At 44.3% G+C, this 57,671-nt stretch carries 32 protein-coding genes; 15 read left to right on the top strand and 17 right to left on the bottom strand.

What is annotated here, in order from left to right; all coding sequences use genetic code 11:
• Positions 1 to 24: 24 nt before the first annotated feature.
• From AC59IL_RS20665 to AC59IL_RS20650, 4 genes are all read right to left on the bottom strand, one after another.
• Positions 25 to 1,542, bottom strand: a complete 1,518-nt coding sequence (locus AC59IL_RS20665) for a phage tail-like protein (RefSeq protein ID WP_496554093.1) — start codon at positions 1,540 to 1,542, stop codon at positions 25 to 27.
• Between the two features lie 450 nt (positions 1,543 to 1,992).
• Positions 1,993 to 3,150 carry a T9SS type A sorting domain-containing protein gene (locus tag AC59IL_RS20660; RefSeq protein WP_496554092.1) on the bottom strand — a complete coding sequence of 386 codons (1,158 nt, stop codon included), beginning with the start codon at positions 3,148 to 3,150 and terminating at the stop codon, positions 1,993 to 1,995.
• Positions 3,151 to 3,170: 20 nt separating this feature from the next.
• Positions 3,171 to 4,559, bottom strand: a complete 1,389-nt coding sequence (locus AC59IL_RS20655; RefSeq protein ID WP_496554091.1) for a phage tail-like protein — start codon at positions 4,557 to 4,559, stop codon at positions 3,171 to 3,173.
• Between the two features lie 51 nt (positions 4,560 to 4,610).
• On the bottom strand, positions 4,611 to 4,892 hold the full coding sequence (locus AC59IL_RS20650) for a T9SS type A sorting domain-containing protein (protein ID WP_496554090.1): 282 nt from the start codon (positions 4,890 to 4,892) through the stop codon (positions 4,611 to 4,613).
• Positions 4,893 to 5,230: 338 nt separating this feature from the next.
• Between AC59IL_RS20650 and AC59IL_RS20645 the strand changes: the two genes are divergently transcribed.
• Positions 5,231 to 5,374 carry a hypothetical protein gene (locus AC59IL_RS20645; RefSeq protein WP_496554089.1) on the top strand — a complete coding sequence of 48 codons (144 nt, stop codon included), beginning with the start codon at positions 5,231 to 5,233 and terminating at the stop codon, positions 5,372 to 5,374.
• An 86-nt stretch (positions 5,375 to 5,460) separates the two neighbouring features.
• Here AC59IL_RS20645 and AC59IL_RS20640 read toward each other — a convergent pair whose 3' ends face one another.
• The 3 genes from AC59IL_RS20640 to cas13b all read right to left on the bottom strand — a co-directional run bounded on the left by AC59IL_RS20640 (position 5,461) and on the right by cas13b (position 13,584).
• Positions 5,461 to 8,427 carry a sensor histidine kinase gene (locus tag AC59IL_RS20640; RefSeq protein WP_496554088.1) on the bottom strand — a complete coding sequence of 989 codons (2,967 nt, stop codon included), beginning with the start codon at positions 8,425 to 8,427 and terminating at the stop codon, positions 5,461 to 5,463.
• Positions 8,428 to 8,473: 46 nt separating this feature from the next.
• Positions 8,474 to 9,244: a LytR/AlgR family response regulator transcription factor gene (locus AC59IL_RS20635; RefSeq protein WP_496554087.1), complete on the bottom strand. Its 771-nt coding sequence runs from the start codon at positions 9,242 to 9,244 to the stop codon at positions 8,474 to 8,476.
• A gap of 635 nt (positions 9,245 to 9,879) precedes the next feature.
• Positions 9,880 to 13,584, bottom strand: coding sequence for a type VI-B CRISPR-associated RNA-guided ribonuclease Cas13b (gene cas13b, locus AC59IL_RS20630; protein ID WP_496554086.1), 3,705 nt, complete (start codon positions 13,582 to 13,584; stop codon positions 9,880 to 9,882).
• A gap of 396 nt (positions 13,585 to 13,980) precedes the next feature.
• Here cas13b and AC59IL_RS20625 point away from each other — a divergent pair, with 396 nt between their 5' ends.
• Positions 13,981 to 14,217 carry a hypothetical protein gene (locus AC59IL_RS20625; protein ID WP_496554085.1) on the top strand — a complete coding sequence of 79 codons (237 nt, stop codon included), beginning with the start codon at positions 13,981 to 13,983 and terminating at the stop codon, positions 14,215 to 14,217.
• A gap of 293 nt (positions 14,218 to 14,510) precedes the next feature.
• Here the strand turns inward: AC59IL_RS20625 and AC59IL_RS20620 are convergent, their stop codons facing one another.
• The 3 genes from AC59IL_RS20620 to AC59IL_RS20610 form a co-directional block, all read right to left on the bottom strand.
• Positions 14,511 to 15,899, bottom strand: a complete 1,389-nt coding sequence (locus AC59IL_RS20620) for a jacalin-like lectin (RefSeq protein WP_496554084.1) — start codon at positions 15,897 to 15,899, stop codon at positions 14,511 to 14,513.
• 292 nt (positions 15,900 to 16,191) lie between these two features.
• On the bottom strand, positions 16,192 to 17,592 hold the full coding sequence (locus AC59IL_RS20615) for an aminopeptidase P family protein (protein WP_496554083.1): 1,401 nt from the start codon (positions 17,590 to 17,592) through the stop codon (positions 16,192 to 16,194).
• Between the two features lie 176 nt (positions 17,593 to 17,768).
• The gene (locus tag AC59IL_RS20610) at positions 17,769 to 19,049 is read right to left on the bottom strand and encodes a T9SS type A sorting domain-containing protein (protein ID WP_496554082.1); all 1,281 of its coding nucleotides are present in this window, start codon (positions 19,047 to 19,049) and stop codon (positions 17,769 to 17,771) included.
• A gap of 843 nt (positions 19,050 to 19,892) precedes the next feature.
• Between AC59IL_RS20610 and AC59IL_RS20605 the strand changes: the two genes are divergently transcribed.
• Positions 19,893 to 23,240, top strand: coding sequence for a polysaccharide lyase family protein (locus tag AC59IL_RS20605; RefSeq protein ID WP_496554081.1), 3,348 nt, complete (start codon positions 19,893 to 19,895; stop codon positions 23,238 to 23,240).
• Between the two features lie 151 nt (positions 23,241 to 23,391).
• On the opposite strand, the gene AC59IL_RS20600 is transcribed toward AC59IL_RS20605, so the two are convergent.
• The 7 genes from AC59IL_RS20600 to AC59IL_RS20570 form a co-directional block, all read right to left on the bottom strand.
• Complete coding sequence (locus tag AC59IL_RS20600; protein WP_496554080.1) at positions 23,392 to 25,539, bottom strand: NHL domain-containing protein; 2,148 nt, start codon at positions 25,537 to 25,539, stop codon at positions 23,392 to 23,394.
• Positions 25,540 to 26,124: 585 nt separating this feature from the next.
• A complete protein-coding gene (locus tag AC59IL_RS20595; protein WP_496554079.1) occupies positions 26,125 to 26,919 on the bottom strand; it encodes an SOS response-associated peptidase in 795 nt (264 codons plus the stop codon).
• 79 nt (positions 26,920 to 26,998) lie between these two features.
• On the bottom strand, positions 26,999 to 27,490 hold the full coding sequence (locus AC59IL_RS20590; protein ID WP_496554078.1) for a hypothetical protein: 492 nt from the start codon (positions 27,488 to 27,490) through the stop codon (positions 26,999 to 27,001).
• Positions 27,491 to 27,633: 143 nt separating this feature from the next.
• On the bottom strand, positions 27,634 to 28,896 hold the full coding sequence (locus AC59IL_RS20585) for a Y-family DNA polymerase (protein WP_496554077.1): 1,263 nt from the start codon (positions 28,894 to 28,896) through the stop codon (positions 27,634 to 27,636).
• Complete coding sequence (locus AC59IL_RS20580; RefSeq protein WP_496554076.1) at positions 28,880 to 29,257, bottom strand: LexA family protein; 378 nt, start codon at positions 29,255 to 29,257, stop codon at positions 28,880 to 28,882. Before AC59IL_RS20580 ends, AC59IL_RS20585 begins: the two co-directional genes overlap by 17 nt.
• A 925-nt stretch (positions 29,258 to 30,182) precedes the next feature.
• Positions 30,183 to 34,328, bottom strand: a complete 4,146-nt coding sequence (locus AC59IL_RS20575) for a hybrid sensor histidine kinase/response regulator (RefSeq protein ID WP_496554075.1) — start codon at positions 34,326 to 34,328, stop codon at positions 30,183 to 30,185.
• A 175-nt stretch (positions 34,329 to 34,503) separates the two neighbouring features.
• On the bottom strand, positions 34,504 to 36,723 hold the full coding sequence (locus AC59IL_RS20570) for a hypothetical protein (protein ID WP_496554074.1): 2,220 nt from the start codon (positions 36,721 to 36,723) through the stop codon (positions 34,504 to 34,506).
• Positions 36,724 to 37,155: 432 nt separating this feature from the next.
• On the opposite strand from AC59IL_RS20570, the gene AC59IL_RS20565 reads away from it, so the two are divergent.
• The 12 genes from AC59IL_RS20565 (at position 37,156) to AC59IL_RS20510 (ending at position 57,424) form a co-directional block, all read left to right on the top strand.
• Positions 37,156 to 40,452: a SusC/RagA family TonB-linked outer membrane protein gene (locus tag AC59IL_RS20565; RefSeq protein WP_496554073.1), complete on the top strand. Its 3,297-nt coding sequence runs from the start codon at positions 37,156 to 37,158 to the stop codon at positions 40,450 to 40,452.
• A gap of 11 nt (positions 40,453 to 40,463) precedes the next feature.
• Positions 40,464 to 42,398, top strand: coding sequence for a RagB/SusD family nutrient uptake outer membrane protein (locus AC59IL_RS20560; RefSeq protein ID WP_496554072.1), 1,935 nt, complete (start codon positions 40,464 to 40,466; stop codon positions 42,396 to 42,398).
• A 28-nt stretch (positions 42,399 to 42,426) separates the two neighbouring features.
• Complete coding sequence (locus AC59IL_RS20555) at positions 42,427 to 43,698, top strand: DUF4959 domain-containing protein (RefSeq protein WP_496554071.1); 1,272 nt, start codon at positions 42,427 to 42,429, stop codon at positions 43,696 to 43,698.
• Between the two features lie 114 nt (positions 43,699 to 43,812).
• Positions 43,813 to 44,511 (top strand): DUF4998 domain-containing protein, encoded by a 699-nt coding sequence (locus tag AC59IL_RS20550; protein ID WP_496554070.1) that lies wholly within the window; start codon positions 43,813 to 43,815, stop codon positions 44,509 to 44,511.
• Positions 44,512 to 44,661: 150 nt separating this feature from the next.
• Positions 44,662 to 46,215 carry a glycoside hydrolase family 28 protein gene (locus AC59IL_RS20545; RefSeq protein WP_496554069.1) on the top strand — a complete coding sequence of 518 codons (1,554 nt, stop codon included), beginning with the start codon at positions 44,662 to 44,664 and terminating at the stop codon, positions 46,213 to 46,215.
• 136 nt (positions 46,216 to 46,351) lie between these two features.
• Positions 46,352 to 49,492 carry a SusC/RagA family TonB-linked outer membrane protein gene (locus AC59IL_RS20540; RefSeq protein WP_496554068.1) on the top strand — a complete coding sequence of 1,047 codons (3,141 nt, stop codon included), beginning with the start codon at positions 46,352 to 46,354 and terminating at the stop codon, positions 49,490 to 49,492.
• 24 nt (positions 49,493 to 49,516) lie between these two features.
• Positions 49,517 to 51,235 (top strand): RagB/SusD family nutrient uptake outer membrane protein, encoded by a 1,719-nt coding sequence (locus AC59IL_RS20535; RefSeq protein ID WP_496554067.1) that lies wholly within the window; start codon positions 49,517 to 49,519, stop codon positions 51,233 to 51,235.
• Positions 51,236 to 51,564: 329 nt separating this feature from the next.
• Entirely contained in the window at positions 51,565 to 53,199 is a 1,635-nt protein-coding gene (locus tag AC59IL_RS20530) for an alpha-L-fucosidase (protein WP_496554066.1), read from the top strand.
• 107 nt (positions 53,200 to 53,306) lie between these two features.
• Positions 53,307 to 53,966: a 3-keto-disaccharide hydrolase gene (locus AC59IL_RS20525; RefSeq protein WP_496554065.1), complete on the top strand. Its 660-nt coding sequence runs from the start codon at positions 53,307 to 53,309 to the stop codon at positions 53,964 to 53,966.
• Between the two features lie 62 nt (positions 53,967 to 54,028).
• Positions 54,029 to 55,165, top strand: coding sequence for a glycoside hydrolase family 88/105 protein (locus AC59IL_RS20520; RefSeq protein WP_496554064.1), 1,137 nt, complete (start codon positions 54,029 to 54,031; stop codon positions 55,163 to 55,165).
• Positions 55,166 to 55,251: 86 nt separating this feature from the next.
• Entirely contained in the window at positions 55,252 to 56,295 is a 1,044-nt protein-coding gene (locus AC59IL_RS20515) for a hypothetical protein (protein WP_496554063.1), read from the top strand.
• 145 nt (positions 56,296 to 56,440) lie between these two features.
• Entirely contained in the window at positions 56,441 to 57,424 is a 984-nt protein-coding gene (locus AC59IL_RS20510) for an alpha-L-fucosidase (RefSeq protein WP_496554062.1), read from the top strand.
• The last annotated feature ends 247 nt before the right edge of the window (positions 57,425 to 57,671 follow it).

Below are 57,671 nucleotides of genomic sequence, written 5' to 3'. Positions count from 1 at the left end.
TTGGTATTAGGGAATTGATAATTTTTATTTGGCATGCAGGAACAACTGCTTTAATGCATCGAGTTGTTGTTGCAGTTTTTCGTTTTGCTCTTTCTGTGAATTGCTTTGCTCTATCAGTTTTTTCCTGAGATCGTTATTTTCTGCCTGTAACTCCTGCACCGCTTTTACCAGCGGCACCACAAACGATTCGTAGCTGAGGCCATAATGTTCCTGGGCTGTTTTGGGTTTGATGATGCCACTGAAGTTGTATCCGCATGCAATGGCTGCTTTTTCAACTTCCTGGGCAATAAAACCGCTGCGGCGCATGTCAATGGCTTCGTTATAAGAGGTCCATTGTAAGTCGTTGTTAACTGAAGTGCCTGCCTGTTGCGCATCGAACCGTTTTACATCGAACTGGTAGGTAACGGGGCGCAGTTGGGTAATGAATTCAAGTCCTTTTACATCTTCCTGTACATTAAACTTAAAACGTCCGTCGGAGGGAGTGGTGAACGGTACCTGTCCTTCAATAACGTTAATAGCGCTGTTGCCTATGCGAACTTTGTTCGAGGCAGTAATTCTGGCTCCATATCCTATAGCGGTGGCATTTACAATGTTTTCTGAATTGGGACCCGCGTTTGCTCCGATTGCAGTATTGAAATGTCCGTACATGTTGTCGCGCAGTGAGTTCGATCCAATAGCCGTATTATAAGTTCCGGAGATGTTAAGATACATTGAAGAATCCCCAAGGGCTGCATTGTAACTTCCGGCAAAGCCTGAGTACATTGACGCATGCCCGATGGCCGTGTTATGGCTGCCCGACTCGCTGTTGGCGGATAATGAAAAACTACCCATTGCCGTATTATACCTTCCTCCTGTATCCCGTGCCAGGCACTCATACCCGCAGGCTGTATTATAATTTCCGTTTATGTGCCATTCCAGCGACTGTGCTCCATTGGCTACGTTACCGCCACCTGTTTCATTATAGCGGAGGGCTTCTTTTCCGGTAGCTGTATTAGCCGATCCGGTTTTATTAAACAACAAGGAATAATACCCGGTAGCCGTATTGCCCCATCCGGTTGTATTGGTCCCAAGGGACCAGGTACCCATGGCGGTATTGTATATGCCGGTTCTAGCTGCTGAATAACCCAATGAAGTAATCGAAGAATCGAGGCCAATGATGCCCGAAAGCACGTTGTTTACTTTTATACTTAATGGCTGCCGGTCGGTAGTGCCAATAAAATTGCTGCTGTTGGTGCTGCTGTTACCGGTAAGTGACCAGGCGCCGGAACCTGCTGTAAGGTTTTGCCAGGCGGTTCCGGTATTAAACCAAAATGAGTTGGTGGTGGTATCGTATACCAGCAAACCTTTTGCAGCAACGATTGATTCCCTTACGGAAGAACCCATGCGCGGAATGAGTATTCCTTTGTTAGCTGATTTAACGTCGAGTATAGCGCTGCTGTCGGGCAATGATCCATCGGTATTGATGGCTACGCTTTGGGCAATAACGGGTGTCATATGCTGTGCCAGCGCCAATGCCAGCAGGCATGCGAAATGTTTTTTCATAAGTAAGAATTCAATTTTTATTGTTTGTGGTTAAAATGATTGAACGTTTCTTATTCGTTTGGAAGTAATACGTTGGGTGCATCGCCTGCAAACCGGTGATCATTCAGTAAACATTTGTGTCAGAACCTGCTTTGGGTATACAGCAATAAACTGCGGTTAAAAGTGTTGCGCAATAGTAGTAAAAAAGCTATACAATTCAGTGCTGTAGGCTGTTTTGGGCAGTTGCGTGTGTTGATGAATGTGCGTTATTGAAGCGCATACTAATTTGCGCCGGTACACAGGCTATAAAGTAAAAAGCAGGTCACATCAGTAAAGCTTAAACTAAATAGTAATCTTTTTATATAGGAAAAACGACCGCTAAATAAATGTTTCAAAACAAAAGGCCCCCGACTGGTCGGGAACCCCTTTTTTCATAGCTACATAAAAATCCGGAGAGTCGTAGGGATATTATTATTGTTTTATGATCTTTACCTTATTCATTTTTACCACATCCGAAACAAGAAAATAAATGCCTGGCGGGTAACTGCTGATGTCCCATGATATGCTATTGCTACCGGCCAGCAGAAACACTTTTTTGCTTTGCAGTAAATGACCCACTTCGTCGTACAAAAAGCAATTACTTTTTATTTTTCGCTCGCTGTATATCGTTAATATGCAATAATTATGAGCAGGAACCGGGAAAACCTGCATTTTGTCTGATGCTTCGCTGTAAGCTTGTATGGGTGATTCCGCTTTTCGGGCCACCGGATTGGTAACCAGTATGGGTTGATCTACTGTAAGGCTGTCGCTTCCGAGGGTGAAGCGGGTCAGTCGGTCGATCCCCGATTTTACTACTACGTTATTTATTGTATCCAAACTGTCGCGGCCGGCCAACAGATACTCACTGGTAAGGTCGGAACCTTTATAAATTGTAAGGTTCTGTTCATTGGCGCTGGCCAGTTCTGCATCAAAATAATGAATGCGGAGCGTAGCATTTAAATCGTAGTTTTTAGTGGCAAGAATACTAAAATTGCGTTGTATGCTTTGCTCTCCGTTCGGCAATGTTAGCCGTTCATGACTTCTTACAACAGTGAGTGTGCCGGGGTTAACAGCAGTAATGATGTCGATACCAATATTACCGGGATTCAATGCTACCGGCGTAAACTTTGATGTTCTCACTGCCTGCACATATCCGCCGTTATTCGAAGTAACATGCGATTGTTCACTTTCGCCGGTTATAAAAGATGACCCGCCCAGGTTCAAACTATATGTATTTAAAAGCAGGTTGCCGCCGCTCATACGAATTGAATTGGTAATAAAAACATTTTGCTGCATTTGCACATTGCCGTATTGCCGGTTAATAACCATGCGGTAAAAAGTCGGGGCATTGCTGCCGCCAATGAACCCGGCATGGGTTATATCGTTTCCTGTTAACCAAACGGTGCTGTTGCCCGCTGTAAATTTTCCGTTATTGGTAATCCCGGCATTGTTTAACACCATGTGTACACTTCCATTCATGACTACACTGGCGCCGGAGGCTGTGTACACGCCCTGCGCCGGCAAACGGGACGGCAGCAGGGCGGTAAATAAGGTTATAAAAATAATTGGTGAGTATATTATTGCATGCATTGATAAATGGTTGAAGTGAACTACTTTTTCGATTGTATTAATTGCTTTAAGGCATCTAACTGGCTTTGCAAATCGGCGAGTTTATTGTTTTGGTCTTCTACCTTTTTATTTAATTCCTGCACTGCTTTTACCAGTGGTACAACAAACGATTCGTAGCTGAGGCCGTAATGTTCCTGGTTTGTTTGGGGTTTACTGATGCCGCTGAAATTGTATCCGCACGCCATGGCGGCTTTTTCAACTTCCTGCGCAATAAAACCGCTGCGGCGCATCATAGTGGCTTCGTCATAGGTAGCCCATTGTACATCCTTGTTTGTTGAAGCATTTGTTTGTTGCGCATCGAACCGTTTAACATCAAACTGGTAGGTAACGGGGCGCAGGCGGTTAATAAAGTCAAGTCCTTTTACATCTTCCTGCACATTGAATTTAAAGCGTCCGTCGGATGGAGTGGTAAAGGGCACCTGTCCTTCAATTACGGTAACGGCGCTGTTGCCAATGCGTACTTTGTTAGATGCATTCGCAATGGCCCCTGCACCTAAAGCAGTAGCGTTGTTAAGAGTATAACCACCTACATCGGCGCCGGCGCCTATTGCGGTATTATTCGAACCTAATCCGTTCGAGTACAATGCGCGATTGCCTACAGCCGTATTATAATACCCATTGCTGTTGATAGCTAAAGAAAAGGAACCTATGGCCGTATTGTAACTTCCTGCCGTATCGCCGTACATAGCCGAAAATCCGATGGCTGTATTATGATTTCCGACGGTACTGTATAATAAAGAAGAGTTCCCATTGGCTGTATTATAACTTCCTGTTGTATTCGTATATAGCGCAGCGCGGCCGGTACCTGTATTGGCGGTACCGGTTGTATTATACAGCATGGCAAAAAAGCCGGTTGCGGTATTGCCTGAGCCTGTAGTATTTTTTACAAGTGAATAGTTACCGATCGTGGTATTGGCCATACCGGTGGTATTGGCATTGCCGGCGAAGTAACCCCAAGATACCAATTGCGAGTCGACAGGAATGTGGCCTGCAACCGTATTGCCCACCTTTACTGTAAATGGCTGGTAATCGGTAGTGCCAATAAAATTGCTGCTGTTGGTGCTACTGTTGCCATTAAGTGACCAGGCGCCTGTACCTGCTGTAAGGTTTTGCCAGGCTGTACCGTTGTAAAACCAGAACGAATTGGTGCTGGTATCGTATACCAATAATCCTTGTGAGGCGGGCATTGCCTGCCGGGTTGCAGAGCTGATGCGTGGAATGAGTATTCCTTTGTTGGCCGATTTAATGTCGAGTATGGCATTGGAATCGGGTAAAGAACCATCGGTGTTGATGGCTACGTTTTGTGCATAGGCGCGCGCAAAGAGCTGTGTTGCTACAAATGCAAGTAGCAACATACGATTTGTTTTCATACGTATTGATCCGTTTTTTACGGGGGTTAAAAAATAATATGTAAAGGGCTGTTATTGTATGTCTATTTCCCGGCGAAGCGTTCCTTTGGCTGTTGAAATATGTAACGTGTAGGAACCTTTTGCCAGGTCGCTGAAAGTAACGCGGCCTTCTTTCAGGTCGCCCTGTTCAATAATGCGACCATTGATATCGGTTAAACGGTAATTTTCACTGGCGCCATGTTGCAGCCATACGGTTACAGTGCCGCTTTCGGTAATATACCAGCTTAACATATTGCTTTGTTTATCGTATACCTTTTCGGAAGAGGCAGTTAATGCCTGAATAAGTTTTTTCATAACAGGTAATCAGATTTTTTTACAAATCATAAATGTTTAATACATGAAGGTCTGATCAATTTCCTGGATGATCTTTTTGCAGGGAGGGTTATTGCTGTTACAAAAAAGCAGAAGAGATGCGCGTTGATCTTTGTAGTTGTAGGTTCATAGTCTTTCGGTTTAGGTACAGAAATGGTTCGAAAAGGTTTTAACTGGTTGCTGATTCGGTATACAAGATAGCAGCAAATACTGATTGATCATAATTTTGCGTATGCTATTTATCAATTGTTACCACTTAGTTGTATACATGCTGATATCTTAATCTTTTTATATAGAAAAAACAACCGTGTAATAATTGTATGACAAACAGCAAACTGTCTTCCCGCGAAGACAGTTTGCCTAATGACACCGGCGTAGAACTTCATCAGAGCATTAGCCTTCGCCTGAACAGTACGGTAACATGGGTGTTAGCCGACTATGTTTACAGGACAAAAGAAAGATAATTATGTATACGGCTAATTAGCATTTAGCCTGCGGCAGCTTTTGGCTAATGAGTGGAATTGTTTGAGGCGTTAGTGGGATCAGCCAGCTATACTTTTCTTTTTATATGAAGAATTACTGTAGTGCCTGCAGGTTGTTTATACTCATCATACAGATCGATCATTTCAACCGCCTGCATTTCGGACAAGTTGTTAAATTCTTTTATACGTCGCCGGGTAATATCTACTCCTTTCGAAGTATTGGCCGGCCGTTTTGTTTTTTGCGAAGCTGCCTGTTGCCGGCCAATACCGTTATCGGTAATTTCAACAATCAGCCAGTCGTTATCGATATGCAAAACTATACGTAGCAGTTTTTCTCCTTTCTTACGACTTAAGCCATGCCATAATGCATTTTCGACGAATGGCTGCAATACCAGCGGCGGTATTCCATCTTCATTGATATCGATGTTTGCATCCCAGGAGATATGATATTTCACCGGAACATTCAATCGTAATTGTTCCAGCTGAATATATAACTCCAGTGCTTTCAACTCTTCGGCCAGTGAAATGCAGGTTTGTTCAGAATGGTTCAATACTTGTCTTAACAGGCGGCCGAATTTGCTGATATAGGTCGAAGCGCTTTCGGTTTCATTGTCCAGCACCAGCGCCTGAATCGAGTTCAGCGCATTGTAAATAAAATGCGGGTTCATTTGTAAGCGCAATGCTTTTAATTCAAGCTCACGCATTTGTTGTTTTATTTCGGCCTTTTTGCGAACCCGTTTTATGCGATACTGAAAAAGAAATCCAACTGCTAAAATGGCAAGCACTGTTACTGCCACCCGAAACCACCAGGTTTGCCACCAGGGTTTTTTAATCAAAAAAGTGAAAAGGGCTGGCTGTCCCCAGGCAGTATTCGATTTACGCGCACGTACTTTAAAATGATATTCGCCCGGTGGCAATTTTACAAATGAAACGGAATTGTTTTTTGTAACGGGGCTCCAGTTGCTGCCGGCGCCGGCTAACTGGTACGAATATTCAAGACCTGATGTGCCGCTGTAGCAGGGCGCCCTGAATGATATGCTTAGGTTATTGAGATAATGGGGTAATGTTACATAATGGGGTAGTTGCCGATAACCAAATAACGAATCGGTAAAAGCATTCCATACGGTTGGTTGCAGGTTCAGTTGTACCTCTTCAATGCTAACAGCAGGCGGCAGGTTGTTGAATTGTATCAGCCGGGGATTGAACCGGTATACGGCGTTCGGAAAATTCATCCATATATAACCGGCCGCATCTGTCATTAACCGGCTTCCCAGCCACTGGTTGCCTGTAATGCCTATTTCTTCACTTAACCGGTGTACCACAGGCTTGTTTGTAGTTGTTTTGTCGGCTTCTATAACTACAAGGCCCGAACTGGTAACCGCCCATAACCGGTTATACATGTCTGTTGTAATTGAATGAACCGCATCGTTGGGTAAACCCTGTTGCCGGGTGATACGCAATTCTTTTACAGGCACCTGGTCGTTATTCCAATGGTATCTGAAAAGGCCGCCGTTTGATGCAAGCCAGAATTTTCCCGATGATTCTGTAAAAAAACTCAACTGAGAACCCGATCCCCTGAAGCCTATGGCGGCAGAAACATCCTGCACATGGTTAGCGGTATCTATTAAATAAAACTGGTAAGCTGCATTAACCGCCAGTACTTTACCATTGCTGAATGCATGAATAGTGTGCGGTTGAATGATGTATTGGCGGGTATCGGCACTTATTAAAGGATGCAATCCCGATTCATCGCCACATAATAATGTGTCGGTATTTACATATACTTTATTATTTACATCATTGTGTGTTATGCGCAGGTAGTAATGGCATTTGCGATGGTCGATGAGCGCGCTAACGTCGTTTAAAACATAATCTTTTAAGAAGTATATTTTTTTGTCGCGCATTACCACCCAGGTATTGCCTTTGTTATCGCGGCACCACGAATCGGCTACGTTATCGCGAAAGCCGGTAATTGACTTTTGGGGCGAATAACTAACCGGTAATGCTAAAAATGTCCCGTTTTTATATTGCAGTATGCCGCTGCCAGTGCATATAATACCGGGGGTATCGGCAATAGTAAGCAGGTTTCGGATGTCGTTTATCAATGGGTTTTCAACTCCGGTAAATACGTTGTATGATACGTCGGTAACGCGTAATAGTCCATCAAGACAGGCTACCCATATGTTACCCTCACGGTCTTCGTATATGCCCGATACCAGATTAAAAGCCACTGGAATAGTGTCGGTAAAGGTTTGGGTATTGCCTTTGGATGAAACCATCAGCCCGTCTTCTTCGGTGCTTACCCAAAAGCGGTTACGCGAATCGCAGAAATAACTGCCTATATTTTTGTTGTGCAAAGCCTGCTGAAATAACGGAATGCTATCATGCTGTTGAAGCAGCAATAGTTTATCCGGCATCATACTCAGGTATACTTTATTGCGCGACTTTCTCAATGTAATAAAGTAAGGTACGTCGTGGGGATATCTGCCTTTTATGCTGAACCGGCCCTGGTTGTTTTGTGTTATCAGAAAATCGCCGTAATTGATGATGCGTCCTGTATCGGTTTCAATGATATCACGAATATGATGGTTTTCGAGGCCGGGATATAGTTTTACCTTTTCCCATTGCCGGTTCCGGAACCGGTATATTCCTTTATCGGTATAGGCACGCAACTCATTGCCCGATTCTCCTATGTAAAAAACATATAAAATGTTCAGGCTGTCATTCACCGGGTACCTGATGCATTTGCGACCCCTGATCTCAACTACTCCTCTTCGGGTACCGGCCCACATTCTTTTATGGCTGTCTTCATATATTACATCGATCCGTAAATCAGGTAGCCCCTGATCATAACCGTAATTCAAAAATTCTTTTCCGTCGAACCGGCTGAGGCCATTTATGGTACCTAGCCATAAAAAGCCCTGGCTATCCTGAAACATTCCTAAAACATAAGAATCGGCCAGGCCATCGTTTACGGTATATTTCTGAATATAAAAATGCTGGCACATGGCACGGTTGATGAAGCACCCCGCCATAAACAAAAGGATTAGGCCGCTATTTAATACCGGGCGAAAAATAAAATTACCCTTTAAACAAATTGAGAAAACTGGTTTTATTCCGTCGGGCTATTTCAACTTCATGGCCATTGCTCATGACAGCCACGCCTCCTTCACCCCGGCGATAAAATGTTATATGTTGCAGGTTGATAAGATATGACTTATGAGCGCGAAAGAAAAACTGGTTGTTCAGTAGTTCTTCATATAATTTCAGCGTGTGGCTGCTGGTGATCACCTGGCCGTTAGCCATATGTATTTCGGTATAATTACTTTGGCCCTGGCAATACACTATATCCTGGGCGTTAATAAACAATAACCCTTCGGGAGTAGGCACCGCAATTTTATTCAGGGTCTTAGGCGCAGAGTTAGTGTCTGTCAGCTGCTGAAACAACAATTTCACCTGTTCGGTAGTGGATGATTGCTGTAGTTTTATTTTTGATATGGCGCGTTGCATAGCGGTTTGCAACTCGGCAGGGTCAATAGGTTTTACAAGATAATCAATAGCGCTGTACCTGAAAGCCTTTACAGCATATTCTTCATGCGCGGTAGTAAAGATCACTTCAAAATCGGTTGCCGGCAAACGGTCAAGTATATCAAAGCCGGTAAGGTGTTGCATGCGTACATCCAGAAAAACTATTTGTGGCTGCAACAGTTGAATGCTTTCAACAGCTTCGGGTACGGTTCCCGCCTGTCCTGCAATTTGTATACCTGTAAAATAGCGGCTTAGTAATTTAACAATAACCAGCCTGCTTTGGTATTCATCGTCGGCAATAAATACGCTTATGGTTTTTTCCATTGAATAAGATTATTGATAGGTAGGTGCAAAGTAATAGGGTATTGCTGAATAAGCCGTTAAGTTTTTTAAACAGTAATTGACATGTTGATGCGGTAAAAAGTAAGGAGCCCGAATAATAAATAGTTGATTGCGGAATGTAAAGCGAGTATCTGTTTAATAATCAAGGCTGTTTCGATACGCATAAGTAATGCTGATAATATATATGCGGGCCGTTAAATAAATACGGCAATTGTGAATGGTCAATGGTGAATGGTGAATGGTCAATGGTCAATCGTATTCCGATGCAATTGGATCGAATAGTAAGTTAGTAGCATATGCCTTTCAAAACGAAGGTTTCTGCAACAGGGAAAATAAAAGGCTAAGGGCATATTGTTGTAATCGCCTTTCAAAACGAAGGCTTCTACAAACTGTAGTAAGTATATTACAATATTCCTGAGCATTTGCCGGCACCTTTCAAAACGAAGGCTTCAGCAAATTGTTTCATAATAAGGCTAAGGGGATGTTGTGCTCACCCTGCAAACGCGGGCTTCTACAACCAGGTATCCCTTTAATCATCTAACGATTGAAAGTTGCAATCATCCTTCATGGTTTGCGCAGATTGCTGCTCCATAAGGATTGTTTCAATCGCAAAAAGTTTATACAGTTTCCAGAGTATGTATCATTACGCTGTATTGTTCAATGGTTGCAGCAGCTATTTTTTCAATAATGCCGTAGCCTTTGGTATGGCTGTTGTGATCGTTGTTAATGCAGGTCCATTCATCGGCCGAAAGCCTGTACTGCTGGTTATTTATATAAGGGAACCGGTTATATAAAAATGCGGTGCGAACTGCATTTAGTTCGTTCTGTATATTTTCATTGCCGGCATCAAATCGGGCAAAATAATATGCGAGGTACCGCCTGTGTTGCTGAACGCCATTTGCATAAAAGAACGATGAAGCCTGATGGCCATGTTTTTCAAACAGCTTTGTTTCAAACTCAGCTGTTATTTCCAGTACGGCCAGCCGTTGCCGGTCGTATTGCTGTAATTCGTTTACTGTAATTTGTTTGCTTAGGATTATGTTGCCGCTGTTACCGGGTTCAAAGTAAAAGCACAGGTTATTCAGCCGGTTGTCTTTTATTAATTTTCTTACCTGGCTGCTGTTACTGATGGTGCCCGGTCTATCCAGAATAGTTACCTCACCTTGCTGTATGCGTCGGTTATTGTGTTTTTCAAATTCTCCGGTATCGGTCACTTTATAAAAAGGATGTGTAACAACAATGCCATTGGCAGGCCGGTAATGTAAAATACTTTTACTACCGGCAGCATCGTTCGGTGCGGTAACCTGTTGCAAAAGCAATGCATTGGCTGTTGTTAGCGGCAAACCGTTGCTGGTGTTTAACAAATTGAATGAAGGGTTGCCGGCCATTTTTTTAATACACAAAAACAACAGCTTATCCTGCACTTCGGCAAGCCTGAGGTATTGTTCATTTTCTTTGCAATGGGCATATGCCCTGGCTTTGAGTTCGGCACTTTTCAGGGTATCGTCGATACAGGCTACTACTTTGGTGATTATTTTACGGGGAATTTCAAAATCTTTAAACCGTATCACCTGTATCTTTTTTACCGCCGGATATTTATTTCCAAACTTATCAACAACAAGCCTGGCTATAGCCCTCAGATCGCGGTAATCCCTTACTTCTTTTTTGAACTCCTGTATTTCCTTTTCTGCTTCCTGCCTTTGTTGGGCCAGCATATTTTTATCTCTGATGGTTGCATTTTTTACCGCTTCCCATTTGGCTGCTCTTACTTCAGTAGTATAGTATCCGTTCCATCCGTCTTTTTCAAATGGCTCTTTAAATACATCGTATTGCCTGGGCCAGCAATAAAAGTTTTGCGCGGCATCATTGCATTCATAATTAAAATAATAATTTATTAAATGAATGGCGTTGCCGGTGGTTTCGTATTGTTGTACGTAATCTTTCATGGCAGCCGATCCGTGTTGCTTAAAGTGTTTTATGGCTGCATCGTAAAACAATCCCCGGGGCAGGTTGCAGGCATGGTACACTGTATTGTTTGCGTTTAAGTAGGTATCTGCCAGATTAATTATATCGTACTCTGATTCTTTTATTTTCAGAAAATGATAATCAGCATAGCTTTTTTCTTTCAGGCATTTTTCGAGCCAGCTAATTTTTTCGGCAAAGTATCCTTTGTAAAATCTGGTGAGGCTGCCATATTCCTGCAACTGTAGGTTCTGTAAAAAAGGATGTGCATTGGGCGAATCGGTTAACCGGCATGCTTTGAACAGAGAATCTAACGCATGTTTGTGTTCGGCAAAATAAGCCAAACGACTTTGCAGCAACCTGAAGGCGGTGCTGTTGGGTTTTGAAGACGGAATATTATTGCCATCCTTATCTTTCAGCGGCGGTTGCAGTAACAACATGTCTGTAGCCAGTGTTTTGGCCAGTTTGCCAACAAGTATTTTTCTGAAACTTTTTTTACCGGGCTTGATCTCTTCTTTTTCGCGCAGCTCTAACGAATGAATTGCCTGCCGGCACTCACCGATCATGGTTTGAAGGCGGCTGACTGCTTTTTCATGAGCAACAGTATCGGTTGCAGGCGCAATACCCAATAAATAGTTCAACACTTTTTCAGGGATATAAGCGGGTTTAAGGGTGTAGGTATGCAGCAGGTCCATAACCCCTTTCCACCGGTTATTATATTCCGCATTGCCTCTGGTAAGAATTTCCTGTTGTGCAGGTTTGCGTATTAAAGTACCGGCTACTGGCTGTATAGTTCCTGCTTTTATGCTGGTGAAGAAATGTTTTATACCTGCTATATGGTCGGCAATTACTTTTTCGGCGCTTATATCATGTTGAATCAGTTCATAAAAAAGCAATGCCGGTAATTCGAATACGCTTAACCAGGCAAATGGTTTTTGCGAATCGTCATTTTTGATATACCTGTTGGGATATGATTTTTGTCCGTTGGTAGATGCTGTTTGTAACGAAGGCCAGTAAGCATCTGCATGGTCCTGCCATGTAAGCGGTATAAGGTTGTTTTCGGTATGATAATGTGGCCATGCTTCTACAATATAGGGTTGCAAACAGTCAGGCTCTTTTTCATTGGCATCAATAAATAATTCTCGGTAAGCGGCCGGTCTTTTTTCTTTTTCAAAATCTTCCAGTCGTCCATAACCGGTCAATCGTTTCGTAAGCTCACGGGTTGCGGGAATGCCGGCAATTGTTTTTGGATAAATGCTGTAATAATAATAGCCGAGATCAACGCCAAATCGCATGTGTTGAAAAGCCTGGGTAATATCTAAAAAGCGCTGAGCGAAAAAAGTAAAACGGTTATTCTTTCTAACCATTTTTGTTTCAGGTACCGGATAGTTCTCTACGGTATCAACGCTTTCATTGCGTTGCGCTGTAATGAATAATTTTTGTTTATCGGGATGCAGGGTTTCAAACAATTCTTTGGGCGCCTTTGCCAGCTCGTTACACATATCGGTAAATAATGTGCTAATGCCATTGTCGATGTTGAACCGCTCAATAGGAGCCTGTAAATTATTTATACAAAATGTATCGAAAGTTGCTTTGAGCGAGCGACCGTTACCCGATTGAAAACCGTTGATCCTCTGTAGAAAGGAGTATGCCTCGCCGGTGCTTAAAAACAGACAGGTAAAAAATGCCAGTCCACAGGTGGTAAATGCCGATCTGTTTTCTTTTTTATTGAAATAAAATTTAAAGGCGGGGTTGGAGATTACTTTAAGGGGTTTTCCCTGATTATCTGTAAGAGTTCTGTCGTAGTTGGCTATATACCTTCGCAGGTGATTGCTTTCTCTTTCATCGAGGTTCAGTTTTCGCTTAACAATTCTGGTATTAATATCAAATGCATCGTTCAGCCAGTAAAAAAGTTGCTGATCAATATGAAGCTCTCCGTTACCGGTAAAATGCAAATAATGCGCACGGGCATCATGCAATACCTGTACCAGCCGTTTTAAAATAGCGGCATAGCCGGTTGCGGAGGCGCTGAGATTGCGGGGCGTTTGTGCGGGCCTTTTTTCGCCGGGCATAAACCGAAAGTGCATGCCAAACAAAAAAGGAAAGTGCTTTTCATAATATGCCATTGCCTTTTGCACTTCATCAGGCGTGGCATTTGTGTCGGTTAATATAGTGATTGCCCTTGTTCTTAACAGGTGGTGCTCGTCTTCGGTAGTTTCACTTCCCAGTTTTTTACTTAGATCGTTCAGGGTAATTGTAATATTATGTTGCGCCTGCGTTAGGTATGCTCCAAAATACCAGGGAGCATTTGTTAGGGCAAAATAATTTTTTTCTGCCAGTGACTTTACAGCCGGTAGCATAACAAAAGGGTTATTGGTTAATGAATTGACCGTATTAAACAGTACAATGAAATAACGAAATCATCAATGGAAGCACCGCAAGCTTCATAAGCAGGTTTAAAAAGGAACAAGGAATAAAAAAGAATGATACCGCTTGAGTTGCAGGGTATTGCACGGGTGTGTTTGGTTGGAAGAATTTAGGTTACCCCTGGGTGGGTAGATATTATAATTAAAATTAATGAATAGCCGTGAATTTTAATCAGAATGGCAAAATAAAATTGTAAATTTTTTTGGGGCGATGGATCAATTAAGGGCTACCCCTTAGCCTTCGCATAGCTGCGAGGTTAGTGATTACTGTAAAGTGATAAATATTCGCTTGCGGGGCGATTTAACGTACAGTGTGGGGAAATAGATTACATGTTCAGCGAAATAGTGCACATTGCCTTCGATGTAGAGCACATTGCCCTCGATGTAGATAACATGACCGGCGAAATTGATAACATTGCCCGCGAAATGGCGCACATTGCCTTCGATGTAGAGCACATTGCCATCGATGTAGATAACATGACCGGCGAAACAGATAACATTTTCTTTGAAATAGCGCGTATTTTAAAAAATGTGCTTTATTTCTTTGCGTTGTGTGTCAACTTTTAAATTTTTGTTTACAACATTGCCGGCTTGTGTGCATACTTTGAAGCCAATGTGCACTACAATGCCGGCCGTCGTTCAAACAATGCAGCTTTGCGTTCAAACAATACCGCCCGGCGTTCCTGCATTCCAATTTTTGTGCGCTACATTGATGCAAATATTTGCTACAATTTTGATTTGTGTACTACAAAGCACTTTTGTGTTTAAACAATGCTGGTTTGCATGTAAACATCCCTAACGGCAAAGTCCCGCAGGGGTGGCGGGACTTTGATTTTGAAACAACCGGTAACTTTGATGAACTATATTTTGGTATAGATAACCCCTAATTTATCAACCTCGTCGCCCGAATTACCATAAAAACCGCTAACCTTATAACCGGCAGCAGCGGTATACGTTATGGTGTTCGATGTTTGTGATCCGGCAGAAAGTGTACGGCCGGTGCTGGTTGTGATCTTTATATAAAAGATGCGGGTATGGCCATTGTATTCGCCCGAGTTTAATGTAACGGCCGAAATATATTCTCCGCTTTGCAGTGTTAACGACTTCGCTGTTCCGCCGGTACCACCATGTGTGAGCGTGGTGCCGTTTGTAAGGGTCACTCCAACATTGTCAATACGGCTGCCGCCTCTGATTGTGATCACCGAAGGAGCGCTGGTAGCGGTAAGGGTTTCCAGATCATTAAACGGGGTTCCGTGCGGACCGCCGAATAAATCACTCATTTTGAAATCGTCCTGCAACGAATAAGAAAAGTCAAGGGAAAGAGGCAAATGGTCCGACAATTGTTGTCCCTGATCATTTACAAATGAATGCACCATCTGGTAATTCGAAGGGGTAAGCTGAATGTATTTATTGCTGCGGTAAAAAATTTTGTCTACCACCTCGCAATCATTGGTTTCATTGGGAAAGTCACATGCAATGGCCGGATCGCCCAGTTTGGGAACGGAGCCATTTCTGATGAGGTTTATCCAGGGATCGGTGAGTCCGTTCACGTTTGTTAATAATCGCAGGTTATTATCTCTGGTATAGCGGGCGTTCATATCGCCCATTACTACTACAGCATTTCCTTTTGAATTGGCGGCGATATAATTTGATATCTGCAAAAAATTGTCGGCCCGTGCTGCAATAGAAGCATCGTCCGATTCGGCATTGGTATGCAGGTTATAAAAATCGATATAAACACCTTCGGCCATTCTTACCCGGCAAAATGTAAAGCCTTTGGGTGTTAATGCGTTTTCATTAATACGTGTGTTCCAGGTAATACGGCTAAAATCGGTGAACGGAAAATATGACAATGAGTTCAGTCCATCGCCAATGCCTGCACCGCCGCTCGTCGATGACCGGTAGGGGTGGGCATTACCATTGTCGTACAGGTATGCATGGTAGTTAAAGTCTTCCTGTACATGCACGATGCTCCAGGCATTGATGAGTTTTCCTATTTGTGCGCTGCTTACATCTCTTGGGGTAGTGGCGCTTGAAAGAATTTGCGGCAATCCCGCTACGTTGTAGGTAAGCACCGAAAAATTGGCGCCTGTCACCAGCCGGTTAGTGGCGCCGGCAGATGTAGTTGTAACCGGTTTGACTTCGCCGGGTTGCTGTTGCTCCTGTTGTTGTTTGGTGCAACCGCCTGTGAAAAGAGCTACTGCAAGGGATAAGATGGCACCTGCAATGCGCATTTGATTTTTTTTCATAAAGATTGTTTTGTGTCTGATTTGTTGGGTGATACATTTAGCGCGCAATGATACAAATGCAGGTGGTAGCTTTTGCCACTTAATAGTTAGTTAATGAAAAGATTACTTTAACAATGGAGTATTGTTGTACATATAGGTGTGCGCGTTGCACGGGGTATGATGCCTGAAACAATATGTATACAAAAGGCGTGAAAACAACCTCACCCCGAACCCCTCTCCTTCAGGAGAGGGGCTGGGGGTGAGTATTTGCGCCGTCGCGCTTTTACAACTATTTATGAATGAATATTATTATCTATACATTTCTTAACGCTTCAATTTCCTTAACTGCTTTTGGCAAATCTTTACCCAGCTTTTTGCTGCCGGTATCAGTGATCAGGTAATTATCTTCAATGCGTATGCCGCCAAAAGAACGGTAGTCGTTGAGCAATTCATAATTGATAAAGGAAGCGTGTTTGTTTTCGGCCTTCCAGCGATCGATCAGTTCGGGAATGATATAAACACCGGGTTCAACAGTGAGTGTAAAACCGGCTTTGAGCGCTTTGCCGAGGCGAAGTGATTTCCAACCGAATTCTTTGCTTTTTTTCAGCTGGTCGTCGTAACCAACATATTGCTCGCCGAGGTCTTCCATATCATGTACATCCAGGCCAATCATATGACCAAGACCGCATTGAAAGAACATGGTATGCGCGCCTGCGGCTACTGCTTCGGGTGCATTGCCTTTCATTAATCCAACGGCTGTTAATCCTTCAACCAGTTTAATGCTGGCCTGTGTATGCACTTCTTTAAACTGAATGCCGGGTTTCAATAACGAAGCGGCATGATCGAGCGAGCGTAACACCACTTCGTAAATGTCGCGCTGGCGGCTGGTAAACTGTTTGCCAACCGGAAAAGTTCTGGTAAGATCGCCCGCATAATGCATATGGGTTTCGGCGCCTGCATCTACCAGTACCATGTGCCCTTCATTAATAGTATTGCCATGATAATGGTTGTGTAGTGTTTGTCCGTTAATGGTCAAAATGGTGGGGTACGAAAGCCGGCCCCAGGCGCCTGCTGCAATGGCTTCGGTGTGCGCAGCCAGCTCATATTCTTTCATACCGGGGCGTGCATTTTTTATTACGGCCAGATGCATATCGGCAGTAACAGAAACGGCTTTATCCATTTCTTCCACTTCGCGGGCTTCCTTGATTTCGCGTTGTGCAACAATGGCGCGGATCAATGGTTCTGAAACAAATTGCTGCAACTGGTCAATGGGTGTGTTCAGCCATGTAGCCAGCTTTATTTTGTTCTCGGGGCGGTAAGGAGGTATTATATGTATCGGTCTTTTTGATGCGCCGGCCTTATTGAGCAGGCCTGCCAACTGAGCAAGGTTGCCACTATCTGTTATACCCACTGCTTCGGCCAGTTCCTGCACCTGGGGTTGAGGGCCCGTCCAGATAATATCATCGATAGAGGCGTTTTCGCCAAAAAGGATTTCTTTGTTTTCGTCAAGGTCAATCACGGCGGCCAGTCCGGGTAGGTCGATGCCTATATAATATAAAAAAGTGCTGTCCTGCCTGAAAGGAAAGCAATTATCCCTGTAGTTCATGCTGCTTTCTTCGTTGCCCAACAGCAGCACAAGGCCGGTAGAAATATTTTTCTTTAAATGTTGCCTGCGTTGCATGTATACCTGCCGGTCGAATATTTGTAATTCCATGTCATGTAGTTTAAAAAGAGGGTACAAGTTAAGGGATTTTAGCGGCGCCAGCGCCGTAGATGCAGTAGCGCTAAGAGATTAAAGGTTCTCTTTTTACTCTTATAGCTCTTAGCTAAAAAAAGAGCCATCCTGTAGAAACAAGACGGCGTTGTTGATCGTACCCTTAAAAACTATCTTTAATTCGATGACTTTACGATCGTTTGCATACACATTTCCTTTCCACTGATTGCCTTTACAAAGTACATGCCTGCAGGTATTTCGCGCATGGTGATCGTGGCTGATAAACCAGCCTGTTGTATGGTAAATGATTTTATAACTGATCCGTTTACATTCAATAGCTGACAGTTAACGGTTTTGTTTTGCCAGCTTTGCGGCAGCGATATGTGCAAATCGTTCACTACCGGGTTGGGGTAAGTATTTATTCGGGCCGATTCGTTGCTGTCTGCCATTCTAACCAGTTTTACATCAGAGTAGCTGTATTTACCGTCCTTGTCAATCATTTTCAACCGGTAGTAAATTACAGGGGCATCTGTATTTTTAATGGCATCCTGGTACAAATAGTTGTTAACTGTCTGCGACACTTCGGCCGGGAATATCAGGGCTGCCTGTTCATATGTTTCGTTATTATAGCTTCTTTCAATAATATAATGACTCACATTTTCTTCTTTAGTGGTGCTCCACGAAAGCGATACTTTATCATTCACCAGTTTGGCTGTGAAACTCAACAAATTCAGGGGTAATGTAATAGCCTGCAAATCACTGCCCCCGATATTAATGCTGAACAGGTCGTTGCCGTTCCATCCACTTGAACTCTGATAATACCCTACACGCATCGAAAAGCGGGTGGTAATCGGAGAACTGACTTTGAACATTTGCGTTGAATCGTTTTCATCAATCCCTTGTCCGCCGGCAGGACTTGAGCTGGTAGCCGTTCCTGAATACGTGGAGTCGGTTTGTGTAACAGCCACTTTGGGGGTGCTGCTTACGTATTGCCATGTGGCATTAGGTATAGTGATAGCATTGAATTCTGTTATCTGGTTGCTACCGTCGATACCCATAAATACGCTGCTGAAATTTGTAACCGGTGCAGGGTAGGTAGTACCTGCCGTTACAAAAGTAATAGTGAAAACAGCATAATGATATCCTTTACCACCCATAGAACTGAGCTGTGGTTGAAACGCCGTGGTAGAGCTTCCTGATGGAGTAGCATCTATACCGGAAACCGTAACGCCAATTAAACTATCTATTGAAACCAATGCATCTAAATGACCGCTGGCTGTTATCGATGAAAAACGGTAAACGCATCCAACCATTTGGTCGGTACCGGATACAATTGAAGGTGCATTGAAATTTAATGTTTGAGAATGTATATGGCTGCTACAGGTAAGCAAAAACGTTACGAAAGCAGCTTTCAAATAAGCAAACAAAGACAAACCGTTAGGGTACAAATGTTTCATACTTGTGGTTTAAGGGGTTAATCGAAAAAACACCACAGGCATTGGAATTATAAGGACTTTCTCAGGGGAAATTGGAATGACAGAGGAATCAGGTTGATGTTATCAACTTAACCTAAAAAAATTTTCTTTGGTTGGAGTGTGTGTTCGTAGGATTGGGCACGGTTCTGTAGGAGATTGGGAGATTGTATGAATGAAATTATTAATACAAAGATTAACATGAATTTTTAATTGTGCAAGTGTATTACGAAATTTTTTTATGGATGTTGATCGGGGATAAGTTGCCGTTAGGGTAATAAATGTTTATATGTATGGTTTTTTATATTGTTGATTTTGAATGCAATAGAATGAGTTCTTGCCCTTTTCGTGCCCCCGGCTTGCCCTCGTGGTGCCCTTTTGGTGCCCTCCGCTTGCCCTTTTGGTGCCCCCCTGTTGCCCTCGCAGTGCCCTCTTTGTGCCCTCCCGTTCGTATTTGCGTGCTATTGCCGTGCCCTTTTGTTGCCTTTTTGTTGCCCTAAGGGGGCATGGAAAGGGCAAGGCAATACGACCACAATACGACCACAACCCCACGGAAACCCAACGGAAGTGACCTGGTTACCAGTTACCAGTCTCCGGTTACCAGTTACCCAGGTACCGGAACCAGGGAACGGGTACCCGGTATCCGGTACCCGGTATCCGGGATACTGCAGGATGGATCATGACAAGCTATTCGATAAGTTTATGTTTTATTAACCAACCAACACGCTGCTGTATGATTCACCAATCATCTCTTATATATTATTGCCATTAGCTTCTTTTTTCGCACTACACTTTTTATATATCATTTAAACCATTAAAACGATAGCTATGCCACACATGCTGCGCACAACCATGCGTCGACACCGATCGCATGCATTTCCCATTGCTTTATTTTTTCTGTTGCTACCGGTTATTACCAGTGCCCAAACCAATTACTGGGTAGGTGGTGTTAGCACCGACTATTTTACAAAATATAACTGGAGCGATACCACGATCAATTATGCCCTGCTTACCTCAACCACACTGATGATCGGCACCGGTAATCCCAATGATTGCGTTCATAAGGGAGGTAATTCAGGCAATGTAAATTACCGTAGCAGCCGGTTAAACACATTAACCGGCAGCAACTTTACGGTGAATGGCGCCTTGTATACCAATAACAGCGATTCGTTAAACGGTACTGTTACCATAAATGCACCGGCCGATTTTAACGTTCGCAATATTGTATATATAGGCCGAAGCGCCGCCGCCAATGTAACTATTACCGGTGGCGCCTTATCATCAAAAAACGGCCTATACATAGCCACCGGAACCGGTGGCAACGCAACAGTGACCGTATCGGGCGGCTCATTAAATGCCGGCGCCGGCGGCAGTAATATGGACCTTAACCTGGCGAATGGCACCGGTTTAACGGGCCAATTGAATATTACCGGTGGTACCGTTCGCATTGCCCGTAATCTGAACATAGGCACGGGTGGCCGCATATTCATCAGCGGTATTGGCCTGCTGCAGATAGCAGGCGATAAAACAGCCCAGCTGAATGCACTGGTGGCCGATGGCCGGCTTAGCTGTACTGCCGGAAAAATGGTAAGCATTACTTACAACGGCACCAATACCGTAGCCGCCATTCCGCAAAACCCCAACAGCATGATGCGCGAATATTCAGATAATGTTGTACTGAACAACGGCGTTATTGAGGCTACCATTGAAAAACGAACCAGCAATATCATTTCATTAAAAGTAAACGGCGTTGAAACCATTGCTACTTCGGGTAATAAAAAATATGTGTATTACGACTTCACCACTTCCTATGGTTTTGAAACCATGTATGGTATGACACTGACCGTAGTGCAGGATACTACAGATATTGTAGAGGTGGCCTTTAAAAGACCCTATACACCTTCGTTAGGCCATGTTACCCCCTGCGATGCCGATATTCATTATGTATTGAAGAAGGGCGATAAAGGATTATACACTTATTCGGTACTGGAACATCCCGCTTCGTACCCTGCTTTTGACCTGGGGTCATGGCGACAGGTTTTATGGATTGCGCCAAAGGATGCCAACAATTATCTGTGCGAAAAAATTTATGTTGATTCAATAAAGCACTGGCAAATGCCATCGTTGTACGATTTTGCCAATGCATCTGCTACCGGAATTGCCGAAATTGTAAAACTGAACACCGGTGTGCGGGCCGGTAAATACGATGGCAAATATGAATACAGCACGCCGTTGTGGGAAGCGCCCGCCTATGGCCATGCGAGCGATGTAAATAATATCGGCACCTGGATGGTATTTGGCAGCCATGAATATTTCAGCGAAGGGCCTACCTATCACGATCTGAATGCAGCTGCCGGCATCATTCACGTTTGTATGAATGGCGTGCACTATAACACAGGAGGTATTAACGTACCGCAGGGCGAGTACTGGCGCAAAATATACGGTCCTTATCTCATGTACTTTTCTGATAAAACTACGGGCGACAGCAACTGGATTGATGCCAAAGCAAGGGCCGCTGCCGAAAAAGCACAATGGCCTTACAGCTGGCTGCATCATCCCGAATACCCGCAGGCTTCTGAAAGGGGCACCATAACGGGGACATTTATTATCAATGATCCTTTTAAACCGGCTGTAAAAGGACAAAATGCCTGGGTGGGCGTTACGCAAATAACCAACGACGAAGGGCAATGGCAGTTCGAATGCAAAACCTATCATTACTGGGTGAAAACCGATTCGGCCGGTAATTTCAGTATACCCAACATAAGACCGGGCACGTACACCTTTTTTGCTTACAGCGATGGCGAAACAGGCGATTACCAGTTGCAAAATGTGGTGGTAACCGCAGGAGCTACCACCGATCTGGGTAATCAAACATGGAATATTCCCCGCGATAAAGGCAAACTGTTTTGGGAAATAGGCGTGCCTGATCGAAAATCAGATGAATTTAAACTGGGCGATTTTGATTATTGCGAAGGATTTGTGCAGGATAAGTTCAGAGATACTTTCCCTAACCCCATTGAATACAATGTATCGGATAAGAACTGGGCGCAGAAACTTTGTTATGCGCATACCCCTTATCCTGATACAGACAGTACCCGGGCTGCGTGGAAATGGCGCATACATTTTACCTTGCCCAACACCATTCCCGCAACCGGCAATGCCACATTGACCATTGCCTATGCCAGCGCCGATCATGCCAACCAGTTTATTTATGTAAATGGGGAAAATAAATTGTTCACCAATTTCTATCCCGATATTGCCGGTGGTAATGGTTTTATCAGACAAACCAATTACACCAAGTATTCGGTAAAATCGGTGAGCATTCCCTTTAGTAAGTTAAAGGCCGGAGAAAATATCATAACGCTGGTGATGGCTTCAACCCAATCGTTCGTGAATCATTTTATGTATGATTATATAAGTTTCGAAGCCGATATTCCCAACCCGAAACCTGTGCTGCAGATCACCCAACACAACGTAAGTTGCAATGGCGGTAACGATGGCGGCATAACAGCCGGCTTTGATAATGGCACACCCCCTTACCAGATAATGCTGGATAGTACCGGAACATTTGCTACCCAATCATCGCCGTACAGCTTTAATAACCTTGTAGCCGGTAGTTATACCGTTTATGTGAAAGATTCACTGAACGAGGCCGATACGGCAATTGTAACGATCAGTGAGCCTGATGCGCTGATGTTATCGCTTACAAAAACCGATGTAACACATCATTATGGCAGCGATGGCACTATTACGGCAACTTTCAGCGGCGGCACGCCTCCCTATGCGTTAAAGCTGAATGCTGATACTGTTTATTCTGTTCAAACATCGCCTTATACATTTGTGCAGTTAACTGCCGGTAATTATATTGTATATGTAACAGACAGCAATAGTTGCCATATTTCAGATACCATAACAATATGTCAGCCGGGTAATAGCTGGCCGGGCGATAACTGGTTGTTGAGGCCGCATGTGGCGCCCAACCCATCGCATCATCAGTTTGTATTGATTATGTTGGGTGATTTTGAATACAGTTTGTTCACCTTATCGGGCAAGGCATTGCTGCAGGGCAGGGGAGCTAACATGTTGCGGTTTGGTGAAAACCTGTTACCGGGCATGTATTTGTTGCAGGTAAAAGCAAGGGGTAAAACTTATGTTGAGAAGGTGATTAAGTTATAATTCGTTACCGGTTACCAGTTACCGGATTTCCCGGGAACCCGGCAACTGGTATCAGGCAACCGGTACCAGGTAACCGGTATCAGGTAACCGGTAACAAAAAAATAAGGGCCATCCTTTTTGGACGGCCCTTATTTTTTATTGTGTAGATTTTTTATCTCACTAACTCGACTGTTTCTTTTTTAGTAATCTTTTCGCCATTCATCACTCCGGTAATTATGTAGGTATAAGTTCCGGCTTCAGCAGGAGCGCCTTTGATGGTGCCATCCCAGGTTTGGTTGACATCGTTTGTTTCAAAGATCTCTTTTCCTTTTGCATTTACAATCGAACACGCTTTAAAGATGAATGAGTTATCGAAAGGTATTTTGAAAACATCATTTTTGCCATCGCCGTTCGGTGTAAACGAAGCAGGCAGTGCTACCTTTTTAGCAACAGTTACTGTTACTGTACCGGTGCCTGCGCATCCGTTGGCGCTGCTGGCAACTACAGTGTATGTTGTAGTTTTGGCAGGTTTTGCAACGGGGTTCTGCGCAAATCCATCATTTAAACTATTTGAAGGGAACCATTGGTAGCTGCCGGCTTCTTTTGAAGTGGCTTTTAACTTTGTGGTTGCACCCTGGAATATTTTGATATTAGCGCTGGTTGCAACTGCAGGTGAGGGGCTCACATTTACTACCACATTGTTCGATGAAACCGGTGCTCCACATCCTGAGGTGCTTGTTAATACACAGCTTACTTTATCGCCGTTGTTCAAAGTTTCGGGTGCAAAGGTGGCACTATTGCCTCCCACATTAACACCGTTTACCTGCCACTGAAACGATGCATCGCTTCCTGCATTGGCTGCCTTTGCATTGAATATAGCTGCAGCGCCTGAACAAATATTGGTTGAAGCGGCAGTTATAGCTAATGAAGGGCTCATTGCAGTAGTTACTGTTAACGCTGCCTGTGCCGAGAAAGTGCTGCGGCAGGTATTGGTGGCAATACAACGGTATTTATAATTACTCATTGTTTGTGCAACCGAAGCAATGGTAAGGTTGCTCGATGCAGCACCGCTGTATCCATTTCCATCTGCAAGGTCGGTCCATTCAGTACCTGTATTTATCTGCCATTGATAGCTATCGGCATTATTGGCCGAAACCGAAAATACCGTTTTGCTGTTTTTGCAGGTGGTTTTATCAGCAGGTTGCGAATTGAACGAAGGAGCGGGTGCAGTACATGACGAAACAATTTCACGGATGGTGTTATTGTAGCTGTCTGTAATGAACACGTTGCCTGCGTTATCAGTAGCAATACCGATGGGGTACCATATCTGGGCCAGAATAGCCGGGCCGCCATCGCCTGCATAATCAGGAGCACCTGTACCGGCAATGGTAGATATAACACCTCTTGTATTTATTTTTCTGATAACGTGGTTTTGATAATCTGAAGCGTACACGTTGCCTTCATTATCAACTGCCACACCCTGTGGCGAACCGATCTGGAACTGCGCTTTGGTGGCAGGGCCGCCATCGCCGCTGTAACCTGATGTGCCGTTACCTGCAAAGGTGGTAATTACACCGGCTGAGTTAATTTTACGAATTACCGAGCACGAAGGATCTGCAACATACACATTACCAAAATTATCTGCAGCTATGCCTGAGGGTTGGGTTAGCTTGGCCAGTGTGGCTTGTCCGCCATCACCGCTGTAACCCGATCTTCCCGGTATTCCGGCAACGGTGCTGATAATTCCGGCTTTGTTTACTTTACGAACTACTTTGTTCGAGGCATCTGATATATATAAGTTACCATTGCCATCGATCGCTACGGCAACCGGGCGATACAGCTTTGCATTGGCAGCAGGTCCGCCGTCGCCGCTAAAGCCTTCTGTTCCGTTACCGGCAAAAATAGTCATGATGCCTTCCTTGGTTACTTTTTTAATCACCGAAGCGTTGTAATCGGCAATATATATATCGCCTTCCTGGTCGATGGTCATACCGGTTGGCTGGTTCAGCTGGGCCGATATGGCTGGTCCGCCGTTACCTGCATTGCCGGAAGTGCCATTACCTGCAACTGTGGTGATAGTTCCTGTGGAATTTACTTTGCGGATAACATAGTTTCGCATGTCTGCTATGTACAGGTTGCCTGAATTGTCAACAGCTACCGCTCGTGGATTATTAAACTTAGCTGAAGTAGCCTGGCCATAATCTCCCATATACCCGGGAGAGCCAATCGTTCCTGCTACAGTTGTAATTTTTTGGGAATACCCAATTGAGCAGCATCCTGCCGAAAGAATCGTACTTACTATAATCTGGTTGAGTTTCATGGGATTAACAGGATTAAATTGATAACAGTTAAGTTATATTCTCTGCGAAAAATATAAAAAGTTTACTTATTCAACAATATAATAGTATAAAATGATATCAACAGTGAATACAGAACCAGCGCTCTCGTATTTTTCCGATAGTAATCAACACAAATCACAAATACTGCGCGCGTCTGAAGATGGTTAGCAGAAGCCGGCATGCATAATCGAATGGTACTTAACTTCTGAGCCGGTATGTTATCTGCTGTTCACCTTACGGTAGGGTGTTACAACTATTATTGATACAATTTATTCGTTCCTGGCTTAAACACAGGTTCTTCACTCTTTCCCCGGTTGTGGTAAGCATTGAGAAACGGCAATATTTTTAGATTATTGTCCGAAATCAATTGTATTCGGCGAATGGGCCCGAAATGACGGGGAATAGCTCGCGCAAAGCCGCAATTAAATTTCGCGCAAAGTCGCAAATCGTATTGCGTTTCGTGTTTCTTTATAGGCTTACAATAAATTGTCAGGCAGAAATTTAAGGCCACGATGTGTCTTTCTTAGCGCCCTGGCGCCTTTGCGGGAACCCTTTGCTGCGCGAACTTAAAATAAATTTTTCTGCACAGTTCCATCATCAACTCCCAGCGGCGGCAAATTGGGCCATTCAAAGGGCGCCGTTTTTTCTTTATTGTCGGGCCTTGGTTTGGTTGAGCGTATCGTAAATACCGGGTAATAATCCAATTGTTCCGATGGCATTTCAAAATCGAGCACCGATTGAATGTCTTCATCAGTCAAATCGGGTTGCAGCCATTTCATTTCAAGGTCGTGCGGCAAAAACAGCGGCATGCGTTGCGCATTGGGCCCGCCATTGTGGATCTGGCGCATAACCGAATTGCCGGCGCGGGTGATGAGCGTAAAAGTACCTTTAACTTCCCCTGTTTCAGGATCGGGAATGGGCGAATAATAATATAAACCGGGAATACAAAACAACGGGCGGTCCTGTAATCGTACTAAATAAGGTACTTTGTTCTTCCATCCTTTTATTTCGCGGTGTTCATAAATACCCGTTACAGGAATGAGGCATCTTTTTGACCGTATCCTTCTCCAGAAGGATTTTTTATCCATGATGATTTTCTCGCTTTGCGCATTGCACATGTATTGACGACTCTGTTTTATTTTCTCCGGCGTGTTCATGTAATCGGCAATAACACCCCATTCAAAGGTTTTTAATTTATATACGCCATCTTCGAAAATAATTATAGGATATCTTCTGTAAGCCTGGGCCTGCACATGAATAGTAGTGTCGAAATCGATCGATAGCTGGGGATCGATCACCAGATCGGGCAAATAATCTGAGATCAGCTGAATATTAGAAGAAAATGATATATCGTAACACATAGTAAATAATGAATAATGAATTTCGAATGATGAATTTTGAATGCCGGGCATTGATATTCATCATTCAACATTCGATATTTTAAGCGTTTTCTATTTCGGAAAGAGGCAGTTTAATCTCATGAATCCCATACTTCAAGGTAATAAAAAGTTCACCAAACTGTACAAAAAGATCGGCCTTTACCATATCGTTACGCCCCGGCGTCCAATTCATTTTTTCGCTAATGTATGTGCGGATCTTTGCCGCAATGGCTGGCGTGGGTTTCCACGGCTGCTGTATTAAAGGACTATAAATTTTATACCCGGCAGGCTGGGTGGCGGCCACCTGCAGTTTATCGTAATGTTCCTGTTCAATAATATTGTATAAAAAGCGGTTGGGGTCGGTAGTTAGGGTGTCGTAATGGGTTTTGGCCCGGCTGTAGTCGTTGTAGTGGGTTATCAGAAAAGCTGCTTTGTTCAGCGGGTCCAGTTCGTTTTTGCCGCGCTTATAGGTTTGTCTTACAAAGAAGGTATTGCCTGCTTTGATAAGCGACTCAAGTAAGCGGGTGGTTAATAAAACAAACGGGTTGTGCATCGATTTCTTTTTTATATTTCCCGCAAAGGCAGGCGCTTTAAATATCGAATGTTGAATATTAAATGTAGAATGTTGAAATAGAAACAACTTCAACATTTGTTATTGAACATTCGGTATTCGACATTTCCTGCGCCCGGCACCCCCTAAATTCTCACCGTCAAAATATCTTCAATCCGCGTGGTATAGCAGGGCGATAATTTCAGCTGGCGCAGCTTCCAGCGGGTGCCGAAACCCTGCAGGGCAAACCGTACCGCATTTTTTCCGAATGATTTGTTTACCATATCTACCACTTTCATCAGCTTTGAATCGCGTTCCCTGTTTTCTTTATCAAAGATATTATATTGTACTTCTTCTGCCGGCACCAGGTCCATTGCCGTGCAGCCCGTTTTGCTGTAATTGTAGCCCGGCCGGTAAATGGTTTCAAATCCCTGTTGCGCATGGCGAATCAGTTCATGAGTGCTGTTGGTGGCCACCGGCAACTGAATGGTAAGCGAGCGAAAATATTGTTTGTCGGCGCTACGGTGTGCATTGGTTTGCAAAAATATCTGTATAGCTGTGGCGGCCTGTTGTTCACTGCGCAGTTTGGCGGCTACCATGGCGGTAAAGTTGGCCAGCGCTTCCATCACCTCTTTTTTTTCGTTTAGCACTTTTCCAAATCCACGCGCCACGCAAACCATTTTCTTTTTGGCAGGCATATCTTCAAATGCAATGCATGAAATGCCTTTCAGTTCCTGGTACATACGTTGCCCAACAATCGACATATTCTTCCGTATCCATTCTTCGGGAGCGCGGGTTACATCCCAGGCTGTTATAAAACCATTCCGGGTAAGTAATTTCGCATACTGGCTGCCGATGCCCCAGATATCTTTTACTTCGGTGTTTTGCAGGGCAAACTGCATTTTTTCCATGCTATCGATACAGTACACGCCCAATTGCTTATTTCTTTTTTTTATTAACCGGTTGGCTATTTTGGCAAGCGTTTTTGAGGGAGCGATGCCGATAGATACGGGTATGCCTATGTTTTGCATAACCGTATTTTTAATGGCAATGCCGTATTCGGTTAAATCATTATACCTGAAAGAGGTGAGATTTAGAAATGCTTCGTCGATCGAATACACTTCCATCTGATCGGCGAAACACGATAAGGTGTTCATTACCCGGTCGCTTAAATCGCCGTACAGGGTGTAATTCGATGAGAACACCGATACTTCATGTTGTTGCAGCGTTGGTTCAATTAGAAAAGAAGGCGCGCCCATTTCGATGCCCAGCATCTTTGCTTCATCTGACCGGGCAATTACACATCCGTCGTTATTGCTTAACACCACTACCGGCCTGTTTTGCAAATGAGGCTGAAACAGGCGTTCGCACGATGCATAAAAATTATTACAATCAACCAATGCGATCATTTTTGTCGTATTTATACTTTACAACTGTGGCCGTAACCACGCCCCACACCTGCATGTTCATTTCTTCGGTAACAGCCAATGGTTTATAGGCCGCATTTTCAGGATGTAATACCAGTGATTTACGGGTTTGCACAATGCGGCGAACGGTAAATTCGCCGTTTACTACTGCCAGTACGATCATTCCGCTAACCGGTTTAACCGACCTGTCTACAACCAGTAAAGCGCCGTGGGGTATGCATGCATTGATCATGCTATCGCCCGAAACACGGAAATAAAAGGTGGCGCTGGGATGCTGAACAAGGTATTCAGACAATTCAATAACATCCTCCTGGTAATCTTTTGCCGGAGACGGAAACCCCATAAATTATTTGTTTGATTGTATACCAAAATTACTAACATAATTAGTAACTTTGTACTAAATAAATTAGCTTATTATTTTGTTTTTGCCCTTATCCGGTTCTGTTTTTTTTGCATTTTAAAGCGTGGAAATTCGATAAAACAAAGATTCTGAGCGGGTTTGGGTAACAAATGGAAGGGGGATAATGACTATAAGATTTGTAACTAAAAAAGTTATAACTGCGACACAAAAAAGGCGATGTTATAACAAAAAAAGTACAATCTGTCCTTTGTGATTTTTCAATTCGAATTTGTTTTTTTCTTTGGAAGATGGAAAAAGATCCACGATATAAAGCTGTAAAAATACTGATTGAAGGTAAACACATAACCGAATTCAAGGAAATCTTTACCCATATACCGAAGACTATCATGGCTCACGACCTGGGCACTAACAATAACCGGATGACGAGATTAATTTCTCACGTTGATCAGTTTACGTTAGCCGAGTTGTATAAGATAAGCAGTTTACTGGATGTTGATTACAAAACGATTTTTATGCTTGCACACACACAGTATTTTGGAGTCGACAAAAGAGTTAGAAGAAAGCCGTGAAAAGCATGAACGAAGCGTATGCATGTACTGGTTATCAAAACCTGCCTTCCTTATCCTTAAAGTTAAAACTCCTCCCAGGTAAAAATGATTAGTAGCCCGGAGGGGTATGAGGGCCATCGAAAGGTGGCCCTTAATATTTCAAGTAACAAAGTTCCCGCCTCAGGGTTCAGGCACAGGGCGCAAGTTGCAGGTTGCAAGGCACAGGTTACAGGTACTTTAGAAAATGTTACCGGTTACCGGGTACCTGGGAACCGGTAACATTGTAACCTGAAACCTGTGACTTGTAACATTTAACTATGTATTGCTACTGCCAGTTGCTAACAGTTAATTGCCCCAGCTTATCCTGCCCACTTCTTAAGAATCGTAACCACATCACCGGGTTTTATGGGTTTGCTTAAATAATCGTTCATGCCGGCAGCCAGGCATTCTTCCTTGTCTTCATGCATTGCGTTTGCCGTCATGGCAATAATAACCGGTTGCCGGTTTGTATGTTGCCGGCGAATAAGGCGCGTAGCTTCGAGGCCATCCATCTCAGGCATTTGGACATCCATCAGAATTACATCATACACTTTTTCCGAAAGCCTGTTTAATACCTCCTCACCGTTTTCTGCCGTATCGTAGGAGTAGCCTAATTTACCCAATATGGCAGTGGCCAGCGCCTGGTTAAAAGGATTGTCTTCGGCAAGCAAAATTTCCAATGGGTACTGACCGGCAAATTCAATAGAAAGTGAATTGTCGGTGTTTGTTTCTTTTCCGACCATGTTATTCACCGGCGCCCTGAAGTTGCTGAGAATGTATTTGCAAAGCGTTTGCTGTTTAACAGGCTTTGTTAAAACCGAATTGAACAGATCGTTGTGTTGTTTGCAAAGATCATCGCCCACCGAGCTGAGCAGCATAATAGAAAGATTGGGTTGCCGGCTTCTTATGTTTTTAGCCAGCTCAACGCCATTCATTTCAGGCATGTGCATATCTGTTAGCACCAGGTCGAACTGTTGGTCTGCGGCCAGCATTTCCAGCGCCTGTTTGCCCGAAGCGGCAATTACCGGTTGCAGATTCCATTGTTCCAGTTGCAGTTTTAATATCTTCCTGTTGGTATCGTTGTCGTCGATGATCAGCACCCGTTTGCCCTGAATATCCTTTAGGTTGGCAATTGTGTCGCATAATGATGCCTGATTCACTGCGGTTTTGGCGTTGATGGTAAAGGCAAAAACCGATCCCTGGCCAGGTTTGCTTTCTACTTCAATATAACCGCCCATCAGTTCAATCAGCTTTTCGCAGATCACCAATCCCAAACCGGTACCGCCGTATTTGCGGGTGGTTGATGAATCGACCTGCGAAAATGCTTTGAACAGGCGTTCCAGTTTATCGGCCGGTATGCCAATGCCGGTATCGCGCACTTCAAAACCGAGTTGTACCGTATTGTTTTTATAATTCATCAGGTATACCCGTACAAACACCTCGCCGGTATGAGTGAATTTAATGGCATTGCCAACGAGGTTGATCAGTATCTGCCGAAGGCGTGTATTGTCGCCTGTTATATTTTGCGGAACGTTGTATTCGATCTGGTAAACAAGGTCAATACCGGTCAGGGCTGCTTTGGGAGCAAATAGGTCGAGCACTTCTTCAATACAGGTTCGAAGATTAAGTTCCTTTTCTTCGAGTTCCATCTTTCCTGATTCTATTTTCGAAAAATCAAGAATATCATTGATCACGGTGAGCAGGTTTTCGCCACAGGTTTGTATGGTTTCGGTATAGGACCGCTGTTCGCTGTTCAGTTGTGATTGTGCCAGCAGCGAGGCCATGCCGATAACGCCGTTCATCGGCGTGCGTATTTCGTGGCTCATGGTAGCCAGAAATATACTTTTTGCTTTATTGGCCTGTTCTGCTTCGGTACGCGCTTTTTCGGCATCTGCGCGTGCTTTTCGTTCTTCTTCTATCGACTGCGCCAGTTGCAGGGTGCGTTGTTTTACCACTTTTTCAAGGGCGATGTTTTGCTTTTCGATGCGGTGAACATGACGCCGGTATAAAAGAAATATACTACCGGATAAAATGATGCCTGTTAATGTCTTAAACCACCATGTCATCCAATACGGTGGCAGTATGGTTAATTCCAGGGTTGCGGTGCGTGTACTCCATTCTCCTTCATTATTCATGTCTTTTACTTCAAAAACATATTTGCCGGGGTCGAGGTTGGTGTAAGTGGCAGCGTGGCGGGCGCCTATGAAATTCCAGTTTTTGTCGAACCCTTTTAACCGGTATGCATATTGCTTTTCTTTACTGGTATAATTCAGGGAAGCAAAATCGAACCTGATCACCGAACTGTTCCAGGGTAAGGTAATAGTGGTTGTTTCGCTGATGGGCTTTACAAGCGGCGATTGCATGGTGCTGTCGGCAACAGGCACCTCTTTGTTAAACAACTGAAAGCCGGTTATTACCAGCGGCGGTTCAAATGGATCTTTTAATATACTATTGGGAAAAAATTCATTGAACCCGTTTACACCGCCAAAATACAGGCAGCCCGAACGGCTTTTTAATGTCGAAAGGCCTTTAAACTCGTTCGACTGCAGGCCATCAGCAACCGAAAAATTTTTACAGCTTTTGGTAATGGGATTAAAGCGACACAACCCATTGTTGGTGCTGAGCCATATATTTTGTTTATCATCACTGGTAATTCCGCATACGATATTGCCCGGTAATCCATCGCCTGTTGTATAAGCCGTAAACCGGTTGGTTTTTGTATTCAGGCAAGTTAAACCAGCATAGGTGCCTATCCATATATTACCCTGTTTATCTTCATACAAATAGTTTATATGATCATCGCTTAGGCTGTTGGTGCCTTCGGTATGCTGGTAACGGGTTATGGTACCTGTTTTTTTATCGAGCCGGTTGATGCCGCCCTCAAAAGTGCCTATCCATATATAGCCTTTACTGTCCTGCAGCAGGCTTTGAATACGATCGTTGCTGAGGCTATTGCTGTTGGTGCTGCTGTGGCGGTAATGGGTGAAGCGGCCTGTTTTTTTAGTATAACGATCTAATCCTGTACCATAGGTGCCCAGCCACATTTCCTGGTCTGCATCCTGTATAATACTACACACATTGTTGCCAGCCAAACTGTTTGGGTTGGCTGCATCGTGTTTGAAATGGGTAAATGTATTTTTTCGTTCGTTGAATAGGGAAACTCCTCCTTCGCAGGTGCCCAGCCAGATATTACGTTCGCTGTCTTCGGCCAAAGAAATCACTACATTGCTGCAAATGCTGTTAGGGTTGCCCGGCTGGTGTTTATAATGGGTGAACTCCCTGGTATGCGGGTTAAACCGGTTTACACCGCCGCCATCGGTACCTATCCATATGTTGCCGTTGGCGCTTTCGCAAAACCCAAGTACTTTATTATGACTAAGGCTATTGGGCGAACTGGTATGCCGGTAGTGAACAAAGGGGTGATAGCTTTTGGTGTATAAATTAGCACCTCCGCTGTAAGTGCCCACCCACATATTGCCCTGCCTGTCTTTATACACCGAATAAATTGAATTATTGGTAAGGCTCTGGTTGTCTATATCGTCCTGTAAATAATTGTCGAACTGTTTTGTTTGCAAATGAAGAATGCTCAATCCTCCGTTCTCTGTACCTATCCATAAATTGCCGGCATCGTCTTCGGCCAGTGAAAAAACAACATTGATTGGCAAGCTATTACTGTTGGCCGGGTTGTTTTTATAATGATGAAATGCCGCGGTCTTGGCATCAAGCATATCAAGGCCGCCGCCTCTGGTGCCGATCCACAACTGGTTACGACTGTCTTCAAAAATTGCACAAACCGAATTGTTCGATAAGGTGTTGTCAGCACCTGACTGATGAGTAAACCGCGTAAATGTTCCTGTTGTTTTGTTCAGCAGGTTTAACCCGTTGTTCAAGGTGCCTGCCCAAAGGCGTTTGCGGCTGTCTTCAAAAACAGTTACTACAAAATTATCACTTAAGCTTGCGGGGTTATTTTTATTGAAGGTGTAGTGCTTTACCTGGCTTTTGTTGGGGTTCAGCATATCTAAACCGCCGGTTTGCATGCCCATCCATAAATTGCCATTGGCATCCTGCAACAGGCAGTTGATAAAATTGTCGGCAATGGTGTTGGCGTTGGCTGCATTATGTTTATAATGAGTGAAGCTTTCTTTATTTCTGTTGAACAGGTTCAGGCCGCCTCCCCAGGTAGCGATCCAAAGGTTGCCGGCAGCATCTTCAACAATGCTTTTAATATAATTATGACTTATGCTGTTTGGGTTCGAAGGGTTGTTCTTGTATACTGTAAAGTGATAGCCGTCGTATTTGTTCAGTCCATCCTGCGTACCGAACCACATAAACCCGCGACTATCCTGTAAAATGCAGGTAACATTGCTTTGCGAAAGACCCGTGTTTGTTTCGAGGTGTTCAAACTGTATCGGTTGTTTTTGCGAAAAGGCAAAAAAACAACTGCTTTGCAATAAGATAAATAGCAAGCTACCGGTGATTTTCATAGATGGATCTCTAACTGGTTAAACCATCGGGCTTTAAACCCGGTTTTATTTTTGAACCGGTATAACGTGCCTTACAGTGCTTTGCTTATTCTCAGGTGGTGGCGTATGTATCAATTACATGATTGCAGGTAAAGTGTTACAGGATAGTTTGTATTTTTTAAAAAATGGCCTGTTGCGTAAATCGTAGCTGGTTATTGATGTATAATGAAACTACGTGCAGTTTTTTAATATAGTGCTCACTGCCCGGCAATGCAATGGTATTTTGACCCGTTTGCAATACTATGTTTTTTGAATAACTGCCTGAGCCCGATGCATCACGCATCACTACCGTTGCCTTACCGGTTTCACAGGTATTTACAATTAGCCGTGGTTTTCCCAACAGATTGTTTTCGGCCAGGTAAATGGTAGTGGTTGCCGGTTGTTCAATTATTACAGTATTGCTGTAAAAGTATTGCCCGGTGGCTGTGATCATTTTTATGCGATAGGTAGCCGTGCCTGCAGCAAAATTGATATCGGTAAATGAAAATCCGGTATTGATGCCGGTTTGCGTGGCGGCTACTGATCCTGTTTTTATAAAAGAGGCCCCTCCGGTGCTTTTTTCAATTTCAAAGGCTTCTGGCTGCGTGTTGTTCGGCGTATTCCACCATAATACTACTTTGCCATTTACCGGGGCTGCTCTCAGCGTAATACGCACCGGTGACAAAACAGCAAAACTTAAAAAGTCGGTGACGGTGTCTTTGCATCCGTTTCTGGTTTCGGTTACGATTAGCTGATAGGTGCCTCTGGTAGTATCTGTGACAGGATTTTGAACAGCTGAAGTAAAACCGTTTGGTCCGCTCCAGTTGAATAGCAATCCTTGCGACCCGCCGAATGAGGTCATATAATTACTGGCAGCTACATTGCCACCATGTAAAATAAAATGGGCCATGTCGGCCGTAGTGGAAACATAAAAAGACGCAACGGGCGGAAAGGTATCGGTGGTTACCCGTACCGTATCGGTTCTTGTTACGGGACAACCATCGGCCACCGCAGCCTGAATAATATAGGTGCCGGGCTGGTTGATCTGTGCAGTATTTGCACTGCTGCCGGTTATATTTCCATTGGTGGTGCTCCATGTATAGTAACCTGCCGTGGTGTTATTTGATACATTTATGGTGCCGGTTGTGTTGGTGCACGAAAGCGTTGGGGCCGTCAGTGAGTAATCGAGAACCGGCGGCTGCAAAAAACTAAAAGGCCCTGCAAAATCCTGCAGGTTTGAAGTGAAGGATGGGGAAGACCTTGATTTAAAAAATACCGAAGTGAAAATCGACTGGCAGGCGCCTGAGTTCAACACAGATGAATACAGCGCCGGGTCGATGCCGATGCGCGTAAGGTTCAACCCGATTTCAATAAACTGCAACGACTGGTACTGCTGTTCCCATTGGGCGCCGCTACCAATGCCATGCGAGCCCCACGGCGTAGACCAGGTAGTATCTGCTGCCGGTGTGCCCGACAAATTGGCGATGCCCGATCCAAATGCTGTAGTACCGGTTTTTGAAAGAATGGATGCATAGCCAAACGAGGCGGTAGAACCATCGAAACTGCTGCCGAAGTTAAATAGTGCAGGGGTAACTGTATTATAGGTGGTATTACTAATCCATATGCGAACTTCTACAGTAGGAACGCCCGATGAATAACTTACTGCAACGATCATGTCGCCGGTTTGTGTAATATTACCCGAAGCATCGAACAACCATTGCACATGTCCTGCATTGGGGCCACCACTGTTAAATGTGCCGGCAGTATTATTGTAGCTGATTTGATTTTTGTACAACTCTATATCAAAATACCTGGCTCCCGAAGTGCCGAGGGTGCTCACTGCTGTAAAAAACCATAGCGAATCATGTACGTTGCTGCCATTGCGCCGCATATGGGCAAATACATCTACCAGATCGGTTTTGTTGGGAATAGAAGATGCAACGCCATGCCAGTTACCGGGATCATCTCCGTTTTTATTGCCTCCTGTAAAAGTGGTTGTGTCGGTAGGGTTGGCAATATAATCTCTTGTATACACCGCATCGAGCCATATTTTTCCGCTGATGTTCGAATACAGCGGCATCGACATGCGTTTTGAAAAGCAGATATTATTATTTGCCTGCAGTAATGCTTTGTAAGTAGCCGCATTAGATGTATCTATAACATTATGGCCCGAAGCTGTAGAAGATGAAAACCAATCGTCGCTGGTAACAGTGCCGGTGGCAGGACCATATTTCAGGTACCCGGCTTTTGTATCGGCATCAACGCCAAAGAGCGCATGAAGTCCTCCGTTGTTCAGCTGTGCAATCGTTTTAAGCTGTAATACAATGAGGCATACTACTAATACATAGTACTTTTTCATTGGGTACAAGTGTTGGGTTATTCCACAGGCTTAAGATGCGTAGGTTGCCTGATTTGGATATTAGGGTTTGCTGTAAAATTAATTTACCCATGCACAGATAAAAGCTTTCTATGCCCCGAAATATTGAATATTACTGGAATATTTAGAATAGTTTAATGCTAAACACTTACGGATATGTGCAAATAGCAAATCGGCAGTAATTGTCTTACTGATATAAGTATATATATAACGGTTATCTAAATGTTTTATTGGCCTTTCTGCAAATCAATTCATAACAGATGAACAAAAAGCACTACCTGTGTATGATTTAACCGGTTATACTACGGGGTTAATTTGTTAAAATAGTTTAATGTATTGCCAATAGCGTTGTGCATTTGGGTTACAGTTATAGTAATTTGATGGTCTTTAAAGACTGCTGCCAAACTAACGATTATGAAACTAACTTGCCACGCCCCCGCGCGGTGGATGACAGTGCTTTGCTGTTTTTTATCCACCCTGTATGGCGCTTATGCACAACATGCAATAGCTCCATCTGCACTTGCTCCTCAATTTTTTCTTTCGTCTTCTTTGTCACGAGGGTTATCATTTTCCCGCGCCCCCGCTGCTTCACCCGTTGCGTATGAAATAAGGGGAACTGTTGCCGACTCTTCGGGCCCTTTGCCCGGCGTATCGGTTTCGGTTAAAAGCGCTCCGAACATTGGTACTACCACCGACCTGAACGGCAAATACATTTTATCGGTGCCCGATGAAAAAGCGGTATTGGTTTTTAGTATGGTTGGTTTCGACAACCAGGAATTTTCGGTAAAGGGCAAAGATGTGATCAATGTGCTGATGAAGCGCGCTTCCAATTCACTGAATGATGTGGTTGTGGTGGCGTATGGAAAGCAAAAGAAAAGAGATATCGTGGGCTCGGTTACAACCATCAGTCCCGAAGACCTGAAAGTGCCTTCGAGCAATCTTACTACTGCCCTGGCAGGCCGGCTGGCCGGCATCATCGCTTATCAAACAACCGGAGAGCCGGGTCAGGATAATGCCGATTTTTTTATTCGCGGCGTTACCACGTTTGGCTATAAAACCTCTCCGCTGATTTTGATCGATGGCGTTGAATATACGGCCACTGATCTGGCGCGGTTGCAGCCTGATGAAATTGCCAGTTTTTCGATTATGAAAGATGCCACCTCCAGCGCCCTGTACGGAGCGCGTGGCGCCAACGGCGTTATATTAATCACTACCAAAGAAGGAAAGCAGGGCAAAGCAAAAGTGTATGTTCGTTTCGAAAATTCTGTTTCCCGCCCCACCCAAAAGGTGCAGCTGGCCGATCCGGTTACCTACCTGAAGCTGCACCAGGAGTCGGTTTTAACCCGGAATCCGCTGGGATCGCTTCCCTATTCGCAAAGTAAGATCGACAACACCGAATTGGGTATAAATCCATATATGTTTCCTGCGGTTGACTGGATGGGGATGTTATTTAAAGATCATGCCGCCAACCGCCGGGGCAATTTTAGTGTTAGCGGGGGCGGGCAGATCGTTAACTATTTTCTGGCCGGCTCCTTTGCGCAGGACAACGGTATATTAAGGGTAGATAAACGTAATAACTTTAATAACAACATCAACCTTAAAACATACAACCTGCGTTCTAACGTAGGCCTTAAGGTTACCCGAACCACCGATGTAATGGTACGCCTGTATGGCACGTTCGACGATTACAACGGACCTATCGACGGCGGCACGGGTTTGTATAGAAAGGTAATGCGTACCAGCCCGGTTTTATATCCTGCTTATTTTCCCGTTGACTCAGCCACCCAATTTGTAAACCACATCATGTTTGGCAATTACGAAAAAGGAAATTATTTAAATCCATATGCCGACATGGTTTCGGGGTACAAAGATTATAACAAGTCGCTGATGTCGGCACAATTTGAATTAAAACAGGATCTTTCATTTTTAACAGAAGGGCTTTCTATGAGGGCTTTTACCAACATCAACAGAGCCTCGTACTTTGAAGTATCACGCAATTACAATCCTTTTTATTACACCGCTACCAATTATGATAAATATGCCAATACCTACCGCTTAGCGGTTATTAATCCCGATCCGGTAACAAACGAAGATGCTGTTCCCCAGGGCGGAACAGATTATCTGGGAAAGCCGAAAGCCGGTGATAAAACAGTTACATCCAACTTCTATTTTGAAGGCGCCATCAATTACAACCGCACATTCGACAAACACGGACTGAGCGGATTGCTTGTGGTAACCGCGCGCAGCAGGCAGGAAGGAGAAACCAAAACCCTGCAGGAGTCGCTGCCATACCGTAACAGTGGTGTTTCAGGACGAGCTACCTATTCGTACGACAGCAGGTATTATGGCGAATTTAATTTTGGTTATAACGGCTCGGAACGGTTTTATAAAACCGAACGCTTTGGCTTCTTTCCATCTGTTGGTATGGCCTGGTATGTTTCGAACGAACATTTCTTCGACCAATATAAATCCGCCATCAATAAACTAAAGTTAAGGGCCACGTACGGTCTTGTAGGAAACGATGCAATCGGAAGCGCCGAAGACCGGTTTTATTACCTGAGCGATGTGAATTTAAATAACACAACCAATAATCCTGCCTTTGGCACCGATGGCGGTTATACCCGAAATACCATTGTCATTAACCGGTACGAAAACCCCAACATTACCTGGGAAACTTCGCGCAAGGCCAATTATGCCCTGGAGCTGGGGTTGTTTGGTAAATGGGAAATTATTGCAGAATACTATACCGAAAAACGCTATAACATATTAATGGGCCGAACCTATATTCCCTACACATTGGGTTTGCAGGTGAACTTAGACGACAATCCGCCCAAGGCCAATATCGGCGAAGCATCCGGTAAAGGCGTTGATTTATCGGTTGAATACCTGCAAAACTTCGGGAAAAATTTTCTGGTGCAGGCGCGGGGCAACTTTACATATGCCCGTAGCCGGCTCGATAAAAATGAATCACTGCATTACGGCGATAACATGTATTACCTGAATAAGGTTGGCTATCCTATAAAACAGGAATGGGGTTACCTGGCCGAGCGTTTGTTTGTAGATGATGAAGAGGTGAAAAATTCTCCTACACAAACTTTTGGCGAAACCATGGGCGGCGATATAAAGTTTCATGATGTGAATGGCGATGGCGTTATTGATAAGCTCGATATGGTGCCTCTTGGTTATCCTACTACGCCCGAAATAACCTATGGTTTTGGTGTTTCGGCCAGATACAAAGGCTTCGATATTTCCTCATTCTTTCAGGGAACGGCCCGGCGTTCGTTCTGGATCGATGTTGAAGCCACTGCTCCGTTTGTATCGTACCGGTATAAGTCGGATGAACTTAAAAACTACCAGCTGCAAAACCAGTTATTGAAAGCATATGCCGATGATCACTGGTCAGAAGAAAACCGCAATTTATATGCACTGTGGCCGCGCCTGAGCTCAAGTCTGAATAGCAATAATAGTCAGCAAAGTACCTGGTTTATGCGAAGCGGTGCCTTTTTGCGCCTGAAGCAGGTTGAGCTTGGTTATACCCTGCCGCAGAAATATACCCGCAAAATTCACATCGACAATTTGCGGTTATATGCAAACGGTACCAACCTGGTGACTTTCAGCAAATTTAAATTATGGGATATTGAACTGGCCGGTAACGGATTGAACTACCCCATTCAAAAGGTGATCAACTTTGGAATTCAGGTATCACTTTAAAAAAATAACCAATGAAAAAAATACTCATTATAGTTTCGATTCTATCAATAACAGGCGGTTCCTGTAAAAAATACCTCGATGTAGTGCCCGATCAGGTAGGCACCATCGACAATGCATTTACTTTGCGCAGCACGGCAGAAAAATTTTTGTTTACCTGTTATTCGTATATGCCCAAGCACGGCGATATGGACGATAACCCTGCTTTTAATGCCGGTGATGAAGTTTGGTATATGTACCCGATCAAAGATGTGGATGCCGATTTCTGGAACATTGCCCGCGGGCTGCAGAATACCGGCAATCCGTTGGGAAGTTTCTGGACAGGAAAAAACCAGGGAATAAAACTATTTACGGCACTGAGAGACTGCAACATCTTTTTGGCCAATATCGATAAGGTAAAAGATATGGAGGTAACAGAAAGAGAAAGATGGAAAGCAGAAGTTACCTTTTTGAAAGCCTACTATCATTTTTATCTCGTTCGCCTGTATGGCCCCATTCCTATAATAAGAGAAAATTTACCCGTAGGAAGCGAGCCCGAAGTAGTGCAGGTTGAGCGGGAACATGTTGACAGTTGCTTTAGTTACATTGTTCAATTGCTGGATGAAGCTGCATCCTACGATGCGCTTCCTGCCCGAATAATTGGCACCGAAGGAACGGAACTGGGACGAATTACCAAATCGATTGTACTGGCGCTTAAAGCAAAGGTGCTGGTAACAGCCGCCAGTCCGTTGTTTAATGGCAATGCCGATTTTATATCTGTTAAATCAGGTGATAAGGATGGGGTACCACTCATCAATCCGGTTGCCGACCCCAAAAAATGGGAAGTGGCTGCGCAGGCCTGTAAAGAAGCCATTGAATTTTGCCACACTAATTTTTACTCGTTGCAACGGTTTAATTCCACTTTTTATCCCGGCTGGGTAATAAACGATATACTCAAAACGCAGATAGGCTTACGCATGGCTGCAACCGAAAAAGAACTGAATACCGAAGTGATATGGGCCAATACATCGAGCCGCGCTACTGATATACAACGATGGACCATGCCCATTTTGGCCAGTGGCGCGCTCAGCGGCAGTGGTCCCAAGGGTATTCTGGCGCCGCCTATAAAAATGGCCGAGTTGTTTTACACCAAAAACGGTGTTCCGATCACAGAAGATAAAACCTGGGATTATGCCGGCCGGTTTCAGTTAAAAACTTCCACAGGCGACGATACTTTTTATGTAAAGAAAAATGAACAAACAGTAAAACTGCACTTCGACAGGGAACCGCGCTTTTATGCCGACCTGGCCTTCGACAGAGGTATATGGTTCGGTAACTGGATAAATAATTATACCATGACGAATATGCTTTATGTAAAAGCACGAAGGGCTGAATATGCAGCCCGGCAGGGTGTAAGTAATTTTTCGGTTACAGGTTACTGGATTAAAAAGCTTATCAATATGAGCACTGTAGCCGCTGCCGATGGCAATGTTACCGGCAGTAATCAAAATGCTTATCCCTGGCCCGAATTGCGGCTGGCCGATTTGTATTTACTGTATGCCGAAGCGCTGAACGAAGTGAACGGTCCGGGTGCAGAAGCATATAAATGGATCGATGCAGTAAGAGAAAGGGCCGGTCTGCCCACCGTAGCATATTCGTGGGGAAATTTTTCGAACCAGGGAGCGAAATACACTTCCAAAACCGGCCTGCGCGATATTATTCATCAGGAACGTTTGATTGAGCTGGCATTTGAAGGACAACGCTTCTGGGACCTGCGACGTTGGAAAGAAGCTCATATTGTTTTGAACGCGCCTGTTAAAGGATGGAGTACCGAGCAGCAAGATCCTTCCGGATATTACAAACCGGTAACCCTGTTCACCCAAACATTTAAGCTGCGTGATTATTTCTGGCCCATTGACCAGGACGAATTGCTGCGAAACAAAAAGCTGGTGCAAAATCCCGGGTGGTAATACCGGCTCACACTTAAAACTATGTACAATGAAAAACATTCAGATATTAATATACTGCTGGCTGCTGGTGCTCATTACCGGTATAGCCTGTAAGAAGGATGAAAGAAATCCGCTTTCAAAAGATGGAACGGTGCCAGGTGCTGTAAGTAATGTTGGGGTAACCAATTTGCCGGGGGCTGCTTTGATTAAATACACCCTGCCCGGCAACGAAAACCTGTTATACGTTAAAGCAATGTATCAGTTGAAGGGCGTTGAAAGAGAAGTAAAGGCATCGATGTATCAAAACAAATTACTGGTAGAAGGATTTGGCGATACACTTGAGCGGGAAGTGTGGCTGTATGCCGTAACCCGCAGTGAAGTGGCATCTGAACCGGTTTCGATAAAAGTAAAGCCGTTAACGCCGCCCATCGTTAATGTATACAAATCGCTAAAAACAGATTCAACCTTTGGCGGCATTAATGTGAAATACACAAATGTTGACTCAGCCAATATTGTGTTTGAAGTTTTGGTGCTTGATTCGGTAGGCGACTGGCAGCACGTTGATTTTAATTATACGAGTATGAAGCAGGGCGCTTTTAATATAAGAGGATTTCCGCCCAAAGAACGCACATGGGGTATTTATGTAAGAGACCGGTGGGATAATCACAGCGACACCCTGCAGGTTAAAATAACACCTGTTTATGAAGAAGCGCTTGATAAAACCAAATTCAATGATGTAAGAACCACTTATGCCAATTACATTCCACAGTTTGATCCGCTTCCCAATTCAGGATTTCCGATGGCAAATGCGGTAGATTATTCAAGCAGCTACCCGATGAAATATTTGTACGATGGCAATGTTGGTTCAATGTTTCATACCAAAGAAAAATACGACCTGCCGCTATGGATACCTATTGACCTTGATAAAAGCGGTGCTTCGAAATTTATTTTAAGCCGTTTTAAAGTATGGCAGCGGCCGGCAGGATATTCATTTAATCATGGCAATCCGCATCATTGGGAAATATGGGGTACCAATAAACCCAACGCCGGCAGCGCCGGAGGCGCCAACAATACCGATCCGAATATTGGCTGGGTTAAACTGGGCGAATGGACAATGACCAAACCTTCGGGATGGGAGGTTGGCCTGAACTCGAATGAAGATCTGGATGCTGCTAATGATGGACAGGAGTTTGAGTTTCCCAATAATCTTCCCCCTGTTCGTTACATAGGATGGAAGAACATCGACAGCTGGGGTTCTATCACCGGTTATACAGGATTTTTTCATTTGATGGAGTTGTCGGTATGGGGGCAGAAAAAATGAATTGTTCTCGCCAAGGCGCCAAGGCGCTAAGCCTTTTCTTAGCGTTCTTATAGATCGCGAAGCGATCATCTTTGCGCCTTTGCGAGATAATAAAAACATTTAAAAAGGAAATTTATGCGTGTAAACAAATATAATATAGGTGGTTTGCTGGCAGTCATATGCACCGGCATACTGTTTTCCTGCAGCAAAATGGATGCAACCTATGCTGATTTTTTAAAGGATGGTGAAATCGTATATACCGGCAGGGTAGATTCGGTAAAAACACTCCCGGGCAACTATCGCCTCGGTTTATCTATGTTACTTATTTCAGATCCAAAGATCAGTAAAGTGAAAGTATACTGGAATACAGGCTCACAGCCCGATTCAACCGAAAAAGCCGTTCAGCGTACTTCGGGTATAGACACCGTGCGGTTTTATTTTGATAAGATGCCCGAAGGCACTTTTACATTTTACATTTATACATATGATAACCTTGGCCATAAATCAATAAAAACCGATGTGATAGGGGATGTGTATGGCGAAAAATACATTGCACAACTCGTGAACCGCGCCATAAAAACCGCCACTTATTCAGACGTTGATAAAGGTGCACAAATAAAATGGTTCGGTGTGGGGCAGGATGTGATCGGAGAACAGTTTGTATACACCGATTCGCTGGGCACGGTAAGAGATATGATGGTTGTTACCGACAGTATTAACCTGTTGCCAGCCTTGAAAAAAGGAAATTCTTTTCAGTACAGGACCCTGTATAAACCAACACAGAATGCAATGGATACCTTTTATTCAAATTATGAAACGAGAACCATTCAATAAGCGAAATCGAAGGTTCCGGGAACGTTCCCGGTACTTGCCAAAATAGATGAATAAATGGCGATTTAACCGGAAAAAGCCAGTGGTAATTATTGGTTAGTTGCATTAGTAAAACCCGGCATATATCCGGGCGGGAATCACTTACTAATGCATATGAAAAAAGCTGGTTTTGGTATTGCACTCATGATAAGTACTTTATGTGCAGTTGCTGCACCCGGGGTAATCATTGATATTACCAGGTATGGCGCTGTGGCAGATGGTAAAACGCTGAACACTTCGGCAATTCAAAAAGCGATTGATGAATGTCACCGGCAGGGTGGGGGTAAAGTGGTTTTTCCCGCCGGTATTTTTCTGTCGGGCACCATTGTTTTGAAAGATAATGTTACCCTGCAGTTGAATAAAGACGCCCGCTTATTAGGCAGCACCAATTTAAATGATTACCAGAATATTGATCCTTTTACCGAAGGATTGGGTATCGATGTTGGCTGGGCACTGGTGGTAGCTGTAGATGCGCATCATATTAGTATTGAAGGAGAAGGCGCCATCGACGGCCAGGGCGCCAAACTGAAAGAAGAACAACTTTTAACCGATACACGACCCGAATCGCAGCGGTGGGGCCGCCGCCCTTTTCTGTTGCGCATCGTTCGATGTGAAAATGTTTCAGTAAAAGGCGTTACTCTTAATTATGCCGCCGCCTGGACCTCGCACTATTTTCAAAGCAAACATGTTCGCATCGAAAATGTAAAGATCGTAAGCAATGGGGTGGCCCATAACGACGGTATTGATATTGACGGTTGCGAAAACGTACGTATTAAAAACTGCGACATTGTAAGCGGCGATGATGCGCTTTGTTTTAAAACCACTTCAAGCAAGATGGCCTGCCGCGATATCATCGTTTCGGGCATGCGCCTGAAAAGCAACCAGGGCGCTATAAAAATGGGCACCGAATCGATGGCGCCATTTGAAAACATCAGTATATCTGATTGCTATATATACGACACCAATAATGGCGGTATAAAATTATTAACGGTCGACGGCGCTCATTTGCGCAATGTACAGATTACCGGCATCAATATGGTGAATGTAAAAACACCTATGCTGCTGCGCCTCGGATCGCGCCTAAGCGTGTTTCGCAAAGGAAAAGACACGCAGCAAACAACCGGCACATTCACCAATATTGTAATAAAGAATGTAAAAGCACAGGCTGCTGCGAATGCGCAGCTAACCCCACCCTCGGGCATTTTGATAACCGGTGTTCCCGGCCATTGCATAACCAACGTTACCCTCGAAAATATTGATATCAGTCTGGCAGGTGGCGGTACACCCGAAAATGCCCGTGTGCAGGTACCCGAAGCCGTTGATAAATATCCCGAAGTAAAAACTTTTGGTCCGCTCGTACCCGCTTATGGCATATGGGCGCGACATGTAAAAGGGCTGCAGTTGAAAAACATCACTCTGCGACTCGACAGCAATGACAGACGGCCTGCCTTTATATGCGAAGATGGATCAGATATTACAGTTACAGGTTGGAAAATTCCCCAAACATCCGGCGGCGAGTCGGTGATCAGGTTGCAGGATGTTGAGAAAGCCCATATCATCAATATGGATGTAAAAGCAAATGCAACCGCTTTTGTAAAAATAGAAGGCGATAACAGCAAAGATATTCGGGTAGAAAAGAACAAAACGCCCGGCATCACTCAACAATAAAACGTTTCTTTTAACCAAAACGAAAGCAAAATGAGACAGAATCAACTTCAACTTAAAGACAAAGCCCCGCCTTTACCAGGAAAATTTCCATGCTACGCTCAGGTTTCCCGATTTCTTAAACGATAAAATTTGCCATATGTTAACGCTTATTGCAACCCTGCATCACAGGGCAAGGTATGATATAAACTTTTTGAAAAAGAAAACGCTTATTGCCATATTCACTTTATTGTGCACTCAATTTGTAACTACTACTCTCAGCGCACAGGAAAAAACAGTATCTGTAAAAGGAACTGTAAAGAACGAAAACGGAGAGCCGCTCTTAGGCGTATCGGTTGTTGTTAAAGGAACAACCAAAGGAACCAATACCAAAGATGACGGTTCCTTTCAAATAGATGCTCCGGTTAACAGCACCCTCATGATCTCGATCGTAGGTTATGTGGGCACACAAATAAAAGTTACCAACGCCGATCAGTCGAACCTTGCTATTCAGTTACAATCCGATAAACTCGAGATGGATAAAGTAATTGTGGTAGGATACGGAACCCGCCGTAAATCGGATGTTACCGGTTCCATTGTTTCTATCAGCGAGCAATCTATCAAAGACGTTCCTTCTTCAAACCTTGCTTCTGCCCTTCAGGGACAGGGAGCAGGTATAGATATTCAAAGAAGCGGCGCCAACAGTAAACCGGGCGCTACGCCAAATATTTTGATCAGAGGCTCAAGGTCATTAGGCGCCAGCAACTCGCCATTGATCGTTGTAGATGGAATTCCTTTTAATGGAAACATCAACGATTTGAACCAGGATGATGTGGGCTCGGTAGAAATTTTAAAAGATGGCTCTTCCACTGCTATTTACGGATCAAGAGGCGCCAACGGTGTAATATTGATCACTACAAAACGGGGTAAAACAGCCAAGCCGGTATTTACCTATAGCGGCTATGTAGGTTCAAGCAGGTTAACCCGGGAATTTCCTGTAATGAATGCCGCCGAATTTACCGATCTGAAAAAATGGGCTAACATCATTGCCAACCCCGGAAAATATACCGGTCTTGATGATCCGCTTTTTATGACCAATGGTGTTTTTGATCCTGCCGAAGTTGAAGGTATTAAAGCCGGTCGCAATACCGACTGGCAAAGCCTGATTTATAAAACAGGGATTATTACCGATCACCAGTTGGGTGTTACAGGTGGTACCGAACAAACACAATACGCCATATCCGGTGGCTACTTTAACCAAACCGGTATTTATAATGGCCAGAGTTTTGAACGGTATACCGTTAAAGCCAGTATAGACCAACAATTGGGAAGAATTTTCAAAGTAGGTTTAAATTCATTGAACACCTATTCGATCCGTAAAGGCGAAAGCGCTAACCCCATGGCACAGGCGCTACGGGCAAGTCCGCTGGCATCGCCTTATGATAGTGCCGGTAATGTACTTAATAACTATGTTCCGGGAAGTGCCAGCCAGGTTTGGAATCCGCTTGCCGATCTGATTCCGGGTGCTGCGGTAGAAAACAGGAAACGCCTCGGTACTTTTACTACTCTGTATCTTGAAGCAAATTTGTTCAAAGGATTGAAATACCGGTTGAATGCCGGTGCCGAGATCAGGTCTGATGTGTATGGAAATTTTTATTCCGATAAAACAACTTTCAGGGTGAATCAGGGAGGATCAGCTTCTTCGAACCGCACCAGCTTATCGAACAACTACACGCTCGAAAACCTGATCATTTATGACGCAACTATTGCACGGAAGCACAAAATAAATTTCACTGGTTTGTATAGCCTGCAGGAGGTAAGTTCTCAATCAAATCAGTTTGATAATACCAACATTTTAGCCGATTACCTGGCTTATTTCAATCCCACATACGGATCGAACCTGAAAGGAAGCGGTAGTTCATCCAAGGCCGATATTCTTTCTTACATGGGACGGGTAAACTATAGCTTCAACGACAAGTACCTGTTAACATTAACCATGCGCGCCGACGGTTCATCGCGACTGGCAGATGGCAATAAATGGCACTCATTTCCCTCGGCTGCCTTTGCCTGGAATGTAAGCAAAGAAGATTTTCTTCAATCGGTACCGGTTATCAATAATTTAAAGTTCAGGGCCAGTTACGGCAGCGTTGGTCAGCAATCTATCAACGCCTATCAAACGCTGGGACAATTATCAGGCCTGGTATATAACTATGGGTCGAACATGGTTACCGGAGCTTACCTGAGTTCAACGATCAATCCCACATTGACCTGGGAGTATACAAAAACCGCAAACATTGGTATCGACTTCGGCATATTAAACAATCGTATTTCGGGTTCAGTAGAAGTGTACAAAGCGTTTACCAATTCATTGTTATTACCGCAAACGCTGCCACCTACAACCGGTATACCCAACGCCATCGTTACCAACGTTGGTAAAACCGAAAACAAGGGTATTGAAGTACATATCAGTACCATTAACATACAGGGAAAATTGCGGAATGATTTTAACTGGACAAGTGATTTTAACTTTTTTATAAACAGGGGAAAAGTAACGCAGCTGGCAAACGGCGCCACCAAAGATGTTGCCAACGGATGGTTTGTTGGGCAGCCGCTGGATGTTTATTATGATTATAAACGGGCAGGTATCTGGCAAAATACGGCAGAAGATACAGCCGCTGCAAAGGCACTTGGCCTGGCTACTACAGGTAGCGGTTCTGTAATAGGAACAATACGTGTTGCTGATATCAGCGGACCCGATGGAAAACCCGATGGAAAAATTGACGCTACCTATGATCGTATTATAGTAGGCACCAGCCAGCCCAAATGGGAAGGTGGTACCACACAGCGTTTTGGCTTCAGAGGATTTGATTTAACCGTAGTAGCATTTGCAAGATGGGGATATACTTTAAACAGCAGCCTGTATGGTGGAAACTTTGTAAACACTTATCAGGGTACGTACAATAATTTAAAAACAAATTACTGGACGCCGCTGAACCACGAGCCATCGAATCCAAAAGCAAATGCCAATGCCACCAATCCATTAAACCGCTCGGTATTAAGTTATTTCGACGGATCGTTTGTAAAGATCAGAAGCATCAGCCTTGGCTACAATCTTTCTCCGGCGTTAACACAACGCCTGCACGCAAAGAATTTCCGCGTATATGCAACAGCTTCAGATCCTTTCATTCTTTTTTCGCCTTATCGCAGAGCCGGTGGTATAGATCCTGAAGGTGCAGGTACTGTAGGCATCGATACGCCGCCTACCTGGCAATTGATCTTTGGCGTTAACATGTCGTTTTAATTATTACTATCCAAAAAGAATTGTATGAAAAAAATATTTTTATTCTGCAGCGGGCTTTTGATGATTGCAGCCGGCTGTAACAAAAAGCTGAAGGAAGAACCCAACTCGCTCCTTGTTCCTTCTTTTTTTCAAACCAACCAGGGTTTGCAGGCAGGTCTGGATGCCGCTTATGCCGGTATGCGCAATTTCTGGGGCGCCCAGGAGTATTTCACGGTAACTGTTATAGGAACAGATGAATTTCAGCGAGGCACTGATGGCAACAGTGATATTAACCTTTACAGTTACACTACATCGCATGGCACCACTACCACGCTTTGGAAAGCAGCCTATATTTTCATCAATACCTGTAACGGTATTATCGACTATGCCGATAAAACAACCCTGCCGGCAGCTACCAGAAATAGCATGGTGGCAGAAGCAAAATTTCTGAGAGCCAATTATTATTTTATTCTGGCGCAGTTTTGGGCTGATGTTACATTAACCACGCACTTTCAATCCGAAGCCATCACATCGGCAAAACGCGATCCGCTGGCAAGTGTGTATGATTTAATTGTTCAGGATTTGAAAGATGCCATTGCCGGGCTGCCTGCAGGGCCTAACTCTAACGGTGTATTGCCGGGCAAGGCCACAGCAGCTGCAGCAAAGCATGTACTGGCCAAAGTGTATCTTACGAGGGCAGGTTCGGCAGTAAAGAAAGCCGATGATTACCAGAATGCCTATAATACCGCCGTTGACCTGATCAATACCAGAACATCGCTGGGCTTAAGTTTATTGCCCGATTTTGGCAGTGTGTTCGCCGAAGGTAATGAGGCTAACAGTGAAGTGTTGTGGACGGTACAACATACTGCAAACCTTGCGTACAATGGTCCCAATAACAGTGGCGTAACCAACTACAGTGCCGACAATGTTTTGAACCATATGTGGGTAGGGCAGTACGAAAAAAGACCCGGCATGATACGCAGTATGCAGTATGGCCGCCCGTACATTCGTTGCATTCCCACCCGCTGGTTAACCGATACGGCTTTTAAAGAAAGAGTAAACGACACGCGGTACAGCAAAACATTTCAAACCGTATGGTATGCAAACAACCCTGCTGCAAACGGCTATCCCGTATGGCCGACTCCATTGCCTGCCGGCGCCCCTGCAGGTGCCGTTTCGGGACAACCGAAATTTAAGTTTGGCGATACAGCTATTTACATGCCGGGCGTAGATGCCAGCGATGCAAAAATAGCAGCAACTCCCTATTTGCTGGTGCCTCCGCGTAAATACGACAATACTTTATCGGCTACTATGAACAAGTATTTTGATACCAAAAGAGGCGATCTGAATTCACCTTCAATAAGACCTGTAATTGCTTTCAGACTGGCTGAAACTTATCTCATTGCTGCCGAAGCAGCCTTTATGATAAGCAATACGGCCGATGCTGTTAAGTATATCAACACCGTGCGCGAAAGAGCTGCCTATCCATCAGGTAATGCATCGGCTATGGATATTACGGCAACAGATCTTTCCCTTGATTTTATACTGGATGAACGCACAAGGGAACTGTGTGGTGAAAATGTAAGGTGGCTCGATCTGGTGCGTACCGGCAAATTATTGGAGCGGATAAAAATTCACAATAAAGAGGCCGCTGCCAATATAATTCCCAAACATGTGTTGCGGCCTATTCCGCAGGCACAGATAGATGCAACCACCACCGGCGATCCGTACAACAACAGCATGTATTTCCCGCTGTGGAATTAAAACGGAAGCCGGAGGTCGGAAGTAAGAATGAAAAACAGAATATAGCTGCGGCTTTCAGGCCGGAGAAAAATATAAAACGCACTATGGTTTCTTAGGAACCCCCTGTGACAAACGATAAGCTGCAAATGGTGGGCGCCATGTTCATTATGTTAAAAATTGCGCCCGACAGCGATGGTTGCTCACCTTTGCCGCATATCGGAATTAAAAATTAAAAATGAAAAATGAAGAATGAGAAAGTTGAGGTTCGGAAGTGTATTTTACTTTTTCATTTTTCATTTAACATTTAACATTCTTAATTTCATTCGATATTTAAAAAGGGCGATATACTTATGAAGAAACTCCTTATCGTATCACTGGTTTGCTTCGGTAATTTGTTGTATGCGCAAAAAGAAGAAAGCGATAACCGTTTTGCAGGCAATAAAAATAAACCGGCACGGCAGGAATGGTTGCGCGATCTGGGTTTTGGCATGTTTATTCATTTTAACGTAGATGCACAACTGGGTATCACCATCAGCCACTCGCTGGTGGGCGCTTCGGATGATTATGTAAAACGGTATTATAACGAGCTGCCCAAAACATTCGATCCGTACAAATTCAATCCGGCCGAAATTGCTAAACTGGCCAAACTGGCGGGCATGAAATATGTTGTGTTCACTTCCAAACACCATTCAGGATTTTGCTTCTGGGATACCAAAACAACTAATTTTAAAATTACCAATACGCCATATGGCAAAGACCTGCTGAAAGAATATGTGCAGGGAATAAGAAAAGCCGGCCTTGCAGTTGGCTTTTATTATTCGCCAGAAGATTTTAAATTTTTATACGATCATCATATCCTCATCAAACGGGGCGATATGAAATTTGATAAAGCAACCAGCGCCGCTTATGATGCCCTGGTTCGCAAACAAACAACCGAACTGTTTACGATGTTTGGTAAAATTGATGTACTTTTTATTGACGGAGAACCTAAAGGACCCTGCCGCGATGTAGCCTGGAAACTGCAACCTAATGTAGTGATTACCCGCGGCGCGGTAAACACCCCTGAGCAAACACTGCCCGGTATTGCGCAGAACGAATTTTGGGAATCGTGTGTAACCATGGGTACCCAATGGAATTACAAACCCACAAACGATAATATAAAAACCGGTGGCCGCCTGATTGAGTTACTGGTTGAAGCCCGCTCCAAAGGAGGCAATTTTTTATTGAATGTTGGTCCGCACCCCGATGGTTACATACCCTATGAACAGGAAACACAATTGCGTGAAGTGGCTGCCTGGCATTTCATCAACCACGAAGCGATAGAAAGTGTGCGTCCATGGATTATTACCAATGAAGAAAATATCTGGTTTACCGCCAGTAAAGATAAACGAACCGTGTACGCCGTTATTACCGGTATGCCCGACTGGCCGAAAGGCGAACGCCGGGAGTTTGTGTTGGGTTCAATAAAAGCAACGCCGCAAACAACTATCAGCGTGCTGGGACAAAACGATCAGGTAACCGAATACGCCAATCAGGTCGATGTGCATTCGCGGTTTGAACAAAAGGAAGATGGATTACATATTTCAGTAGCAAGGGCGCAACGTGTGTATGATAATTACAAATGGCCCAACCCCATTACCGTAAAATTAGAGCATGTGGAACCCGCGCTGGATCCGCCGCAGGTTGAAACAATAGATGCTGTTCCTAAAGAAAGTGGCATTGAATTGCAGGGCCGTTTATTGAAAAAAGGAAGTGCCGAAACGGTGAAGGTGTTATTTGAATACCGTGCCTTTGCAGGCTTTGCCGAAAACCTGTACAGTAAGGATTGGTTAAAAACAGAAGCGGTGAGTGTTACAAACGAAGGAAATTTCACCATACAACTGCCACAGGTTGAAAAAGGAAAAGAATACCAGTACCGCGCTGTTGTGGTGCATCCGCGGTTAACGGTTAGGGGAGATGTGAAAAGAGTAGTAAGTGGTAAGTAGTAAGCAAGAAGCAGGAAGTAAGCTGAAATGGGTACAGGGCGTTGAAGAGTGCGACGCAACGAATGTTCAATACGGGTTCAACTGCCGGCATCAAAAAAATAATAGCAATGAAATATATAATTCAGTTTATAGTGTTTGCGCTGGTCGTAAGCAATACCTATAGCCAAAAGGCGAAACCGTTGTTCAACGGCAAAAACCTCGATGGCTGGTATTCGTTTATAAAGAACAGGGGTAAGAACAATGATTCGCTGGGTGTTTTCTCGGTGCAGGATGGTTTGCTGCACATCACCGGGCAGGAGTTCGGGTACATAATAACAGAAAAAAAATACAGCGATTTTCATTTGATCATTGAATTTAAATGGGGTGAAAAAAAATATCCGCCTCGCGAAAACAGGGTGCGCGATAATGGCATTTTATATTATGTAGCCGACAGCGACAGGGTATGGCCAAGGGCCATTGAATGCCAGGTGCAGGAAGGCGATTGTGGCGACTTCTGGCTCATCGATAGCGTTACACTTGTAATTGATGGCGCCCGTTCACAGGCAACAAAAAATACACGGGTAGTAAAAAAGAAAGACAACGAAAAGCCTTCCGGCGAATGGAACCGCCTCGAAATAATTGCACAAAAAGGAAAATGTACACACATTATGAATGGGGTAGTGGTCAATGAAGGCACCGATGCCAGTTTGCATACAGGCCGGATTCTGGTGCAATCGGAAGGTGCGGAAATTTATTACCGGAAAATTGATATAGAGGAATTGAAGTAGTTAACAAGTTGAAAAGTTAACAAGTTGAAAAATTCATAAAATCATATCGATAAATGAAACCTATGTTTAAGTATTTGTTATTAGCGATGGGAATTGGCGTGCTGCAGACAGATATCTGCGAAGCACAATCGAAAAAAACGATGTCGTATTTCAGCAATTGGCCACAAGGCACTTCACCGCAGGAAGTTGGCAAAAAAGTAGCAGCGCATTTTGTGGCTACACCGCACACCAACTTTGGCCGGTCGACCCCACCCAAAGTGATCACCTATCCCGAAACCTGCACCTGGTATGGTGCGCTTACCTTTGCCAAACAAACAAACGATAAGCAATTAAAACAGGAACTGATTGACCGGTTTGAACCGCTGTTTGGCAAACAGGATACCTTAATTCCTGTTCCCGATCACGTGGATTATTCAGTATTTGGATCTGTACCACTTGAACTGTACATACAAACAAAAGACAAACGCTATCTCGATATCGGAAAACGCATTGCCGATAAGCAATGGGCAGCACCGGAAGGCCCGCGTGTAAAACCCGAATCGCATGTGTATTATAACCAGGGCCTCACCTGGCAAACACGTATGTGGATCGACGATATGTTTATGATCACCGCGGTGCAATCGCAGGCTTACCGGGCAACCGGCGATAAAAAATATATTGAAAGAGCTGCGAAGGAAATGGTAGTATACCTCGATTCGCTGCAACGGCCCAATGGTTTGTTTTATCATGCGCCCGATGTGCCTTACTTCTGGGGCCGTGGCGATGGCTGGATGGCTGTTGGAATGGCCGAACTGTTACGTTCGCTGCCGAAAGGCAATCCCAACCGCGATCGTATTATGAAAGGATACAAAACCATGATGGCCTCCCTGTTGAAATATCAGACAGAGAATGGCATGTGGCGTCAGCTGATCGATGATGCGGAATCATGGCCCGAAACTTCCTGCACCGGCATGTTCACTTTTGCGATGATCACCGGTGTTAAAAACGGCTGGCTCGATGCAGCAACTTATGGCCCTGCCGCCCGCAAAGGATGGCTGGCGCTCATTACCTATATCGACGAAAATGCCGATGTAAAAGATGTATGTGAAGGCACCAATAAAAAGAACGATCGCCAGTATTATCTCGACCGAAAACGCAATGTCGGCGACCTGCACGGACAGGCCCCGGTGTTATGGTGCGCTACGGCGTTGTTACGTTAGGAGTAGCCGGAGTAGCCGTGCCAAGGTTTCAAATCGTGGCACGGCTAACGAAACCGTGGCACGGCTTCGGAAAAATAAACCATCTTATGAAATATATATTGCCTGCCATATTGCTGTTTGCCGGCAATGCATCATGGGCACAATCAACTGCCGATACTGTAAAGCGCGTTAGCAGTCAGCGACCTGCTGCCCGCGCTCCGGTGCCTGATGTATTGCCGGGCAAAGGGCTTCAACAGCATGATTTTTTATATGCCGGTGAATGGGATACACGTAAAGACACCCAAACGATATTTCTCATTCAAAAAGGAAAAATTACCTGGACGTGGTCGATCCCTATTAAAGATCACAATGGACAACTGAGCGAGTTCAGCGATATTCACCGGTTGTCGAACGGCCATGTTTTATATGCGTGCAAAACAGGTGCGGCAGAAGTAACACCCGATAGAAAAATTGTATGGACGTATGAATGCCCGGCAGGCAGTGAATGCCATTCGGCACAACCTGTAGGTAATGATAAAGTGTTTTTGTGTTTGAACGGAACGCCTGCCAAAGCAATGCTGATCAATAAAAAAACAGGTGCGGTGGAAATGGAACATGAAATTCCAACGGCAAGACCCGATGACCCCAAATCGGTTCATGGACAATTTCGACATATTCGCCTTACAAAAACCGGTTCCTATCTGTTGGCGCATTTAAATATGAGCAAAGTGATAGAGTATGATAAACAGTGGAACCCGGTTTGGTCGGTAGATGCCCCTTCGGCCTGGGCCGCTGTACGTTTACAAAATGGCAATACACTCATCAGCGGAAATCAGTATGGATATGTACGCGAAGTAAATGCCAAAGGCGAAACAGTTTGGGAAATCAATAAAGATGACTTACCCGGTTTTCCGTTGTATACGGTGCACGAAGTGGTGCGACTTTCAAACGGCAACACCGTTATTTGTAACTGGGGCGGATTTTTGCGCAAAGAAGACTGGGACAAAGTGGTGCAGGTAATTGAAGTTACACCAGATAAAAAAGTAGTATGGGCCCTGCATCAATGGAACAATCCCGATCTGGGGCCTTCCTCCTGCATTCAGTTGCTCGATGAAAAAGGGAAAGAAGAAAACGGCGACCATGCCCGTTAGAAAGCCACCAGGCAATTGACAATAGGCAACAGGCAATGTTAAAACACAAGGGGCTACAAGTTATAAATGCGTTTGTTGCCAATTGCTAATTGTCAATTGCTAATTGCTAATTGTCAATTGATCATTGACCATTCACCATTCTGCCATGAAACACAAATTTCTTATCCTTGTTTTAACAATATTCTTCATTCAAATCAGCACCGCCCAGGACCGCGCCGTGTGGCTCAAACAGAGCCGCTGGGGTATTATGGTGCATTACCTGGCCGACTGGCGGTCGCGTGCAGACAGCATTACCACAACACCTGCCATTTGGAATGATATGATCAATCGTTTTGATGTGGAAGGATTGGCACAACAATTAAAAACAGCGGGCGCCGGTTATTTGATATTTACCATTGGTCAGAACTCAGGTTATTTTGTTGCTCCCAATAAAACCTACGAACGCATTACAGGCACCACCGGAAAATGTTCCCAACGGGATCTTATAAACGATTTGTCGGTTGCATTAAGAAAACGAAATATAAAACTCATTGTTTACCTGCCATCCGGCGCGCCGGGTGGCGACTCAATTGCCCGCAAAGCGCTTAAATGGGAAAACGGCCCCAATGAAAATCATGCCTTTCAGCAAAACTGGGAAGCAGTTATTCGCGACTGGTCGTTACGCTGGGGTAATAAAATCGATGGCTGGTGGTTCGACGGATGTTATTGGCCCAACATTATGTACCGGGCCGAAACCTCGCCGAATTTTGCCAGTTTTGCAGCTGCAGCCCGTGCCGGTAATGATCAAAGTATTGTAGCATTTAATCCGGGTGTTGCGTATAGAACCCTTTCCATAACACCTTACGAAGATTATATAGCCGGAGAAATCGATAAGCCTGAATTCATTTCTATCAAACGTTCTTATGATGGAAAAGTAGATGGAAAGCAAATTCATGTTTTAAGTTATCTGGGCAAAACCTGGGGCATGGGCGAGCCACGATTTACCGGTGAGCAGTTGATTCAATTCAGTAAACCGGTGGTGCAGCCGGGCGGGGCCATTACCTGGGATACGCCGGTGCAGCGAAATGGGTTAATCAGCGCTGCGTGCATGGAATTGCTGATAGCATTGGGAAAAAGTATGGCTAACTGACTTTCTCATCTCTACCCTTTGCCTGGTTTTAGTCTATACTTAGTCTATAATTAGCCTATACCAACTCTACCCTTTAGGTAGTCTTTGAGGTAGCCAGGAGGTAGAGAAGGGGTAGGCAAGAGGTAGGGCTGAGGTAGCTTTGAGGTAGCAAAGAGGTAGGCACGAGGTAGCCAGGGGGTAGATGTCTTAAATTTTAAATAACGTTGTCTTATACTGAAAAAACTTTACAGGTGGGAATGATTAATAC

It is taken from the genome of Niastella sp. sgz303648 (assembly GCF_059587045.1).
The sequence above is the reverse complement of the archived record's forward strand: the minus strand, read 5'-3'. Positions and strand labels throughout refer to the sequence as shown.

Excerpts from the sequence above, each read along its gene's own strand:
- AC59IL_RS20515 (WP_496554063.1), top strand. The coding sequence starts at position 55,252 with ATGAAATATATATTGCCTGCCATATTGCTGTTTGCCGGCAATGCATCA.
- AC59IL_RS20580 (WP_496554076.1), bottom strand. The coding sequence starts at position 29,257 with ATGGGGTTTCCGTCTCCGGCAAAAGATTACCAGGAGGATGTTATTGAA.
- AC59IL_RS20530 (WP_496554066.1), top strand. The coding sequence starts at position 51,565 with ATGAAGAAACTCCTTATCGTATCACTGGTTTGCTTCGGTAATTTGTTG.
- AC59IL_RS20555 (WP_496554071.1), top strand. The coding sequence starts at position 42,427 with ATGAAAAACATTCAGATATTAATATACTGCTGGCTGCTGGTGCTCATT.
- AC59IL_RS20615 (WP_496554083.1), bottom strand. The coding sequence starts at position 17,592 with ATGGAATTACAAATATTCGACCGGCAGGTATACATGCAACGCAGGCAA.
- AC59IL_RS20545 (WP_496554069.1), top strand. The coding sequence starts at position 44,662 with ATGAAAAAAGCTGGTTTTGGTATTGCACTCATGATAAGTACTTTATGT.
- AC59IL_RS20535 (WP_496554067.1), top strand. The coding sequence starts at position 49,517 with ATGAAAAAAATATTTTTATTCTGCAGCGGGCTTTTGATGATTGCAGCC.
- AC59IL_RS20655 (WP_496554091.1), bottom strand. The coding sequence starts at position 4,559 with ATGAAAACAAATCGTATGTTGCTACTTGCATTTGTAGCAACACAGCTC.
- AC59IL_RS20560 (WP_496554072.1), top strand. The coding sequence starts at position 40,464 with ATGAAAAAAATACTCATTATAGTTTCGATTCTATCAATAACAGGCGGT.
- AC59IL_RS20590 (WP_496554078.1), bottom strand. The coding sequence starts at position 27,490 with ATGCACAACCCGTTTGTTTTATTAACCACCCGCTTACTTGAGTCGCTT.
- AC59IL_RS20550 (WP_496554070.1), top strand. The coding sequence starts at position 43,813 with ATGCGTGTAAACAAATATAATATAGGTGGTTTGCTGGCAGTCATATGC.
- AC59IL_RS20620 (WP_496554084.1), bottom strand. The coding sequence starts at position 15,899 with ATGAAAAAAAATCAAATGCGCATTGCAGGTGCCATCTTATCCCTTGCA.
- AC59IL_RS20625 (WP_496554085.1), top strand. The coding sequence starts at position 13,981 with ATGTTCAGCGAAATAGTGCACATTGCCTTCGATGTAGAGCACATTGCC.
- AC59IL_RS20585 (WP_496554077.1), bottom strand. The coding sequence starts at position 28,896 with ATGATCGCATTGGTTGATTGTAATAATTTTTATGCATCGTGCGAACGC.
- AC59IL_RS20640 (WP_496554088.1), bottom strand. The coding sequence starts at position 8,427 with ATGGCGGGGTGCTTCATCAACCGTGCCATGTGCCAGCATTTTTATATT.
- AC59IL_RS20540 (WP_496554068.1), top strand. The coding sequence starts at position 46,352 with ATGTTAACGCTTATTGCAACCCTGCATCACAGGGCAAGGTATGATATA.
- AC59IL_RS20650 (WP_496554090.1), bottom strand. The coding sequence starts at position 4,892 with ATGAAAAAACTTATTCAGGCATTAACTGCCTCTTCCGAAAAGGTATAC.
- AC59IL_RS20570 (WP_496554074.1), bottom strand. The coding sequence starts at position 36,723 with ATGAAAAAGTACTATGTATTAGTAGTATGCCTCATTGTATTACAGCTT.
- AC59IL_RS20565 (WP_496554073.1), top strand. The coding sequence starts at position 37,156 with ATGAAACTAACTTGCCACGCCCCCGCGCGGTGGATGACAGTGCTTTGC.
- AC59IL_RS20610 (WP_496554082.1), bottom strand. The coding sequence starts at position 19,049 with ATGAAACATTTGTACCCTAACGGTTTGTCTTTGTTTGCTTATTTGAAA.
- AC59IL_RS20525 (WP_496554065.1), top strand. The coding sequence starts at position 53,307 with ATGAAATATATAATTCAGTTTATAGTGTTTGCGCTGGTCGTAAGCAAT.
- AC59IL_RS20635 (WP_496554087.1), bottom strand. The coding sequence starts at position 9,244 with ATGGAAAAAACCATAAGCGTATTTATTGCCGACGATGAATACCAAAGC.
- AC59IL_RS20665 (WP_496554093.1), bottom strand. The coding sequence starts at position 1,542 with ATGAAAAAACATTTCGCATGCCTGCTGGCATTGGCGCTGGCACAGCAT.
- AC59IL_RS20595 (WP_496554079.1), bottom strand. The coding sequence starts at position 26,919 with ATGTGTTACGATATATCATTTTCTTCTAATATTCAGCTGATCTCAGAT.
- AC59IL_RS20600 (WP_496554080.1), bottom strand. The coding sequence starts at position 25,539 with ATGAAACTCAACCAGATTATAGTAAGTACGATTCTTTCGGCAGGATGC.
- AC59IL_RS20645 (WP_496554089.1), top strand. The coding sequence starts at position 5,231 with ATGACAAACAGCAAACTGTCTTCCCGCGAAGACAGTTTGCCTAATGAC.
- AC59IL_RS20660 (WP_496554092.1), bottom strand. The coding sequence starts at position 3,150 with ATGCATGCAATAATATACTCACCAATTATTTTTATAACCTTATTTACC.
- AC59IL_RS20510 (WP_496554062.1), top strand. The coding sequence starts at position 56,441 with ATGAAACACAAATTTCTTATCCTTGTTTTAACAATATTCTTCATTCAA.
- AC59IL_RS20605 (WP_496554081.1), top strand. The coding sequence starts at position 19,893 with ATGCCACACATGCTGCGCACAACCATGCGTCGACACCGATCGCATGCA.
- AC59IL_RS20520 (WP_496554064.1), top strand. The coding sequence starts at position 54,029 with ATGTTTAAGTATTTGTTATTAGCGATGGGAATTGGCGTGCTGCAGACA.
- cas13b (WP_496554086.1), bottom strand. The coding sequence starts at position 13,584 with ATGCTACCGGCTGTAAAGTCACTGGCAGAAAAAAATTATTTTGCCCTA.